Origin of the sequence: Flavilitoribacter nigricans DSM 23189 = NBRC 102662 (assembly GCF_002646595.1) — a bacterium.
Classification (GTDB): Bacteria; Bacteroidota; Bacteroidia; order Chitinophagales; family Saprospiraceae; genus Flavilitoribacter; species Flavilitoribacter nigricans.
In genome coordinates this window covers 57,672-115,342 of sequence record NZ_PDUD01000037.1, presented here as the reverse complement: position 1 = coordinate 115,342, position 57,671 = coordinate 57,672, and the positions used below count along the sequence as shown (strand labels likewise).

The 57,671-nt window shown below is 50.3% G+C and carries 42 protein-coding genes (2 of these 42 cut by a window edge); 15 read left to right on the top strand and 27 right to left on the bottom strand.

What is annotated here, in order from left to right:
- The 4 genes from CRP01_RS30715 to CRP01_RS30700 form a co-directional block, all read right to left on the bottom strand.
- Positions 1–1,032 carry the 5' portion of an arylsulfatase gene (locus CRP01_RS30715; protein ID WP_099153904.1) on the bottom strand. Its footprint begins 804 nt before the window's first position, so 1,032 of the gene's 1,836 nt are visible here — the first part of the coding sequence; it begins with the start codon at positions 1,030–1,032; its stop codon lies beyond the left edge, outside the window.
- On the bottom strand, positions 1,029–2,843 hold the full coding sequence (locus CRP01_RS30710; RefSeq protein ID WP_099153903.1) for a DUF5060 domain-containing protein: 1,815 nt from the start codon (positions 2,841–2,843) through the stop codon (positions 1,029–1,031). The genes CRP01_RS30715 and CRP01_RS30710 overlap by 4 nt, the downstream gene beginning before the upstream one ends.
- A 139-nt stretch (positions 2,844–2,982) precedes the next feature.
- Positions 2,983–4,770 carry a RagB/SusD family nutrient uptake outer membrane protein gene (locus tag CRP01_RS30705; protein WP_170110611.1) on the bottom strand — a complete coding sequence of 596 codons (1,788 nt, stop codon included), beginning with the start codon at positions 4,768–4,770 and terminating at the stop codon, positions 2,983–2,985.
- Between the two features lie 26 nt (positions 4,771–4,796).
- Positions 4,797–7,910 carry a SusC/RagA family TonB-linked outer membrane protein gene (locus CRP01_RS30700; protein ID WP_099153901.1) on the bottom strand — a complete coding sequence of 1,038 codons (3,114 nt, stop codon included), beginning with the start codon at positions 7,908–7,910 and terminating at the stop codon, positions 4,797–4,799.
- Positions 7,911–8,222: 312 nt separating this feature from the next.
- Between CRP01_RS30700 and CRP01_RS30695 the strand changes: the two genes are divergently transcribed.
- The 4 genes from CRP01_RS30695 to CRP01_RS30680 all read left to right on the top strand — a co-directional run bounded on the left by CRP01_RS30695 (position 8,223) and on the right by CRP01_RS30680 (position 13,248).
- A complete protein-coding gene (locus CRP01_RS30695) occupies positions 8,223–9,848 on the top strand; it encodes a hypothetical protein (RefSeq protein ID WP_099153900.1) in 1,626 nt (541 codons plus the stop codon).
- A 226-nt stretch (positions 9,849–10,074) separates the two neighbouring features.
- A complete protein-coding gene (locus CRP01_RS30690; RefSeq protein ID WP_099153899.1) occupies positions 10,075–11,091 on the top strand; it encodes a zinc-dependent alcohol dehydrogenase in 1,017 nt (338 codons plus the stop codon).
- Positions 11,092–11,267: 176 nt separating this feature from the next.
- Entirely contained in the window at positions 11,268–12,032 is a 765-nt protein-coding gene (locus tag CRP01_RS30685; protein WP_185154582.1) for an SDR family NAD(P)-dependent oxidoreductase, read from the top strand.
- Between the two features lie 94 nt (positions 12,033–12,126).
- A complete protein-coding gene (locus CRP01_RS30680) occupies positions 12,127–13,248 on the top strand; it encodes a mandelate racemase/muconate lactonizing enzyme family protein (protein WP_099153897.1) in 1,122 nt (373 codons plus the stop codon).
- Between the two features lie 39 nt (positions 13,249–13,287).
- Here the strand turns inward: CRP01_RS30680 and CRP01_RS30675 are convergent, their stop codons facing one another.
- The gene (locus CRP01_RS30675) at positions 13,288–15,093 is read right to left on the bottom strand and encodes an arylsulfatase (protein ID WP_099153896.1); all 1,806 of its coding nucleotides are present in this window, start codon (positions 15,091–15,093) and stop codon (positions 13,288–13,290) included.
- Between the two features lie 402 nt (positions 15,094–15,495).
- On the opposite strand from CRP01_RS30675, the gene CRP01_RS30670 reads away from it, so the two are divergent.
- From CRP01_RS30670 to CRP01_RS30660, 3 genes are all read left to right on the top strand, one after another.
- A complete protein-coding gene (locus CRP01_RS30670; RefSeq protein ID WP_099153895.1) occupies positions 15,496–18,747 on the top strand; it encodes a DUF1553 domain-containing protein in 3,252 nt (1,083 codons plus the stop codon).
- Between the two features lie 61 nt (positions 18,748–18,808).
- Positions 18,809–20,284 (top strand): DUF1501 domain-containing protein, encoded by a 1,476-nt coding sequence (locus CRP01_RS30665; protein ID WP_099153894.1) that lies wholly within the window; start codon positions 18,809–18,811, stop codon positions 20,282–20,284.
- A gap of 42 nt (positions 20,285–20,326) precedes the next feature.
- A complete protein-coding gene (locus tag CRP01_RS30660; RefSeq protein ID WP_099153893.1) occupies positions 20,327–21,424 on the top strand; it encodes an NHL repeat-containing protein in 1,098 nt (365 codons plus the stop codon).
- A 15-nt stretch (positions 21,425–21,439) separates the two neighbouring features.
- On the opposite strand, the gene CRP01_RS30655 is transcribed toward CRP01_RS30660, so the two are convergent.
- From CRP01_RS30655 to CRP01_RS30645, 3 genes are all read right to left on the bottom strand, one after another.
- A complete protein-coding gene (locus CRP01_RS30655; RefSeq protein ID WP_099153892.1) occupies positions 21,440–22,249 on the bottom strand; it encodes an SDR family NAD(P)-dependent oxidoreductase in 810 nt (269 codons plus the stop codon).
- Positions 22,249–23,223, bottom strand: a complete 975-nt coding sequence (locus tag CRP01_RS30650) for an LLM class oxidoreductase (RefSeq protein WP_222845839.1) — start codon at positions 23,221–23,223, stop codon at positions 22,249–22,251. Before CRP01_RS30650 ends, CRP01_RS30655 begins: the two co-directional genes overlap by 1 nt.
- A gap of 101 nt (positions 23,224–23,324) precedes the next feature.
- Positions 23,325–23,627, bottom strand: a complete 303-nt coding sequence (locus CRP01_RS30645; RefSeq protein ID WP_099153891.1) for a DUF1330 domain-containing protein — start codon at positions 23,625–23,627, stop codon at positions 23,325–23,327.
- 194 nt (positions 23,628–23,821) lie between these two features.
- Here CRP01_RS30645 and CRP01_RS30640 point away from each other — a divergent pair, with 194 nt between their 5' ends.
- The 5 genes from CRP01_RS30640 to CRP01_RS30620 all read left to right on the top strand — a co-directional run bounded on the left by CRP01_RS30640 (position 23,822) and on the right by CRP01_RS30620 (position 27,780).
- Positions 23,822–24,703, top strand: coding sequence for a helix-turn-helix domain-containing protein (locus CRP01_RS30640; RefSeq protein WP_099153890.1), 882 nt, complete (start codon positions 23,822–23,824; stop codon positions 24,701–24,703).
- A gap of 44 nt (positions 24,704–24,747) precedes the next feature.
- Positions 24,748–25,335 (top strand): Crp/Fnr family transcriptional regulator, encoded by a 588-nt coding sequence (locus CRP01_RS30635; RefSeq protein ID WP_099153889.1) that lies wholly within the window; start codon positions 24,748–24,750, stop codon positions 25,333–25,335.
- 310 nt (positions 25,336–25,645) lie between these two features.
- Entirely contained in the window at positions 25,646–26,140 is a 495-nt protein-coding gene (locus CRP01_RS30630; protein WP_099153888.1) for a GlcG/HbpS family heme-binding protein, read from the top strand.
- A gap of 11 nt (positions 26,141–26,151) precedes the next feature.
- Positions 26,152–27,351, top strand: a complete 1,200-nt coding sequence (locus CRP01_RS30625; protein WP_099153887.1) for a lactonase family protein — start codon at positions 26,152–26,154, stop codon at positions 27,349–27,351.
- A 27-nt stretch (positions 27,352–27,378) separates the two neighbouring features.
- A complete protein-coding gene (locus tag CRP01_RS30620) occupies positions 27,379–27,780 on the top strand; it encodes a Dabb family protein (protein WP_099153886.1) in 402 nt (133 codons plus the stop codon).
- Between the two features lie 33 nt (positions 27,781–27,813).
- Here the strand turns inward: CRP01_RS30620 and CRP01_RS30615 are convergent, their stop codons facing one another.
- The 8 genes from CRP01_RS30615 to aldA form a co-directional block, all read right to left on the bottom strand.
- The gene (locus CRP01_RS30615; protein WP_099153885.1) at positions 27,814–29,109 is read right to left on the bottom strand and encodes an MFS transporter; all 1,296 of its coding nucleotides are present in this window, start codon (positions 29,107–29,109) and stop codon (positions 27,814–27,816) included.
- Positions 29,110–29,161: 52 nt separating this feature from the next.
- Positions 29,162–30,328 (bottom strand): galactonate dehydratase, encoded by a 1,167-nt coding sequence (gene dgoD, locus CRP01_RS30610; RefSeq protein ID WP_099153884.1) that lies wholly within the window; start codon positions 30,326–30,328, stop codon positions 29,162–29,164.
- A 312-nt stretch (positions 30,329–30,640) separates the two neighbouring features.
- Positions 30,641–31,762, bottom strand: coding sequence for a glycoside hydrolase family 117 protein (locus tag CRP01_RS30600; protein WP_099153882.1), 1,122 nt, complete (start codon positions 31,760–31,762; stop codon positions 30,641–30,643).
- Between the two features lie 183 nt (positions 31,763–31,945).
- Positions 31,946–33,220 carry a TRAP transporter large permease gene (locus CRP01_RS30595; RefSeq protein ID WP_099153881.1) on the bottom strand — a complete coding sequence of 425 codons (1,275 nt, stop codon included), beginning with the start codon at positions 33,218–33,220 and terminating at the stop codon, positions 31,946–31,948.
- Positions 33,220–33,678: a TRAP transporter small permease gene (locus tag CRP01_RS30590; protein WP_099153880.1), complete on the bottom strand. Its 459-nt coding sequence runs from the start codon at positions 33,676–33,678 to the stop codon at positions 33,220–33,222. The genes CRP01_RS30595 and CRP01_RS30590 overlap by 1 nt, the downstream gene beginning before the upstream one ends.
- 52 nt (positions 33,679–33,730) lie before the next feature.
- Positions 33,731–34,711, bottom strand: coding sequence for a TRAP transporter substrate-binding protein (locus CRP01_RS30585; RefSeq protein WP_099153879.1), 981 nt, complete (start codon positions 34,709–34,711; stop codon positions 33,731–33,733).
- Between the two features lie 2 nt (positions 34,712–34,713).
- Entirely contained in the window at positions 34,714–35,727 is a 1,014-nt protein-coding gene (locus tag CRP01_RS30580; protein ID WP_099153878.1) for an L-rhamnose/proton symporter RhaT, read from the bottom strand.
- A 32-nt stretch (positions 35,728–35,759) separates the two neighbouring features.
- The gene (gene aldA / locus CRP01_RS30575) at positions 35,760–37,205 is read right to left on the bottom strand and encodes an aldehyde dehydrogenase (RefSeq protein ID WP_099153877.1); all 1,446 of its coding nucleotides are present in this window, start codon (positions 37,203–37,205) and stop codon (positions 35,760–35,762) included.
- A 300-nt stretch (positions 37,206–37,505) separates the two neighbouring features.
- Between aldA and CRP01_RS30570 the strand changes: the two genes are divergently transcribed.
- The gene (locus CRP01_RS30570; protein ID WP_170110610.1) at positions 37,506–39,107 is read left to right on the top strand and encodes a tetratricopeptide repeat protein; all 1,602 of its coding nucleotides are present in this window, start codon (positions 37,506–37,508) and stop codon (positions 39,105–39,107) included.
- A 356-nt stretch (positions 39,108–39,463) separates the two neighbouring features.
- On the opposite strand, the gene CRP01_RS30565 is transcribed toward CRP01_RS30570, so the two are convergent.
- Both CRP01_RS30565 and CRP01_RS30560 read right to left on the bottom strand, forming a co-directional pair.
- Positions 39,464–39,709, bottom strand: coding sequence for a hypothetical protein (locus CRP01_RS30565; RefSeq protein WP_099153875.1), 246 nt, complete (start codon positions 39,707–39,709; stop codon positions 39,464–39,466).
- A gap of 467 nt (positions 39,710–40,176) precedes the next feature.
- Complete coding sequence (locus CRP01_RS30560; protein WP_170110609.1) at positions 40,177–44,247, bottom strand: hybrid sensor histidine kinase/response regulator transcription factor; 4,071 nt, start codon at positions 44,245–44,247, stop codon at positions 40,177–40,179.
- A gap of 690 nt (positions 44,248–44,937) precedes the next feature.
- Here CRP01_RS30560 and CRP01_RS30555 point away from each other — a divergent pair.
- Positions 44,938–45,156, top strand: a complete 219-nt coding sequence (locus CRP01_RS30555; protein ID WP_099153873.1) for an HVA1 family protein — start codon at positions 44,938–44,940, stop codon at positions 45,154–45,156.
- Between the two features lie 333 nt (positions 45,157–45,489).
- Here the strand turns inward: CRP01_RS30555 and CRP01_RS30550 are convergent, their stop codons facing one another.
- The 3 genes from CRP01_RS30550 to CRP01_RS30540 are packed head-to-tail and all read right to left on the bottom strand — an operon-like array spanning position 45,490 to position 48,337.
- Entirely contained in the window at positions 45,490–45,849 is a 360-nt protein-coding gene (locus tag CRP01_RS30550) for a TIGR04076 family protein (protein ID WP_099153872.1), read from the bottom strand.
- 44 nt (positions 45,850–45,893) lie between these two features.
- Positions 45,894–47,285 (bottom strand): Na+/H+ antiporter NhaC family protein, encoded by a 1,392-nt coding sequence (locus CRP01_RS30545; protein WP_099153871.1) that lies wholly within the window; start codon positions 47,283–47,285, stop codon positions 45,894–45,896.
- Complete coding sequence (locus CRP01_RS30540) at positions 47,282–48,337, bottom strand: aldo/keto reductase (RefSeq protein WP_099153870.1); 1,056 nt, start codon at positions 48,335–48,337, stop codon at positions 47,282–47,284. Before CRP01_RS30540 ends, CRP01_RS30545 begins: the two co-directional genes overlap by 4 nt.
- Positions 48,338–48,592: 255 nt before the next feature.
- On the opposite strand from CRP01_RS30540, the gene CRP01_RS30535 reads away from it, so the two are divergent.
- Positions 48,593–49,981, top strand: a complete 1,389-nt coding sequence (locus CRP01_RS30535; RefSeq protein ID WP_099153869.1) for a sensor histidine kinase — start codon at positions 48,593–48,595, stop codon at positions 49,979–49,981.
- Positions 49,982–50,066: 85 nt separating this feature from the next.
- Here the strand turns inward: CRP01_RS30535 and CRP01_RS30530 are convergent, their stop codons facing one another.
- The 6 genes from CRP01_RS30530 to CRP01_RS30500 all read right to left on the bottom strand — a co-directional run.
- Entirely contained in the window at positions 50,067–50,555 is a 489-nt protein-coding gene (locus CRP01_RS30530; protein ID WP_099153868.1) for an acyl-CoA thioesterase, read from the bottom strand.
- Between the two features lie 148 nt (positions 50,556–50,703).
- Complete coding sequence (locus CRP01_RS30525) at positions 50,704–52,266, bottom strand: DUF1593 domain-containing protein (RefSeq protein WP_099153867.1); 1,563 nt, start codon at positions 52,264–52,266, stop codon at positions 50,704–50,706.
- Positions 52,267–52,488: 222 nt separating this feature from the next.
- A complete protein-coding gene (locus tag CRP01_RS30515; protein WP_099153865.1) occupies positions 52,489–54,189 on the bottom strand; it encodes a sulfatase family protein in 1,701 nt (566 codons plus the stop codon).
- Between the two features lie 76 nt (positions 54,190–54,265).
- Positions 54,266–54,559 (bottom strand): two-component regulator propeller domain-containing protein, encoded by a 294-nt coding sequence (locus CRP01_RS30510; protein ID WP_099153864.1) that lies wholly within the window; start codon positions 54,557–54,559, stop codon positions 54,266–54,268.
- A gap of 109 nt (positions 54,560–54,668) precedes the next feature.
- Entirely contained in the window at positions 54,669–57,257 is a 2,589-nt protein-coding gene (locus CRP01_RS42880) for an NPCBM/NEW2 domain-containing protein (RefSeq protein ID WP_099153863.1), read from the bottom strand.
- Positions 57,258–57,415: 158 nt separating this feature from the next.
- On the bottom strand, positions 57,416–57,671 hold the 3' end of the coding sequence (locus tag CRP01_RS30500; RefSeq protein WP_099153862.1) for an Ig-like domain-containing protein. The gene runs 3,518 nt beyond the window's last position; 256 of the gene's 3,774 nt are visible here — the last part of the coding sequence; its start codon lies off the right edge, out of view; its stop codon occupies positions 57,416–57,418.

Sequence of the window (57,671 nt, the reverse complement as noted above, 5' to 3'; positions counted from 1 at the left end):
GAGGTCGATATGGGCACTGAGTTCGCCGATGTCGAGTCCTCCCCGAATATTCCCGTCCGGCCAGCGAATGAAGAACGGTACACGATGCCCGCCGTCGGTTGCATCCCCTTTCCGGCCGCGAAAGCCCTGATTATATCCCAGTTCGCCGTCCCGACTCATGCCGCCACTGGAACCATTATCCGTCATAAAGATCAGGATGGTATTGTCCAGCAGTTCCTGATCCCGGAGAAATTGCCCGAGTTTGCCAAAATTTTCATCAATATTGGCGATCATGCCGTAAAAGTCTGCACTGGGAATTTGGTTTCCTTCGAGTGGTGCGTAGGGCGCAGCGTAGTTTTCCGCTACGATGAAAGGATCGTGCGGAGCATTGGTAGGCAAATACACAAAGAAGGGTTCCTCTTTTTTTGCTTCCATAAACTTCATGGCTTCCCGGAACCAGACATCCGTACAGTATCCCACAAAGGACTGCGGCTCATTATCTACATAGTAGACGTCATCGAAATAGCTGTTTCCCCAATAGTCGGACAACTCGCCCACCCCACCGGCTTTGTGGTGGATTGCCCGCCCGAAGCCCTTATCTGTAGGCCGAACCGGGTAATTATCACCGAGATGCCATTTACCGAAAATCCCGGTGGCGTAACCATTGCGCTGAAAGATCTCAGCGATCGTTGTAATGCCCTCGGCGAGCGCATCGCGCCCCTTATAAGTCGCCCAGGTACCATTTCGGATGGGATAGCGGCCGGTCATGAGAGCAGCCCGGGTGGGGGTGCAGAGTGGGCTCACATGGAAATTCGTCAGGCGGATCGCGTCGGCATAAAAAGCATCCAGATTCGGCGTTTTTAACCAGGGATTCCCGTGGCATCCCAGATCGCCGATCCCCTGATCGTCGGTCAGCACTAAAATGACGTTGGGTGGCCTTTCGGATGCCGATTTCAAGGTGCAGCTAAGCAGGGAAAGTATTACCAGCGGGCCAATCCATCCAACTTTCCTGATTTGCTCCACTGCATTGGATATTCGAGACTGGTTTTTCATGGTTGTCTTTTTATCCACAGTACCCAATCCTGCTTCCGCTCTGTCGGCGGCCATCCGGGATCCAGGCTACCGGCGGCGGTGATTTGCTGCGGCGATCCGATGAACCGACCATTTCGGGGATTAAACCAGCGGATCATGTAGGTACCGGATAATTCCGGGATGATCGTCTTCTGCTTTGTTCCCATTTTTTGAAAAACGACCAGTTCCTCGGTGCCGGCAGCCAATACAAAATCATCGTTTGCGGTTAGTAGATCGTTCGGCTCCATCTTCCAGTAAGGGATCCCGTTGTCTCCAAAAAACGACAGCGCATACACGCACTGATCCCACATTTTATCCCGGCTGCGCCAGTCTTCGCAAGTCAGGTCGGAGTGCTCATGTTCGTAACCGAAGTACCATTCGATGCCCCAGGCGCCGGCCATCAAGGCTCCCCAAAGTGCATTTTGCCGGGCATTGTCGTGTTGCGGATTGATCTTGTCGGGCACCAGCGAGTACCGGTGATCACCGGGTTCGTCCACGGCATTGGCCCAAACCTTTTTGGCCGCTTTTGCCAGGTTACGCCACCGCAGCACACTGCCGTGTACATTGGCAAAATCCTCCCGGTTGGTTTGAATCGATAGTCCCGTATATTTTGATTCCGGCCCGAGCAGATCATAAAATGCCTGTCCATTGTGGATCACGACGTGGTGCCGGTACGGATCATTATCGTAGAAAAAGCGGGCACAGGCCAGTCGTTGGGTAGTGGTTTGCCAGGGTGTCACATCTTCCTTCATCCAGCGACCGTTCTCTTCGCCGATATTCCAGTTGAGGGCCAGGTGGTGACCGAAGCGGGCGATCAGTTCGCGATAGTACAGCTTGCGTTGCGGTCCCAGATCGCCGTTATCCAGCAAGCCCTGGTTTTCCGCCTCGGAAGTTTTAAAATGTAGAAAGTGTCCCAATTGATCGGCATGTTCAAAGATAATCTCCCATTGATCCAGTTTAGAGATATCCATCCGCTCGTAGTTGTCGTAATGAACATAGGGAAAAACATTGCGATCATCCCCGGCGATATTCAGGGTGAGAAAAGAGAAAGCATTGAGGCCCTTTTCCGCCAGGTAATTGATCCCGCCGATCAGGCCCTTGCCCTTACCGTTCTGCCAGCTGGGATCTCCCTCCCGCCAGTCGGCTACGTGTGCTTCCCATTTTTTTATAAAGTCATCCCGGTGACCGTCCGTCTTGAAATTTCCGTCGAAATCGGCGTAAGCCAACAGGTTCTCGGGAGCGTCCACTCCGGCCTTGAGGAAATATTCGCCGGTTTCGGCAAATTGCAAATAGGTCTGGTGCACGAATTGCAAACGACCTTTCCCCCGAAGATCCCGGCCCCGTTTATCGGTATCGGCAACGGTAAACTGCCCCCTTAATCCATCCATAAAGCCACCGCTGATACCCGGCAACTGCTCCTTCGATACGGCTACATTGGGGCCTTTTCGGAAGAAAACTTCGTATTCCCATGTCCCTGTTTCATCCGGTGCAAAGTGGACCCGCCATTGATCCCCCCCGGTAGCCGACGTCTCGCCGGCCCGACCGTCTCCGGCAAAGTATCCCGGAACGATATAAGTTTTTGGGCCGTAGCGGAAAACGACATTCAGCCGGTAGTTCAGGAACGGATTGTAGGTATGCATTTCATCCGTTTCGGGTCCGGCAAAGCTAAGTGTGACTTTGTGCCATTTCTTTAATTCGCCACTGATGCTCACCTCGGAACGACTACTTTCGGATTGAGCCGGCAGGGAGATATTCAGGGCATAGATCAGACACCAGCCCAAATAGAATCTCATAGATCACGGTTTAAATTCATGTGAAGTAAGCAGGCGATCGGGCATGGGGGGAGACCGATTGATCTTTCGGCCTCCCCGTACCCGGATTTACAGTTGGTCATTTTGTCTCGCCGTGTAGGTATTTTCTTTAACGGAGAGGCTAGTAACCGGGGTTCTCCACCAGATTAGGATTATCCGCGATGCGGCCCAAACCCAGTGCATAGTAATAATTGCGTTCCGGATGAAGGCGCACCCTTCCCTTGTCACCGTGTTCCATATTCAGATAGTACATGCCCGTATCGTAGTCCTTGATCCAGGTTGTTTTATGACGCGGTTTATTATCCAGTTCCTCCACGGCAATGCGCCATCTTCTCAGATCCCAGAATACGTGCTCTTCAAAAGCCAGCTCCACCTGTCTTTCCTGACGGATCTTATCCTCGGTAATCTCCTCCACGGATAAGCTCGGCATGCCCGCCCGGTCTCTGACCTGATTGAACACATCGGCCATATCGCCGTTGGGGTCTCCCAGATAGAAGGCAGCCTCTGCATAGTTGAGTAAAATTTCGGCTAAGCGGATGATGATCCAGTCCGTACTTGAAGCCGTGGCATCGGGCGTGGCGGGATTGATGTGCTTTCGGCGTAACAGTCCTGTCGGATTATTACCGCCGGCGTAAGCATGTCGGGGATGACAGGCCCCGGGAAAACCGTCCGAACCGGGAATGATGAAGCCCGATTGTTTAGAGGTAGTTTTTCGGGTGCCGTCCGCCGGATCGGTGTATTGGGTACTGGTGTGAAAATATACCGGTTGACCTTTGAAGGTCGACTCCGGGTAAAAGATCCAGGCCCGGAAGCGCGGGTCTCGTTCCCCAAAGAAGCGGGCGGGATCGAATGGCGTTTCGCCGTCGTACATCGCTGGGTCCATTTTGCCGGAGGCGCCGTCGATAAAATCAAATTTCTCCATCGTTTCCAGGTAGACCGGATAGTTGGAATTCCAGGCGAATCCAAACCCGGCCGGTGTACCGGTAATATCGAAAGCATGGCTCTTACCGGCTTCAAATTCGTATTTTTCCACAAAGATCGCTTCCGGATTGCCCGTTTCATCCAAAAAGAGGTCGATCAGGTTTTGCACCTTATCCGGATTTTTCTGATACAGTGAAAAGGGGCCGTTATCCATAATTTCCCGCGAAGCGGCCATCGACTGCTGGTAGTAGCCCACAGCATCGCCTGAGGGGAACCCCAGTAATCCGTTGAGCTGTTCGGTTCCGAACCGGGCCACGCTGGCGGCATAAAGCATCGCCCGACTTTTTAAGGCCAGGGCGGCCCACTTGCTCGCCACACCGGTCTCTTCAGCACTTTCCGACAGGATCGCTGCAATCGCATCCAATTCCGAACCGATGAAATCGTATACTTCTTTTTCGGAGTTTCTGGACACGAACAATTCCGACTCGGAAGCATCGATATCCAGGGCCTCCGTGACGATCGGTACTCCACCGAAACGCTTAACCATTTCGAAGTATTCCCAGGCCCGGATGAAGCGGGCTTCGGCCGACTTTTGGGTCACAAATTCCGGATCGAGGGTAGTAGATCTTCCCAGGTTCCCGATAAGCACGTTGATATCTCTGATATTATCGTAAGGCCAGTAGTCGAGCAGGCGGGCGCCATTTTCGTCGTAGGGTGTATTCGTCACCTCGCCGAAGGCGGCCTGCCAGGGGGCGAAATTCCGGTGTTCTCCCCCCCAGGAATTAATAAAACCCATATTGATGTTGGTCCCACCGGAGGTCATGTGAAACTGAGTTCTGTTGTACAGATCGTGGAGATAGGCATTGACCAGACCTTCATCCTCGAAAACAACGTTTTCGGAAATAATATCAGTTGGTGTGAGTTCGAAAGGATCTTCGCAGGAAAAGATCGTACCCAAACCCAGTATTAAGAAGAATAACTTTTTCATATTGGTAAGCTTGTCTTTTGTATTGATCATAATGAAATCCTTAATCCGAAAGCGACCGATCTGGTAATCGGCAGGCGGTTGGTCGGGGAGCCGGGCTGAAACTCCGGATCGAACGAGCGGTCGTAAATCCCGAGATTAGTTAGCAACAACAGATTCTCACCCGCCACATACACCTCGGCCTGCTTGATGCCCGAATTGCCGAGTACCGTGTTGGGCAAGGAATAGGAAAGGTTGAGGTTTTTGAGTCGAAAGTAAGTCACGTCCTTCACCCAGAAGTCGGAATTGCGATTGTTGTTGAAACTTGGAGACTGGGAAGCGGCCGGCAAGGCTGCATCGGGATTGATGTTAACGGACGGATTATTCGGATCCGGCTGCCATCTCAGGTCGTAGTGGTAAGTCAGCGGAATGGACTGATTACTAAACATGGTCCGGGCAGCACCGCTGATATTGATCGCAAAGCGGGAAGCCCCCTGGAGCAAAGCACTGAGTCGAAAGTTTTTGTAGGACATCCCAATGTTCATCCCAAACACCATTTCCGGGATACCCGTAGCGAAGGCGATCACGTCCTGATCACGGAAAGTAATGATTCCGTCGCCATCCAGGTCTTTGTATCTGATATCGCCCGGTCGCAGGGTGAGGTTCTCATTATCATCCTGAATAACCGGATGATTGTCGATCTCCTGCTGGGACATAAAGATGCCGTCCGCTACATAGCCGACAAAGCGGTTTACGTTTTTTCCATCCAGTTCAAATAGTCTCTTTTGATCAGGGTCTTCAAAGGCTTCCTGGCTCTTCACTTCCAGCCATTTGGAACGGGCCAGTGAAAAATTAGGAGCCAGCTCTATGCGGAAATCACCGATACGCTCCTGATAAACGGCGGATATTTCTATACCCCGATTATCCTGACTATTGATATTGACCACCGGTAGATTTGCGCCAAAGGTAGAAGGAACGTCTTCGATATTCTGCGCGATTATCCCCTCCCGTTTGCGGTAAAACAGTTCGGTTTCCAGTGACAGTTTGCCGTTCCACAGGCGGGTTTCCAGGCCGATGTTGTAAACCGTCATTTCTTCCCAGGTGAGCAGTGGATTGACCAGACCTCTGGTCCGGATAGTCGGTTGTGCCACACCATCCCCCAGAATGAACGGATCCTGCAGTTCAAATCCCGTCAAATAATCAAAACCAGTAAGTCCGTTAGCGGTATCGTCTCCCAGTTGAGAATAAGACGCCCGCAATTTCAGAAAGTCGACGGTGCTACCCGTTCCCAGATTCAGGTCTTCCGAAATCACCCAACCGGCAGAGAGACTGGGGAAATACCCCCATCTGGTTTGCGGGGAGAACAACACGTTACCATCCGCCCGAAAGGTAGCTTCAAAAAGGTATTTATCCTTAAACGAATAATTGAGTCGACCCACATAACTTTTCCGACCGATATCCGATCCCGAGAAGCCGTTATTGGTCTGATTATTCTGGGAGCCGATAAAGAGTTCGGGAATGGCAAAGGACAGTAGATCCAGTCGGCCGGCACTGAAATTACTGAACTTCCTGGTGATCTGTTCGTACAGGGCTAATGCCTTGATATCGTGATCGCCGAAAGTCCGGTCGAAGGTCAGAGACAGCAGCGGATAGAACTGAGTTCTCCGGAACTGGCTTTCCGAGATGGACGACACTCCGCGCTGGGTAGCCTGGTACAGATAGGTTTCCGTTTCCGGTTGGTATTCGTACAGATCAGTAGGCTTTGCAAAGGACTTTATCGCCCGGTTGTATCTGGTGAGGCCCACTTCAGCTTTAGCCGACAGCCCGGTAACGAACGGCAGATCGTAGTTAATTCCCAACCTTCCCTGGATCACGTCCTCATCCCGATCCCAAAAACCGGCATTGGAACGCTTACTGGTCGAGATCGGATTTCTCTGGGAAAATCCGGAAAATGCTTCTCCGATCGACGGATCGGGCAGCGAAGTCGGAAAGGTCGGGCGGGTCGTGGCGAGCTCTACCATTAGGGCGTCGATATTATTACTTGGCCTTTCCGTCTTTTCGAAGCGGTAGGAAAGGTCCAGGTTAAAGCTCAGGTTGTCATTGATCCGGGCGTCAATGTTTGATCTGGCGTTATATCTGCCGTAATCATAATCCCTCGATCTGAAGTAACTTTCCTGATCCATGTATCCGAAGGAAGTAAAATACTTCACATCTTCGTTACCACCGGATACGCTCAAATTATGCTGGTGCATCGGGGCATTGTTCTTAATTAGCCCATTGATCCAGTCTCCACCTTCGTATCCCCGCTCCTTATTGGCAAATTTCTGTAAGTCCTCTTCGGAGAAGGTGGCATCCAGTCCGGCTCCGTCCAGCAGATCGGATTCCCGGACCAACTCAACGTATTGGGTGGTATTTACCTGTTGAAAAAGCCTGGAGGCCGACATTGAGGTATAACTACCATTGTAAGTAATGCGGGCCGGGCCTTCCCGTCCCCGCTTGGTCGTCACCAGGATCACACCGTTCCCCGCGCGGGCCCCGTAGACAGCCGCAGCGGCATCTTTGAGTACCGTAATGGATTCAATGTCATTCGGGTCAATGCGGTCAAAGGAAGCCTGGATACCATCCACCAGTACGAGCGGTGCTCCGGCATAACCCCGGATGCGGATCTGCGTATTTTCCGAGCCCGGCAGTCCGGAATTCTGCCGTGTCATTACTCCCGGCACCCTACCCGCCAGCAGGTTTGCCGAGTTGGCCACGGGAACGCTGGTCAACTGCTTATTGTCGATCGAAGCGACCGCGCCGGTCAGGGTAGATTTTTTTTCCCGTCCGTAGCCGACCACCACTACTTCATCCAGCAGGGCGCCTTCGGACAATTGCAGGTCAATACTACTACGTCCCTGGGTTTCGACCGTCTGGCTCTGGTAGCCGGTATAACTAAAGGTAAGACTGGCGTTCTCCCCGACGGTCAGTTCGTAGGTCCCGTCAAAATCAGTAACGGTACCATTATTGGTACCCGCCTCCATGATATTTACTCCGATGAGCGGATTACGGTCGGTATCCGTTACCAGGCCGCTGATGCGCTGCTGGCCGAACAAGCCAGTCGTTACGCACAAGCCAAAAAACAGCCATAAAATTTGCTGCAGATGAGTTCGATGTCTTGTCATGATCCAAATTTTTGCTGAAAAAGTTTCGATTGTGAGTGATAAGACGGTGCGAAAATTCTGGACAATCCCCCTTTTGGCGATGAGTTTGAAATCACGACTTAGGAGAAGCCTCGTGGTGCATTTCCAAAATTTTCTAATGCACTTGTGTTTAAAATCAGGATAAAATTAGGTGAGCATAGGGCAAATTCCATATTTTCCTACTGGACAAAAACTGGACAACGGAGAAGTAATATGCCCGGACTACGGTTGGAGTCTGTTTTTAGCCGGATATTTGACAACACCTATATTTTCTGGGGTTTTCAATAAGAAATCATGAAAAAAAGTACCGGACAGATGCGATTTTTCCTCTGGACAATTTGCTTACTATTTGTTTTTTCCGCCAGAACCGCCGATGCTTCCGAAGATTCGCTGGGGTACATCCGTTTGGCCGCAGCCTCCAAATTGAGACTGGAGTACCCGGATAGCTCCATCAGCCTGTTAAATGGTCTGTACGAAGAATTTATGGCAAGCCAGGACACTGCAAAAGCGATCCAGGCCCTGCTTAATCTGGCAACCGATTACGGTAATATGGCAAACTATCGGGCTTCTTATAATCATTTGTGGAAAGCGCTCCTACTCGCGGATGAGGGCCGGCTGGATAATTTAAAGGTGCAGATCTACCGCAGGATCGGTCGTTACTACGCATTCTACAAGCGGCGTGAAAAAGCCCTTGGTTTCCTGAATACCGCATTGGAACTCCAAAAATCGCTGATCGCAAAAGGGCAAATGGACAGCGCCGCCCTTACCCGTGGCTATCTCTCGTTCTGCACTACTTTCACTGAACTGGGAGAATATGAGCTAGCGCAAAACTACCTGGACAGTTGTTTCCTGTACTACAAAACGGAGGTCAACCGTAGTATACGATTACCATTTTTACAAATGCAACAGGCCTTTATACAGGTGGAAACCGGTCAGGAGAAGCAGGCTATTCCCGTAATAGAATCGCTGCTTCCCTGGTTCGAGCAGCAATTACCCACTTACCAGGTGCTGATCTACAGCTTTCTCGGAGACGCCTATCGTGCCGGAGGAAATTACGCTAAAAGCGAATGGTGCTATCAGGAATCCTTGAGGTGGTCCCGGTCTACCCACAGTCATCTGGATTTTTCGGTATTGGTTCACGAAAAGCTGGCCAGGCAGTATGCTGATCAAAGAAATTTTCGTCAGGCATACCTTAGTTTAAGGACGGTTGACTCTCTGGACAAGCGCTTTTTCGACAGCCGCAGTGCCTACAATATTCCCTTGCTGGAGATTCAGGATGAGTTTCGAAACGCCATGGAGGCACAGGAGCAGCTATTGAAAGAAAACCGCATCGCCCAGTTGGAGCACGAGAATAGGGTCCGGTTTTTACGCAATATTATCATATCCGTTCTATCCGGCTCTCTGATCCTGTTCGGCATCCTGTTTTTCTACTATATGCGACACAAGCACCGGGTAGAGAAACGTGTGATCCAGCTCGAAAGGAAAGCCGATAAGGAGTTGCTGAATATGAAAAACCGGGAGCTGGCTACTTCAGCTTTGAAACTTTTTGAGAAAGATAAATTTCTACAGGATCTAAAGGCACGGGTGGCCGGAAAAAAGGAGACGATCAGTCTCCAGGAGATCAAACAGCTGGTGCGAAGGGGAACCTCCGGCAACACAAATGCCTGGAAGGCCTTTGAAGCTCAGTTCGTTGCCGTGAATAATGGATTCTACCAGGAACTCCGCACCAATTATCCCGATCTGACACCGGGAGAACGAAAATTGTGCGCCTTAATCAAACTGAAACTGACGAGTAAAGAAATAGCGGGACTCATGCACATTTCCGTAGACAGTGTCCATAAGTCCCGTTACCGACTGCGCAAAAAACTAAGCCTGGATAAGGAAATTGACCTGACGGACTTTATGAGCAATATTAACTGAGGTAGGCCGCTTTGTACCCGAAAGTCGTGTTGATCGCCGAGAGTTGCCAAATTTGCCCGAATGGGATTTACCGGTACCTGTTAAAACCGGTCTTGTCTAGTTATTGTCCAGAAAGATTTTGAGGTTTTCCCCGGGGGTACGCCCAATTTTGGGCTTGAAAATAATGAGCAGGTGCAACGGCTGTACAAATAAATTTTAGAAGCCGGCTAACACTAATCGACAATTGATGAAAGCAACATTTTACCAGGGAGATCACAAATTTTCAATCAGCGAAAAATCAATCAGTGATCCCGCTGAAGGGGAAGTCCGAATCAAGGTAGCTTATTGCGGCATCTGTGGTACAGATGTGCACATTTACCACGGTATGATGGATAAACGGGTGAAGGTGCCGGTCACGATCGGTCACGAAATGTCCGGAGTAATCGACGCGGTAGGCGCCGGTGTGAGTGATTTTTCAGTGGGCGATAAAGTAGTGGTCCGTCCCCTGGATGATCGCGGGGCGCAAGCTTCGGACAAGGGGTATGATCACATCTGCCAGGACCTGAAATTTATCGGTATTGACAGTCCGGGGGCGATGCAGCAATACTGGAATGTACCGGCTTTCACCCTGCACCGGCTAAGGCCGGAAACGGACCTAAAGCTGGCCGCGCTGGTGGAGCCCTTGGCAGTGGCCTGCCACGATGTGCGATTATCCGGGTTAAAGGCAGGAGAAGTAGCCGTTGTACTGGGTGGTGGCCCCATTGGCTTGCTGGTCGCTCTGGTGGCCCGTGAAACCGGAGCTAAAGTCTTTATTTCGGAAGTTAACCCCAGACGTATCCTACTGGCCCGTGAGCTAGGTTTTTCAGTGATCAACCCCGCGGAAACGGATCCGGTCGCCCATCTAAGGGAAAAGACATCCGGTTTCATGGCCGATGTCGTCTTCGAAGTAGCCGGAGTACAACCTACTCTGGATATTATGACCGAATTAGCGGGCATCCGCGGTCGGATCGTCATGGTGGCCATTCACGGGCAGCCGAAGCCGATCAATCTTTTCCAGTTTTTCTGGAAAGAACTGCAACTGATCGGCGCACGGGTCTACGAACGGGAAGATTACGATCAGGCGATTGAGCTGATCATGAAAAACGAACTCCCCTTTGCCTGCCTGATCACCCGGGTAGCGCCGCTCACATCGATCCAGCGGGTATTTGAGGAGATAGACCGGCAACCGGACGGCATGAAGGTGTTGCTCGATTGCCAGACGTAATCAACCTAGGTTACAACGATAAACGTCAGGGCTGACAGACCGGACAATAGCAGGAATGCGGTCGGACGGAGGACCGGTGGACCTGCTTACAATCAATGAGATCTACAAACATCAAAGAATTTTGCAGCCCCTAATTTTCGACATAACGCCTACAAACTTTAAAAAATATCATGAGCATACTGGATCAATTTAAGTTAGACGGTAAACTGGCTCTGGTGACCGGTTGTAAGCGAGGCATTGGCAAAGCGATGGCCGAAGGTCTGGCCGAAGCCGGAGCAGATATCATCGGAGTTTCGGCTTCACTCGAACCCAACGGCAGTGCGGTAGCGCAGGCCGTGATGGATTTGGGACGCAAATTCACCGCTTATACCTGTGATTTCTCGGACCGGGCAGCGCTGTACGACTTTATCGCCCAGGTAAAAGCGCAGCATCCACCCATTGACATTCTGGTAAATAATGCCGGTTCGATACTACGGGCACCGGCCGCCGAACATCCGGATGAATACTGGGACCAGATCATGGAGATCAACCTGAATGCACAGTTCGTACTGTCGCGGGAGTTTGGGAAGGACATGACGGAGAGCGGATCCGGCAAGATCATCTTTACCGCTTCCCTGCTCACTTTCCAGGGAGGTATTACTGTGCCGGGTTATGCAGCCAGCAAAGGAGCCATTGGGCAGCTGACGATGGCTCTCTCCAACGAGTGGGCGGGCAAAGGGGTAAACGTGAATGCAATCGCACCGGGCTACATCGCCACGGATAATACGGCCGCGCTCCGCGCCAATGACGAACGTAACACCTCGATCCTGGCCCGCATTCCGGCTGGTCGCTGGGGTAGCCCGGATGACTTTAAGGGAGCTACCGTTTTTCTGGCTTCCCGGGCTTCGGACTATATGAATGGAGCTGTAGTTCTGGTAGACGGCGGATGGATGGGGAGATGATGATCCGATACTACGATTATGGGATGCTATGATTTACCAGATAGTTGATCCTGAGACCTATCGGAATACATCCCTCTTAAAAAAAATGGCTAAAATGAATACCAAGATTAATAAGATAGACGTACACCTATTTCAGATACCGTTGCCCGAAGTACTTTCGGATGCCAAACACGGCGATCATCACTTCTTTGAACTGATCACCGCAACCGTGCATTTAGAGGATGGCTCGGAAGGTACTGGTTATACCTATACCGGTGGGAAAGGCGGATATTCCATTAAAGCCATGATCGAACACGATCTGGCTCCGGCTTTGCTGGGTAAAGATGGGAAAGAAGTTGAATCCATTTACGATTTTATGGAATGGCACATTCACTACGTAGGGCGGGGCGGTATTGCGTCCTTTGCCATTTCGGCTATTGATATTGCGTTATGGGATCTACGTTGCAAACGGGCCGGCCAGCCACTGTGGAAAATGGCCGGAGGAGCAGCGGATCGTTGCAAAGCATACTGCGGAGGCATCGACCTGCAATTCCCCCTGAAAAAGCTGCTTGGGAACATCCGGAGCTATCTCCAGCGGGGATTCAATGCCGTAAAGATCAAGATCGGCCGGGAACATCTGGATGAGGATTTGGAACGGATCCGGGCCGTAAGGGAGTTGATCGGCGACGATGTCACCTTTATGGTAGACGCCAATTATTCTATGACCGTGGATGAGGCCATACAGGCAGCGGAAGCATTCCAACGCTATAATATTTACTGGTTCGAAGAACCCACCATCCCGGATGACTACCAGGGGTACGCTAAAATTGCGGAAGCTACCGGAATGCCGCTCGCCATGGGAGAAAATTTACATACCATCCACGAGTTCGGATATGCCTTTGAACAGGCTGGATTGTCATTTATTCAGCCGGATGCCTCGAACTGCGGTGGGATCAGCGGCTGGCTGCAAGTGGCGGAGCAGGCCCGTCGCTACGATATACCGGTTTGTTCGCACGGTATGCAGGAACTACACGTCAGCCTCGTGTCCGCCCAGTCGAATGCCGGCTGGCTGGAGGTACACAGTTTTCCGATCGATGCGTATACCGTACGGCCGCTGGTAGTAGAGGACCATCTGGCCGTAGCGCCCAGTGTACCCGGTATTGGCGTAACTTTCGACTGGGAAAAGCTGGAGCAATATGACACTGCCGGTAACGTGAAATTTCAGGGTATCATCTGAGGTGGCGGAACATTATTGGCAGCATCCCTCCGCTATAACTCAATCCATTTTTTCGACATATACGTAGAAGGCATTACTCTGCGTGCCGTCTTCCAGACCAAAGTAAGCCAGCAGTTCCGTTTTACCCAGCGGGACCTCGGCTTCGATCACGGCGGCCCCGGCGTTTTGCTCCAGATCGGTCGTGTATTCCTTTTCACCGATCTTCAGGAAAGCCCTGGTAATTTGCATAGCCTCACCTTCTATTCTCCCGTCGGTAAAAGGAGTGGAAGGGATCGCATCGTTTACGCCGGCGTTCAGAGCAAGGCCGCTTTCGGCCGGCCATCTCCGTAAGCTGAATTTGTATTTACCGGCCGCTACAAAGCGAACGTTGAATTCGGCCGGCACCATAGGATTTCCCTGCCGGATCATCCGCTGGTTCCAGGGAGGGACCTGATCCGTAGTGCGGGCATCATGGCAGGTGAGCACTTCCAGCGGCGTTTCGCCCAGAGCTATCTCCGAAAGTTTGGTCTCCCGGATCACATCACTCCACCAGGTTTCGTAAAAATCATTCATACGCTTTACCCGATCCGGGAAGCGGGCCGCCAGATCGGTCTCCTGACCGGGATCATCGCCGATATGGTATAGTTCTGTGCCCCTGATCAATCGCCACTGTCCTTCCATCACACAACTATTCTTTCCCTTTACCGGCCAGGGTACCCGTTGGGTATCGGTTACCAGCATGCGTTCCGGCGCTGCGGCTGTGCCCAGCAGGTAACTGCTGATATCTCTGCCGTCCATAGTTTTGGCAGGCGAAAACGTCTGACCACTAAGGGCGACCAGGGTCGGTAACATATCCACATGAGCGGTCAGGTCGCCTAATTTTTCGCCTCCGCTGAGGCCCCCATCTGGCCAACGAATGATCATAGGCACACGATGGCCACCCTCGTACTCGCTACCTTTAGTGCCGCGCATACCGGCGTTGAAGCCGTTAACCCGTCCGTTTTCCCGATCGACCTGATAGCCCCTGGCTGTGCCATTATCCGTGGTGAAGATCACGATGGTATTGTCGGCGATGTCCCATTCCTCCAGTTTCGCCAACAGTTTTGCGAAATTATCATCGATATTGGTGATCATCCCGTAGAAGCGCTTCTGCACTTCGGGTATCGCTTCCTCCCGATAAAGGTGGTAATAGTCTTCCGGAACATTGAAGGGGCCGTGGGGAGCATTCAGGCTTAGATAGCAGAAAAAAGGCACGTCCTTCTTTTTTTCGATAAATGAAATAGCCTCGTCAAACCAGACATCGGTACAATACCCCGTTTGCTTTTCCGGAATCCCGTTCCGAAAATAGGTATCGTCAAAGTAGTCGTTGTTCCAATAATCAGGCGTTTGCCCTACACCGCCACCACCGTGATAAAAAGCACGCTCAAAACCGCGTTCATGCGGTAAAAAGGGATGATTATCCCCCAGATGCCATTTCCCGAACATACCCGTTGCGTATCCATTTGTCCTGAATACATCCGCCATAGTTCGTTCCTCGCGGTTGAGTATGGAGGCGCCCATGATGGTGTGCCAGACGCCGTTGCGATTACAATTGCGCCCCGTCAGAAGCCCCGCCCGGGTTGGGGCACAGGTAGTTCCCACGTGGTAATTGGTCAGGTTAACGGATTCAGCGGAGAATTGGTCCAAAGCGGGGGTCTTTATGACCGGATTCCCGGTATGCCCCAAGTCGCCGTAACCCTGATCGTCCGTAATCACCACAATGATGTTGGGACCGGTTTTCGTCGCTGCCGCTTCCGTTATCTTTTCGGAGCAGGCCATCAGGATAAGTAAACTGACGCCTAATAAATAAGTATAGGATCTTGCCATGTCTTTGTTCAGATTAATTAGTCTAAGTTGCGATGCAACTTAAGTGGGTAGAGGGGTTCCCTATCGTTAAAATGGAACAAAATCGCTCATTTTAACGGTTGCAGTCTCTCTACACTCTACCATCTACTCTCTTCAATTCAAATATCGCAATTTGAATTAATTAGCTACCTATTCATGATGACGGGAATATATTGGTTTACCCCTGGTTGATGGAGTCAGGAGAGATGGAGACTTTAGGATTGGAAGATGTTTTCTTTTGGATCGGTTCTGGGCAAGCAGGCGTAAGGGCGTAAACAGGCAGATGAACCGCTAAAATGTAGTTTGTCTAGTTTTTATCTAGGTCATATTTCCCGTTTAGGGTCTCCACCAGTCTTATCTTGAGAGGAGCAAAGACCGGAGATCATGAACCGCCAATTACGTACATTACTTTTTATTTTTATAGTCTTTCTTGTTGTTCCCGCATGCCGCACCGAACTGCCCGAAGATGTCGGACGAGCTTACCGGGAGCTACCGGCCGAACTCGACTTTAACATACACGTCAAACCTCTGCTTTCCGATCGCTGTTTTGCCTGTCACGGAAACGATAAGAACAAGCTGAAGGCCGGCCTGCGGCTGGATGAAGCCGAAGCCGCTTACGCGGAACTGCCCGAATCACCGGGCAAGTTCGCCATCCGCCCGGGGAAGCCCGGACAATCGGAAGTATTTCACCGGATTATCACCGACAATCCGGAATTACAAATGCCGCCACCGGAGGCTAACCTCCAACTCAGCGCGCGCGAAAAAGCCATCCTCGTCAAATGGATCGAAGATGGGGCCGAATACCAGCCACACTGGTCCTTCATTCCTCCGTCCGGAGCTATTACTCCACCAGCCGTAACCGAAGCCGGCGGGGCGGAGCACCCTATTGATCGCTTTGTTTATCAACAATTGCGGGAACGGGGCGTAGAGCCTGCTCCGAAAGCCGAGAAAGCAAGTCTGCTGCGGCGCTTATCTTTCGATCTGACAGGGCTGCCTCCAGCCCAGGAAGAAATGGAACAATTTCTAGCTGATGCTAGCCCGGATGCTTACGAAAAGCAGGTGGATCGCCTGTTGGCCTCCCCCCATTACGGCGAGCGAATGGCCGTAGACTGGCTGGATCTGGCCCGTTTTGCCGATACACACGGCTATCTGGCCGACCGGTACCGCGATATGTCGCCCTGGCGGGACTGGGTCATTCAGTCGTTCAATGAGAATGTGCCCTACGATCAGTTTGTCACCTGGCAGCTCGCCGGTGATCTGATGGAAGAACCTACCCGTGAGCAGATCCTGGCTACCGGCTTCAATCGGCTGCATCCGCAAAATGCCGAAGACGGCATTATTGACGAAGAATTCCGGGTATCCTATGTCTCCGACCGGACGGATGTATTAGGCGTGGGCCTGCTCGGGCTTTCCCTCGGTTGTGCCAAGTGTCACGACCATAAATACGATCCGATCTCCCAGAAAGAATACTACCAATTGTACAGCTTTTTCAATAATATCAATGAGTCGGGTTTGATCCCCTGGGAAGAAAGCAGCACCCCGGTACCGACACTTCTGCTACCCACGGAACAACAGGAGCAGACATTAGGTGAGTTGAAGGAACAGATCTCCAGGCAGGAGAAAAAAATAGAAGAGCTGAGCGCCCAAGAGGTAGCGTCCATCCGCTCATTCGTCGATCGGGAAGGACATCGCACGTTGAGCGAAACCTTTCCCAGCATTGGGATGATCGCTCATTTTGATCTCGAAAACGCTCCATTAAAGAACAAGCTAAATCCCAGTCAAGAAGCCAAAATGGATCGACGCTTCTCCAATAACGAGGTGCCGACCTTAGTAGCCGGAAAAAAAGGCAAAGGCCTATTGCTCGACGGCGATGCCTGGCTGGACCTGGGTAAGATCGGCGTCTTTAAACGTAGTCAGCCCTTCAGCGTAGCTTTACAGGTGAACATTCCCCAAAGCCTGGAAAACGGGGTGATCTTTCACAAAGGTTTCGGTACCGGTATCCACAGTTTCCGGGGCTTTCATCTCCAACTGAAAGACAATCAGCTGGAACTGATGATGGCCCATACCTATCCGGACAATGCCATAAATGAGATCTACGAAGGGTACATACCGCGAGATGAGTGGATCCACCTGGCGGTGACCTATGACGGTTCGAGCCGGGCGGACGGCTACCGGGTTTACCTGAATGGCCGGGAACTGCCCACCACCGTAGAGATCGACAACCTTTACAAAGACATCATTTTTCACAATATGGTGGACCGCATCTACCCGCATCCCATCGAGCCGGGCATCCAGTTCGGAGGCCGGTGGAGGGGTACCGGACTAAAAGGTGGCGTCATTGACGAATTGATGGTATTTGGGCGGGAGCTAAGGGCACTGGAGGTATTGCAATTGGGAAATACGCCGGAAGCAAATGCCTTATTGGCTAAAAAAGCAGCTACCCTGTCGGCCGAAGAACACCAATGGCTAACCGATTTTTTCCTTAATCGTCAGTTGCCTGCCCTCCGGCAAGAAAAAATTATCCTGCAAAAATTGCGCACTACTTATGTGGACAGCGCCGAAGCTGTGCAGGAAGTTATGGTGCTAAAAGAAATGCCCCAACGCCGCCCAGCCTATATCCTGGAAAGAGGACAATACGATGTGTACGGTGAAGAAGTCTTTCCGACCACCCCGGAGCAGATCCTGCCGATGCCCGAAAATCTCCCCCCGGATCGACTGGGGCTGGCCAAATGGCTCTTCCATCCGGATCACCCGTTGACCGCCCGGGTGGCCGTCAATCGCTACTGGAAGAACCTCTTCGGTCGGGGACTGGTCAAGTCGGTAGAAGATTTCGGCAATCAGGGAGACCTGCCGGACCACCCGCAGCTACTGGATTGGCTGGCCGTTCATTTTATCGAGTCGGGTTGGGATGTAAAGGCCCTGCACAAACTGATCGTAACCTCCGCTACCTACCGCCAATCCTCCATTACCTCGGATAAACTCTGGGAAAAGGATCCGGAAAATGTATGGCTGGCCCGGGGACCCGCCCGGCGCCTGACGGGAGAAATGATCCGCGATAATGCTCTGGCGGCCAGCAAGCTGCTCCAAGCGGAAATCGGCGGCCCTAGCGTGAAACCCTATCAGCCCGAAGGTCTGTGGAAGATCAACAACCAGGAATACCGGCCGGATATCGGATCTAAACTCTATCGACGAAGCCTGTACACTTTTTGGAAACGATCGGTGCCCAATCCGACCCTGGCTACTTTCGATGTCCCCAACCGCAGTGAATGTACCGTACGCCGGCAGGCGACCAGTACGCCCCTACAGGCGCTGGTGCTCATGAATGATCCCTCTTTTCTGGAGGCAGCCAGAGTAATTGGAGAACAGATCACTACGAGTGATGATCTGCAACAGGGGTTAAAAGTAGCTTTCCAGCGGCTGGCCGGACGGGCACCGGACGCCGAAGAACTAAAATCACTACTGGAAATCCGAAATTTCGAATACCGAAAGTATACGCAACGAAACAATAAGCCGGTAGGATTACTGAGCAGTGGAGCTTCGGTTGCACCTACTGATCTGCCGGAGGATGAGCTTTATGCCAATACCGTACTGGCTAGTGTGATGATGTGCTCGGATGCGGCGATTGTGTTACGATGATTGAATGGTTGGATGGTTGGATGGTTGGATGGTTGGATGGTTGGATGGTAAACTACTAAAAATGAAAATGATGAATCGGGAAATCAATAATATTCAGAAGAAAATAGATCGGCGGGAATTTCTGACCAGGACCTCCCTGGGGATTGGAGCGCTCGCCTTGGGCTCTTTATTGGGAAATAACTCGCTGGCGGCCGCCAATCTGCCTCCTATGCTCAATAGTGGGGGAGGGGGGCTACCCGGACTGCCACATTTTGCCCCTAAAGCGAAAAGGATCGTTTATCTCTTTATGAGTGGTGGGCCTTCTCAGATGGATCTGTTTGACTACAAGCCGGTCATGAAACAGCTGCACGGTCAGGATCTGCCGGAATCGGTACGGGGTGAGCAGCGCCTGACGGGTATGAGCGCCCAGCAGTCGAGTTTACCGGTGACAGCCTCGCTGTTCAAATTCAAGCAGTACGGCGAATCGCGGGCCTGGGTCAGTGAACTGATGCCGCATACGGCAAAAATGGTTGATGATCTATGTTTTATTAAGTCACTCTACACCGAACAGATCAACCACGATCCCGCGATAACCTTCTTCCAGACCGGCCACCAACTGGCCGGACGCCCCTCTATCGGTTCCTGGTTGAATTATGGTCTGGGATCGGATAATGAGAACCTGCCCAGTTTCATTGTCCTGGTTTCCAAGAATGCCAGTGGACAGCCCTTATACGCCCGGCTGTGGGGTAACGGCTTCCTGCCTTCGCACCATCAGGGGGTACAGTTCCGTTCGGGAAAAGATCCGGTTTTGTTTCTCAATAACCCGGAGGGTTACGACGGGCAGGACCGCCGGGATATGCTGGACCATCTGAAAAAGTTGAATAAATTCCAGGCCGATACCTATAATGACCCGGAAGTGGATCATCGGCTCAAGCAATTTGAGATGGCCTACCGCATGCAGACCTCCGTACCGGAGGTGACGGATCTTTCTGATGAGCCGGATGCGATTTTTGACCTTTACGGTCCGGACAGCCGCAATCCCGGCACCTATGCCGCCAATTGCCTGCTGGCCCGAAAATTGCTGGAAAAGGACGTCAAGTTTGTCCAGTTGTATCACCAGGGTTGGGATCATCACCTGTTCCTACCGGGCGGCATCCGGCGGAAATGTAAGGAAACCGATCAGCCTACCGCAGCCCTGCTACAGGATCTGAAACAACGGGGCCTGCTGGACGACACCCTGGTGATCTGGGGCGGTGAATTCGGCCGAACAGCCTATTCTCAGGGCAAACTAACCAAAGATAATTACGGGCGTGATCACCACCCCCGCTGCTTTACCATGTGGATGGCCGGAGCCGGTGTCAAACCTGGATTCAGTTACGGGGAAACGGATGATTTTAGTTATAACATTGCCCGGGATCCGGTGCACATTCACGATTTCCACGCCACCTTAATGCACATTATGGGCATTGATCACGAGCAACTGACTTTCAAACACCAGGGCCGGCGTTATCGGCTGACGGATGTACACGGGCATGTGGTGCGGGATATTCTGGCGTAGGTTGGGGTATGGGATGACTATAAAGATTAAATAGCAATACTTATGAAAAGAAGGACATTCATAAGACAATCTTCGGTAACCATTGCCGCCTCCGGTGGATTTGGTTTTAACCTGTTGGGAAGGGCCAAGAAGGAGGAGATAGTAGGACACGGAGATTATCAATACCGCATCATCCGGGATTGGGCACAGATCAGTAGCGTGCAAAACCCCATCCTGAACTGCCACGAAATGGTAATGGACCGGCAAGGAAGATTGATCATGATGGGCGATCATCCGGCCAATAACATCCTCATATTTGATAAATCGGGTAAGTTACTGGATTACTGGGGCACAGCCTATCCCGGAGGGCACGGACTGACCTTGTCCGCAGAAGGAGAGGAAGATTTTCTTTTTTTGACCGATTCGGGCTGGTTTCTGGATAAGCACGGGAAATGGGTACGCCACAACGGACGGGTAAGCAAAACGACGCTGGACGGACGGGTGATCTTCGACATTGGCCATCCCCAAACAGTTGGTGTCTATAAGCCCGGGGATCATTTTTGTCCTACGGAAACGGCCATCGGCCCCAATGGTGACATTTACGTGGCCGACGGCTACGGGATGGACTACATCATCCAGTACAATGCCCGGGGCGAATACATCCGCCACTGGGGCGGGCACAACAACCATGACAAAAATTACAATTTGCACAATGCCCACGGCGTAGCCATCGACTACCGGGATGCGGAAAATCCTTTGGTGGTATGCACTTCCCGGAATGAGCAATCTTTCAAATTCTTCACCCTGGATGGACAGTACGTCCGCACCTTGCACTTGCCCAATATGCAGGTATGCCGACCGGTTTTTGACGATAGCAACCTTTATGCCGGGGTTTGCTGGTCACAGCCCAAAGAGGGAAAGACCACCTGGAAAGATCACACCGGTTTTATCACTATACTCGAAGGAGATACTGTTGTCTCCAACCCAGGAGGAACTGCCCCTGCATACAAAGACGGCGCGCTGCAAAAGTCTTACCAATTGGCCGAAAAGCCCATCCTGCACGGCCATGATGTCTGTGTGGATGAGGATAAGAACCTGTATATCTGTCAGTGGAATGCGAACGGCACACCGCCGTTGAAACTGGAGCGGGTAAACGGGTGAGTGAAAACACTTTTTTTACAAAGATAATCCGCTCAGCAGTTCTTCGGTGCTACGCAGAAGTTGTTCGATCTTAGCCTGATCATAGGCATCGGTATGGGCCGAAGCAAAACTTCCCCGGTCGTTATCAAAATATCTCCCACTAATTCCGGCATAGGTATCGGAGACCGCCAGTTCGTACAGGATGTCCGCTCCCTTATCCGCCGGCGACCAGGAATGGCCGAAGCCTTCACGTACCATTTTCGTATCGAGCAGAGAACCGGGATTAACGGCAATTACATCCAGTTCCGGACGAGTGGCAGCGAGCTGAAAACTCCACATGGTCAGGGCCAGTTTGCTCTGAGCGTAAGCTTCCTGGTGGTTCGGCTGCGTTTCTCCCTTTAGCAGTGCCGCCGAGATTGTAGCCTGGGCGGCCGAACTCAGATTGATCAGGCGGGCAGCCTCCGATCGTTGAAGTAGGGGGAGCAAATCCTGGGTAAGCACATAGGGCGCAAGGTAATTGACCACCAGACGCATATCTAGTCCATCCTCATTTTGCGGATTTGAACTTTTGAAAACACCGGCATTATTGATGAGCACATCCAGCTGCGCCAGTTCACCTTTAATCTGTTTCGCCATTTCGCGAACGGCATTCAGATCGGAAAGATCAGCTACAAAACCACCGATCCTGTCCGGATGCGAAACGTTTTTGATCTCAGCCACAACTCCAGCTAATTTCTCCGGGTTTCTTCCATGCAGGTAGATCGTATGTCCGGCTTTAGCTAATTTCAAAGCGGCCAGTTTACCGATGCCGTCTGTACTTCCAGTGATCAGGATGGTCTTTTTCATTAGGCTACTATTTGGTTCTTAGGATGAAAATGCGGCAATACTTTGTCGGCAAGATACGCCATAGTATTTTCGATATTCCCCGAATTAAAACGCAGGTTCAAGGCCACGTGATTAACGCCGGCTTCCTGGATGCGATGGAAATAATCAATCAGATGATTAATCCCGGTTTGAAAACCCAATTGGATCGGTCGCGGTTTATAATCGTCATTTGCTTCCAGTATGACGTATAAAGGTTGCACAAATGGTTTGTCTATCTCCTGTACTGCAGGGATCAACTTTCGCCACTGGGCAATCGTAAACTGCTGTTGTCCCAGCTGACGCGGGTAGTACATCCATCCATCTGCGTGTTCGGCGTTCCATTGGAGGGTCTGACGGCTGTAACCGGTCATGAGTAGGGGAATGCGACGACCGGCCGGCTTAGGCAGAATATCCATGGTGCCGTTCAGCTCACCAAAGTGACCGGGAGCTAGCCGGGGGAAATTTTCCTGAGCTTTACGGATATACGCAAAAGCGTCGCGGAAACGCGCTCCCCGATCCTCAAAATCGATACCCATGGCGGGGTATTCCGAAGGGCGATCGCCGGAGGCTACTCCCAGGATCAATCTTCCGTCGGAAAGCTGATCAATAGTGGCAGCTGATTTAGCTACATGTACCGGATGGTGCAAAGGCAGAGCAACGCTGGCAACACCCAGAGCGATATCCGTGGTTTGTCCGGCGAGGTACCCCAGATAGGTGAATGGATCAAAAGTCTGTCCGGCATCACCGAAAGCAGGCACATTGAAAGGCACATCCCGCACCCATACGGCAGAAAAGCCTAATTGTTCCCCCAGTTTTACCCGCTGCAAATGCTCTTGCATCTTAGGGACCGGGCCGTCTGCGTAGCGCTCTATCGGTACGACGAGGCCGATACTTAGACGTCCAGGTTGAAAGACGCGGTTGTAAGCACGGTTGATCCTTGGAAAACTTTTCATCATTCTTGTGCTGCTTGATCTTTTCGGAATTTTAAGCATACATCGGCACTCACGGATTGATAGATCTACAAAATTCCGAGAATTTTGCAGATCCATACGCTCCATCAGGCCAGGTCATCCTTTCCTTCGATGAGATAATGATGGCTCACCGAACCGGCGGTACGTGCCTGCAGATGCGGCGCATATTCCGGATCATTCATGAAAGCCAGAGCGGCTTCTTTAGATGGCCATTCCAGTACAATGCGGAGTCCGGCTTCCTGTTGCGCTCCTTCCAGCTGCTCATGACTGCTGGTCCGGGCCAGGTATTTTCCACCATGCTTCTCGACCAGGCGATTAGCCGTTGGAAGATAATCCGGGATCCACTCTTCGGTGGTAGGCGTAACATCCAGAATTGAATAGTAAGACATGATCTTTTTGATTTTAATTTGATAATGTTCTTGTTGTCCATGGATCATTGCTGATCCCACTACAAATATGAATGCTATTAGCCCACTACTACGGGTATAAAAAAAGGGTGCTCTGGTATTTTTAGAGGTTTATGGGCCGGGCGTATCCACAAATACCCCGTTTTAGATTATTTTTATCCATAAAACAGCTCTATATGCAGGTTTTGCAGGCTTATAAACCTTTCGAAATACAAGAAATTGAGTTAGATGCGTGGCAGCAGCGCCCGGTGAAGAACAACTTTTTCGAGTTTGTACTGATCAAGGAAGGAGCGGGAATGCAGTGCATCAACTATAATGAATATTCTTATGAGAAAGGAAGTATGTTTCTCCTACCACCGCTGAAATGCCATTCCTTTCGGATCGACCACCCATCTCGTTTTGTGTTTTTAAAATTTACCTCCGATTTCTTTCGAGCCGGTTCCCGCGAAGCGGTTAATCAACAGGAGTGGTTTAGAGAGGCGGCTTATATTCTTTCCAATTACAACCAGTTGCCCGGAGATATCATCCAGGGCGATCTGGACCGACAGCACGTCTTCACGTTGATCGACCTGATCCTGAAAGAGAATCGCAATCACGGCATCGGTTCGGTTAATCTGATCAAAAGCCTGATGACCAGTATTCTGGAGATCCTGCTCCGAAATATCAAGCAGGGAGACCAATACGAAGTTGCTATTGCCCAAGAGCAGGACGACCGGATCACCAAACTGCTCACCTACATCAACGAACACCTCAGCGAGCCCCAACTCCTCAAAGTAGACCAGCTAGCCAAAGAATTTTTGCTTTCCCCCACCTATGTCAGCGAGTTTTTTCGGAAGAAGGTAAACATGTCACTTCGGGAATATATTATCAGGGCTAAACTGAAACAGGTGGAGATCCGGCTGCTTAATTCCGATTACCGGCTCGTCGAGATAGCGGATGAACTGAAATTCACCGATGTCAGTCATCTTTCTAAAACTTTCAAGCGATACAGCGGTATGTCCATACGGGAATTTAAACAAGGGGGAGAATACCGGTTACTGAAGCGCAGTACCTGCTAGGATTACCCGAATATTATCAGATAGCGATCAGTTAGTTTATAGCTATGAACTACGAACTTTTAAAAGCCTATTTTCGGCAGCACCTGGATCTATCCTCCAAAGAATTGGAGGTAATCACTTCTTATTATCATGAGAAAAAGGTAGATAAGGGAAACTTTGTACTCAGGCAGGGAGAGATTTGCCGGTTCGAAGGTTTTGTAGTTGAAGGTTGTTTTAAGGTTTGTGTTACCGATGCCGACGGGAACGAAAAAGTGCTCTACTTTGCGGCGCGCGACTGGTGGGTGATGGATATCGACAGCTTCAGCCGGCAGACTCCTTCCGATCTCGACATTCAGGCTTTAACCGACAGCACCTTGCTGATGATATCCCGATACGATAAAGAACGCCTCTATGAACAAGTACCAAAACTGGAACGGCTGTTTCGCCTCATGTCCCAAAAGGCAGTTGCGGCCTGGCAAAGACGACTGGTGCGCAACCATACGATGAAGGCCGAGGAGCGTTATCACCATTTTGTCTCTACCTATCCGGAAATTGCCCAATTGGTCACCAATAAGCTGGTCGCAAGTTATTTAGGGATCACGCAGGAGTTTGTCAGTGTGATCCGAAAAAGGTTGTCTGAAAAGAAAATCTAGCGGCCATTATTTAACGTGAGGTTCGAGGCAGTATTTGTACTAACTGACTGATAGCCCATACGGGTCCTTACCGGGATGATACGCTGTTCCGTGTCCGGGAAGCTAAGATGGCTCAATGGCCGGATGGCTGTGGTCCGGGAAACGACAGCCATCCGGCCATCAAACCCTCCAACATCGAAAAGTCCTTTGATTGGTGAGGTTTTGTTCATTGTGCTGACCTTTTTTGGTCAAACCTTACGTTATTTAAACTAGTTTAAGACCCTTGCCCCCGTCATGACTTAATTTTGTAGCTCACCATCGACAAAAAGTCATGTACCAAACGAATACTTTACTGATCATTTTGCTGGCTCTTGCCGGTGCTTTTCCCTGCCTGGCTCAGGATAAAAATCCATTCCAGCTACCGGGAGATATTACGGTAGATCAAACCACCGCCATTTTACAGGCGGCCGAAAAGCTGGCCCGATCCCGGAACATACCGGTTAACATCGCCATCGTCGACGCCGGCGCCAATCTAAAAGCCTTTTTACGTATGGATGGCTCCTATCTCGGCAGCATTGATGTGGCCATTAAAAAAGCTAAAACCGCCCGGTATTTCAACATTCCGACCGGTGAATTGGGGAAAATCACACAACCCGGTGGGGCTATTTACCAGATTGAGCTGTCCAACGACGGGCTCATTACCTTTCCCGGAGGAGTTCCCATTAAAGATCAGCAGGGTGTTATCATTGGAGCCATCGGCATCAGCGGCGGCAGCATAGAAGAGGACCATCAGATAGCGATGGAGGCAGCCGGATCAATTCTCTAAAAAGCCTGAACATGATGAGACGCTTCATTTATTTACTACTAAACGTGGTATTCTTCCAAAGTATCGGGCTTTACGGGCAGCCTCAATTCGAACTTATTGCTGTAGATCAGGTCGAAACCTCCTTCAATACAGTGACCTGTACCGTACACCAATTCGGCAGTCATCATTACCTATACACGGCCGGAGATGACAATAAGATCGGGGCTTTCAAAGTACAGCGTGCTGGAAAGTTGCAGTTGCTGAGCGAGTATACGGTTACGGGAGCCCGCAATACGGTCAGAGGACTAATTACGGATCGGATATCCGGCAACGATTTCCTCTTTGCGGGCCTCAAGGGCGGCAACGCCGTAGAAGTATTCAGCATCCATCCGGACGGCACGCTGGAAAGTGTTTTCGTCCTGCCGGATACCGATACCACCCATCTGGGTATTGTGATCACCCTGCAGGTGATCCATATGGAGTCCGATGCTTATCTTTTTGTGGGCGGTCTGGAGAAGACACCCGGCCTGAGCGCATTCCGGATCAGTGCTACAGGCGAGTTGGAGCACGTTCAGTCAATGGCCGATACGGAGGATATTTTCACCGACGGGATTATCGGAATGTCTGTACACCGGATCGAAGGAAAAACTTTCCTCTTCACCGGAGGATTTCAGGACAATGGGCTCAGTAGTTTTCGGGTGTACGAAGACGGTCATTTTGAAAACGTCAGCAATATCGGTGACGACCCTAATCGGTTCCTCAACGGCGCCTACCCGGTGATCTCTGCTACCAAATCGGGCTGGAATTACGTAATAGTGGGGCATCGGCACCATATTTACTATAAACCAACCCCCTGGATCAAAGACAGGGATACCTATTACTACCACGGAGATGCGGTCAGTGTTTTCAGGGTGGACGAAGCGGGACAACTCCTGCCCCGTTCTATTTTTCTGGGGAACAGCGAGACCCTGATCAGAGGGCAAACCCGTATACAAAAACTGCCCATGGACGAAGATTACGATCTGATCGCGGTAGCTACCCGGGATGACCAAAGCATTCAGCTATGTGTACTGACCAATACCGGTAGATTGATAGAAGCCGGGAAGATAAAAACCGGATTTCCAATTTACTATGGCCTCTGCGGACAAAAGATTGGCGAGCAGTTGTTCCTGTTTGCCGGCTCGGTTAGTGGTAAGGAACTGGTGGCCTATCGTCTTGACCCACGGGAATGAATCACTAACATTTGAAAAAAATCAACCATGATAAAAGGAAATATCACCGAGCTAAAGGTCCTGTTCTATCTGGCGATCTTATGGAGCATTACTTCCTGTGCAAGTACTAAAGCCGACCAGCAACCGATGCTGAGACATATCGTTTCCCTTCAATTTAAGGAAGAGGTATCGGAAGAGCAGCAAGCTCGGGCTATTCAGATATTTTGGGATTTAAAAGATAAGATCCCGGAAATCAAAAAATTTGAAGGCGGAGCAAACCTGCGGAACGATGGCCGGAAAGACACCTTCAGCCACTGTTTTATCCTGACCTTTGAGAGCGAAGCCGCCAGGGACATCTATCTTCCTCATCCGGAGCACGTAAAGGTTGTCGAAGCCAATCAACCTTTGCTGAGCGATCTCCTGGTGGTGGATATTTGGGGAGGGAAGTAAAGTATACATTTAATCTAAGCACAGCATCTGGAGTTACTTCCTGTCCGCAATTCGCTCCACTTTCCCAATTAAAAAAAGGTAAGAACAGAAACCCAGGAAGGCGATAGCACCAATGTAGAATAATGCGGGTTCAAAACTGCTGTCCGTCACCAGATAGCCGATCACAATGGGGGTGAGTGCAGCGGCAAGTCCACCGATGAAATTAAAGACCCCGCCGATCAGCCCGATCAGCCGCCGGGGAGCCAATAACGAGATAAACACCCAGGCAATAGAAGCCAGACCGTTTCCGAAGAAAGCCACTGAAAGGAAAAAGATCACCCAAAAAGTACTATCCGTGTAATTGGCCCCAATGATGGAAACGGACAGTAACATACCGATGAGGATGGGCGCTTTGCGGGCAATTTCCGGTGTGTACCCTTTTCGTACCAGCGCATCCGAAGTAAAGCCGGATAAGAGTACCCCCACAAATGCAGCCAGGAAGGGCACGGAAGCCAGAAATCCCGATTTTATAAAATCCAGCCCCCGGTATTTGACCAGGTAGGTTGGGAACCACGTTAGAAAAAAGATAAAAAGCGATCCGAGGCAAAATTGCCCCAGATATACCCCCCAAAGCTTGCGATGAATGAATGCTTCTCCCAGATCTTTCCAGGAAAAAGTATTTCTTTCTTCATCGGTAACACTGGTTTCGATCAGTCCACCATCGGCGGCGATCAGCTCCAGTTCGGCCCGGTTAACGCCCCGGTGCTCCTGCGGGGAACGATACAAAAAATACCAGGCCACCGCCCAGAAGATCCCAATAGCCCCCGAAATAAAAAACAACCCACGCCAACCGAGATAGGTTTGGATCAGGATCAGCGCCGGCGTCAGGAAAGCCAGTCCGATAAACTGGCCCGAAGTGTAGATCGCAATGGCACTTGCCCGTTCTTTTTCCGGAAACCAGCTGGTGACGATCTTATTGTTAGCAGGGTAGGAGGGAGCTTCAAATACCCCGATAGCAGCGCGACAGCCCACCAGAGCCGCAATCGAATTGGCAAAGCCCTGGACCAGCGTGGCCACCGACCACAGGATCATGATGGCCGGGTACAGGATCCGCGGACGGATCTGATCCACCAGAATACCGCCGGGGATCTGAAGGGCCGAATACGTCCAGGCGAAAGCCGAAAAGATGAGCCCCATTTGCACGGTAGTCAGGCCCAGCTCGTCACTGATCGCAAAAGCCGCAACAGAAATATTGCTACGGTCCATGTAGTTGATCACTACGGTCACGAAGATCAGCGCCAGAATTTGGTAGCGTTTGCGGGTTGGCCGGACGGGTGGTTTGGTGTTCATTGGTAGTTATTTTACGACGTATAGCCTGAAGCCTGGAGTTCTCCATGATCATTCACCACTCGGTAACGGAGCCATCAGGATTGCGCCAGATCGGATTCTTCCAGTCGTGGCCGGTCCTGGCAGCTTCCCGAACTTTATCTTCATCGATCTCAATGCCGAGACCGGGGGCCGTTAGTAAGGGTACGTAACCGTCTTTCAGCCCGAAAACTTCGGGATCCACCAGGTAGTCCGTCAGGTCAATATCCTCGTTATAATGTACCCCCAGGCTGGTTTCCTGAATGAGGGCATTGATGCAGGAAAAGTCAATTTGCAGGGCAGCGGCCAGAGAGATCGGCCCCAACGGGCAATGCGGAGCGATCGCTACGTCATAGGCTTCAGCCATGGTAGCGATGCGTTTTACTTCGGAGATCCCGCCGGCGTGACTCAGATCGGGCTGAAGAATATCCACCGTACCGTCCTGTAATATTTTTTTAAAATCCCAGCGGGAGTACATTCGTTCTCCGGTGGCGATCGGAATAGCCGTAAAATTGTGAAGCGCCGAGAGGCTGTCGTTGTTTTCGGATAATACCAGTTCCTCCAGGAAATAGGGATGGAAGGGCTCCAGCGCCTGGGCTATCATTTTGGCCATTCCTTTATGCACCCGGCCGTGCAGATCCACTCCGATAGGATATTGATCGCCGATGGCGTTGCGCACGGCGGCCAGTCGCTCGGCGGCAGCATTCACCTGATAGGGGGCATCAATCCATTCCAACTGATCGGTGACGGTCATTTTCACGGCCGTAAAACCGGCAGCAACCCGCTTTTTGGCTGCTTCCGCCAATGCCTCCGGCGTATCGCCGTGTATCCAGCCGTAGATCTTCATCTTATCCCGTACCGCGCCGCCCAGTAATTCGTACACCGGTACGCCGAGCGCTTTACCCTTAATGTCCCACAGCGCCTGATCGATCCCGGAAAGGGCACTCATCAATACCGGACCGCCCCGGTAAAATCCTCCGCGGTAGATCATCTGCCAGAAATCCTCGATCTTATTGGCGGGGTGACCGATCAGATGGGGCCTAATTTCCCGGATGGCGGCAGCTACGGTCTCGGCCCGTCCTTCCACTACGGGTTCACCCCAGCCGCTTATTCCGCTTTTGGTTTTTAGCTTTAGGAACAACCAGCGGGGTGGTACTTTGAACAATTCCAATTCGGTAATTTCCAGGCCGGATAGTGGGTGCATGAGGTGATGGTTTGATGGTTTGAGCTACATTATATGCATTCAGTTACAAAAAGATGATAATAGGCGATAAGGCATTTCTGATTGGTCAGATGGTTAAATGGCTAGTATGGTTCCGCCCGGCTTTCCCTTTTCCAGTACAAATTAGGTGGAGACAGCCTGATTTATACCCTGCAGATAGGGCAAAGATAGACTCCGTTTATCCTTCAATCAATGCAACTTTGCCTCCACCTGCTTTTACGAAGGTAGGTAAAAGATTCTTGGAGATTTGATGATATAGGGACTTTCCCCACCATCTTTTCTCCAGTTTCAGGTCTATTTGCGTGCTCCACTTTCTCCCCGGGCCACGTGTGTCGATCGTCGGTAACCTTCGAAGCGTCGGATATATTGGTAATCGCCCGTTTTATATTCGTGGGTAAGGCCCCATTCCAAAGCGGATAATGGCGATTTTTCGGTATCCAGGCTGCGGTTGAGACCGATGGCATGCGGCGCCCCTTTGATCACGGACTGGATCTCGAAGTTGATCCCGTCGGGTGCCCACTGGATGGTGTTTTTTTCCGGTCCGTCGGTAGTGATCAGGGAGGCGATACCACCATCGTAGTGCCACACGCAGATCTCGTGGCCACTGTTGGAGATGGGGTTGTAGGGAGATTTTACGTAGGGTCCCAACGGATCATCCGCAATTGCTACACCGTGCCGGATCTGTCGGCCGCCGAAGGTGATCTCTTCACCCATCTGTTCTCCCTTGTAGTACAGGTAAAATTTATCGTTAAAAAACAGCAGGCAGGGATCGTGTACTTTATGGCTGTCGAAATCCCCTTTTTTGACCACTTTAAAGCGGTTATCTTCTTCACCGTCCCAGATCCCGTTATCGGCCGGGCTCAGGATCGGTTCTTCACTTTTGGTCCAGGGGCCGTACGGGGAATCCGCCCAGGCCAGGCCGACCTGATTTTTCACCCGCACTACATAGGGGGATTTCACGGTTTGGTATACCAGATAGTACTTGCCTGCATGCCGGAGGATCTCAGTAGTAAATACACTGCGATCATCGTAGCTCCCTTTGGGCCCTCTGGGCACGGCCATACCCTCCTCCTTCCAGGTCCAGCCGTCATCTGAGGTAGCGTACCAGATATCACATCGATCCCAGGGAAAGACCTTCTCTTTTTCGATATCACCAGCAAAACCCTGGGTGGAGCCGGTACTTTTGGAGTACCAGACGAAGTATTTCCCGTCTACCTGAATGACGGCGCTGGGATCCCTCCGCACCACTCCTTCTTCGTAGGCAAGATCTCCCTTGAGATCATGTACTTTGAACTCGGCAAACCACTCATTGCCGAGGTCAGGCCAGGCCAGAGCCCGCTTAGAGGCTGCGCTGAGATATTCCCGGTTGGTAATGCCGAGTCGATCCAGATCTTCGTCCGTAATTTCTTTTTCCATCGTTGTTGTTTCCGATTTTTGCGGAGAAGTTGTTTCGCATCCCGGCGTAAAGGCAAGCGCCAGTAAACCACCTAAAAGGAGGATATTACGGAAGCAGCACTCCGGGTGAAATAACTGCCACGGAGCCCTAAATTGATCATTATTCCCTTTCATCAGTTGTATAATTTTAATCCAGTTAGTTTTTCAGTCCATAAAGAGCTGTGGTAAAAACAGCGATAATTCCGGAAAAAGGCTGACCAAAATCAGCACGAACAAGCTTACCAGCAGGAAGGGCAGACTGGCCTTACTCACTGTTCCGATCGAAACTTTTCCAATACTGGAAGCCACAAACAGGCATACACCCACCGGTGGGGTCGTTAGTCCGATGATCAGATTCAATACGGCAATGACCGCGAAATGAATGGGATCGATGCCTACCGTCACGGCGACCTTAAGCAGGATCGGGAAGAGGATCAGCAGAGCGGCAATGGTCTCCATAAAGGTGCCGACGAAAATGAGCAAAAGATTGATCAGCAGCAGCACCAGGTATTTATTTTGGGTAAAATCCAGAATTCCGGAGGAGATCATCTGTGGCAGTCGCTCGGTGATCAGGATCCACCCGAACAGATTGGCAAAACCGATCAGGATCATCAGGGAAGCCGAGGTTTTCATGGAATCCAGAATGATCACCTGCACATTCCGAAAATTCAGGCGTTTATACACCAGTTTTCCGACCATAAGTGCATACACAACCGCGATGACCGAAGCCTCCGTTGGTGTAAACACCCCACCGATGATGCCGAACAAAATGATCAGGGTCATCAGTAAGGCCCAAAAAGTATCGATAAAACCCCGGGCAATCTCCCGCCAACTACTTTTCGGGTATTTCGGATACTGCCGGCGCAAAGCGATCAGGTAGGTAAGTACCATCATTCCACCTCCCAACAACAAACCCGGAATAGCTCCAGCAAGAAACAGCTTACCAACGGATAAGCCGCTCAAGGTAGCCGCAATGATCATCGGAACACTGGGTGGTATAATCGGACCTACCGTAGAGGAAGCCGCCGTCACGGCACAGGAAAATCCGGCATCATAGCCTTCTTTTTTCATCGCCGGGATCATCACCGAACCGATACTGGCCGTATCCGAGACCGCCGTACCGGAAATGCCGGCAAAAAGCATGGAAGCGCCAATATTGGCGAGCGCCAGGCCTCCCCGGATATGCCCGGTAAGCCGGTTACAAAAAGCTATGATCTTTTCCGTCAGGCCACCGTGATTCATCAAATTACCCGCCAGAATAAAACCCGGTACGCTAAGTAGTACAAAAACATCGATGCCCGAATACATTTTCATGGGAAGGACCACCAGCGGGATCCCGGCTACCAGGATATAAGCCAGGCAGGAGAGCCCCAACGCAAAGGCAATGGGAAAGCGCAGCAGCAGGCAGAGGATGAATACAATTATCAGTACCCCAATCATCATCGGTGGTTTTTAATGGCTTTTCTCAGGTCCAGCGCAGCGTAATAACTCATCGATGCTCCTAACACCAACATACTGAAAAAGACAAATGCCATCCGGATCTGCATACTAGGGGAAAACTCCTGATATCCCCGGAGTATAAAGGGTATGGCAAAAATGCCTAAGACGGCAAACAACAGTAGCGTAGCGGCCGGAATGATCAGCAGCAGCCGGCGCTGAAAAGTGGCCGGCAATCTATTGAAGAGCACATCCAGGTGAACGTAATATTGCTGCTTTAGGGCCAGACCGGCCGCGAAGGCGATGGCATAAATAAAGCACAAACGGGCTACCTCTTCCGTCCAGGGCGGCGTATTGGCCAGAAAAAACCGGGCAAAGATCTGCAGTAGCACACTACCGATGAATCCGTAGGCGCTTAGCAGGGTGCCGTATTTTAAGTAGGTGGATATTTTTTGTTTCATGTTTGAGGGTTGATGGTCGACGGTCGACGGTTGAGGGTCGACGGTTGGGGGTTTATTGGTTTTTGGAAGTAATGAAGTCCTGGTAGAGGGCCTGCATTTCGGGAGATAAACTGTTGTATATCGCCTCCCGGCAACTTTCGGCGAAGGCCTCCTTGTCCACCGCCACGAATTGCATGCCTCTGGCTTTCAGCGCTTCTTTTACCTTCTCCTGACTCTCCAGGAAGAGTCGGCGTTCATAGGCCTGCATATCCAGGGCAGCCCGGAGAAAGATCTCCTGTAAGTCAGGCGGTAGCCGCTGGAATTGTTTTTCTCCAACCACCGGATAACTCCAACTCATGACGTGTTCGGTCAGGTTTACATATTCCTGCACCTCGGGGAAACCCGCATTGAGGATCAGCTCAAAGGGATTTTCCTGGGCTTCGATGGCGCCCTGCTGCAGGGAAGTGAATACTTCGGAAAAAGCCATCGGGGTCGGCTTGGCGCCCATTGCATTCCAGGCCGTCACAAAGGAAGGTACGCTGGGTACCCGGATGATCAGTCCCTGCAGATCATCCGGGTGCCGGATCGGTCGGTTGGAGGTTAACTGCCGCGGTCCCCGTTCGAAAAGCGCGATGGGGCGCAGACCGGTCTTCTCCAGTACTTCGTTTTTGATGCGGGCACCCAACGGACCGTTAATCAGTGCGTCCTTATCCGTAGAATCCCGCAGTAAGTAGGGCAACTCGCAAAATGCGGCGATCTCGATCCAGTTGCTCAGCAGGGAGGCCGTCACGGTCATATCGATCACCCCGGCCTGGATGAGCCGGATCGATTCCAGTTCTTTGGCCAGTTGTTCCGATGGATAGACTTCCACCTTAATTTTACCTTCCGAGCGTTCGTGCAGGATCTCAGCGAAATACTGAAAAGCCTGAAACCAGGTATGCTCCTGATTGGCCCAAAGGCTGACCCGAAAGCGATAAACATCCGGTTCCGACGGTTTGCAGTGAACAAACAGCTGGAAAACAGCCAGTAATAATATGTACTTCCAGGACCTCATGATCAGGCAGTCAATCCGTTGCCGATCGCCACGATAATGATCCCGACGACCATGCAAAGCAAACCAAAGTAAAGGGAATTCCTGGCCTTAGGTGATGCCTTCACCCATTCTCCGGTGACCAGTCCACTGATAATAGCCGTAGCGACCGATGCCGTATTAAATATGGCATAACCTACCGTATTTCCCGCACTACCCAGCCGAAATGCCGCGTAGGCAAAAAGCGCCGAGGCCGCGTAATGGAACACCGCCATGATCAGAATGAGCCAGAAGTTTTTTCCAAAATGTGGCGTTCTAAAATCCGCCCAGGCCTGTTTACGATTGAGTTCCCAGCCAAAGTACAGCAGCATTACGATACCACCACTGATAAATATCGGGAACATCACAGCCACAGCCGTTACCCAGTCCGGATTACCGGCCGACTGACTGGCCTCATGCAAGACGGGGCGGCCGACCGCATTGGCATAGCTGAAGCCGGTAGCCAGCAGGCCACCAATCACAGCAATAAGGATGCCGGTGAGCACCGATCCCTTCTGTTCCGTGGTGTCGGTCTTTTTTTCATCCTGTTCCCGGATCAGGCCCGCACGTCCGTTGGCGATCACGCCCAGAAGTACCACCAGGATCCCGGCCATAATGACCGTGAAAGCCCGGGTGCCGGGTAGTCCATCTACGAAAAAGGGGAGGAGGGACCCGATTAGAATGACCGTACCAATGAAGAGGGAAAAGCCGAGAGAAAGGCCAATATGGTTAATGGCTTTGCCCCACATCATTACGCCAATGCCCCACAAAAAACCAGCGGCGCCCATTTTCAATAAAATTTCCGTCGGTACAGACCGAAACACCGCTCCAAAGCCGTCGATTAATAAAACAGAGGCAATGATGGGTACGACGAACATGGTTAGCATAAAAAACAGGCTCCAGGTATTTTCGAACTTGAAATCCCTGGTAAACTTCTCAGGAAGTGCGTACAGTCCCAACATTAAACCGGCCAGTACGGCCCAGGCTACTCCTGCGATCATAAGTTGTATTTTTCGTTTTGTTCAATTCCTGATCAGGTCTTGAACCTGATGTAAGAAGTCTTTTTTTCCAGATATTGCTCCAGGCCGTAGCGTCCGTCTTCACCGCCCGTACCACTCAGTTTTAAGCCGTTGTGGAAACCCTGGTGTTGTTCGCCGTGCCCCCGGTTGATGTATATTTCACCAAACTCCAATTCGTTTTGCAGGCGCATGATCTTATTGATGTCATTGGTAAAGACCATGGCGGCCAGTCCATACCTGGAATCATTAGCATAAGTGATGACCTCTTCGAACGTCTCGAATTTCAGAACGGGAAGCACCGGCCCAAAAAGCTCTTCGTGCACGATGCGCATGTCTTGTTTTACCTCGCCAAGGATGGTAGGGGAGAACCAGTACCCTCGCTCAAATCCGGGCCCATGGGGTCGTTGACCTCCCGTGAGTACGGAAGCGCCCGCAGCCACACTTTCAGCAACGAGTTGCTCTAAATGTTCCACTCCGGCGAGGTTCATTTTCGGACCGATATCCGTACTGGCATCCATGGGGTCTCCTACCTTAAGCTCCCGGACGCGGGCCAGGAAGCGGCTCATAAATTCATCGTAGATATCCTCCTGTACGTACATGCGTTCGTTGCAGGTACAAACCTGACCGCAATTATCAAATCGGGAATGGAGGGCACCTTCGACGGCCAGGTCCAGGTCCGCATCCGCAAACACGATGCAGGGCGCTTTCCCTCCGAGTTCCAGTTGCACGTGGGTAAGGTTTTCGGCCGCCGAACGGAATATCGCCTGTCCGGTAGGCGTGCTACCCGTCATCGTTACCATTTTGGTCAGAGGGCTTTCCACCAGTGCTTTACCCACTTCCACTCCGCCGGTAACCATATTGAGGATACCGTCCGGCAGTCCGGCTTTTTTAGCCAGATTGCACAATTCCAGAGTAGCCAGTGGGGCTTCCGGTGTTGGTTTCAGCACTACGGTATTACCGGTAATCAGGGCCGGACCTATTTTCCGGCCAGCCAGGGCCAGTGGGAAATTCCAGGCCGTGATAGCGACGACCACCCCTTTCGGCACTTTATGGATCCAGATCTGTTCATCCGGATGGTCGGAAGGCAAAATATCCCCTTCAATGTGTCGGGCCCACTCACAGGCGTACTCGATAAAAGAGCAGGTGACCGCTACTTCGAAACGGGCAACTTTCAGCAGTTTCCCCTGTTCCCGGGTGAGCAGATTAGCCAGTTCCTCCTGATACTTTCGGATCTCAGCGGTGAATGCCCGCAGGTGTTCCGCTCGGCTGCGGGGCGGTAAACGACGCCACGATCGCTGCGCGGCAGTTGCCGCCTGCAGTGCCCGAACTGCATCGGCGGCGTTACCGTTCTCTACTGTCCCCACGATCGTCTCATTCATGGGATTAACGATCTCGTCGATCATCCCGGTCCCGGCCGTTACCCATTGCCCGTTTATGAAAAGCTGGTAATTATTATTCATTTTTTAAAAATTGATGGTCCGCTATCCGTAGTTGCAGGAAGCGCTATCAGGTAGTACATTAAAGTTTTTCAGCATAGACATCCATACCGGCCGCCCAAACCGTTGGGTAAAAATGAGTGGATCTTCTCAAAAATCAGGCAAGAACAAACTAGACAAATACTGGACAAAGGCAATTTTTCTATTTGGTAGGCTGATTACGCCCCAAACATTATTTCGATATTTGTCAACAGAATTACGAACGTGTAAACAACAGCCCGAATACCAATGTCCAATACAACTAGACAAGTCTGGATTTTCATCTTGACATTACCTTTACTGGGACTCAACAATTGGGCATTTGCTCAGGTGGACAATGCTCAGACATTAATGAACGATATTCTGATCCAGGAGACGATTGACCTGCGGGAAGCGTACCCGGACAGTGCCATCTATTTGTTTGAGCTTTATCACGAGCGCTTTCTTGCAGAAGGGGACACCTTACGAGCCATTGAGGTGCTGATTCGCCTGGCCGGTGCAAACGGCCATCGGGCCAACTATAAGACCTCCTACGATAAGCTCTGGAAGGCACTATTTCTGGCGGATCAGATTGGTGATGATGAAGCAAAAGTAAGGGTCTACATCAATCTGGGGCGTTACTACAGTTTTTACAAAAGGCGGGAAGAAGCCCTGCGTTATCTATACCTGTCCCTGGACGTAAACAAAGAACTCATACAACGCGGGACGGTTTCGCGGGAAAACCTGATCAAAAGTTATTACGCCCTGTGCGCTACCTATCGCGAGCTCAGTGAACCCGAACTTGGGAAACTTTATCTGGACAGTTGCCTAACCGTCATGCCGGCGGGAAAGCGGTATATCAACGAACATTTTCTCGAATTCGAGCGGGCATTTCTGGTCAAGGGGGAAGGCGATTATCGCCGGGCATTACAGATCTACCAAAGTATTCAGCCGTGGTTTGCGGCCCATAGCCCGGCCTACCAGGTACTCCTGTTTACCTATACCGGAGATACCTATGTTGGGCTAAACAACTATCCGGAGGCGGAAAAATATTACCAGCGGGCGCTGGAAATTTCCGAAGAATACCACAGTCATATTGATTTTACGCCCTTGATCTACGAACGTCTTTCCAACCTCTACGTAAATAGGAACGATTTCCGGCAGGCTTATGAAAGTCTACGGCAGATGAAAGACCTGGACGAACGCTTTTTCGACAGTCGCAGTGAGAATAACCGGCCACTGCTGGAGATCCAGGATGCTTTCCGCGAGCAGCAGGAACAGACTCAGCAGTTATTGCGCGAGCAACGGCTGACGGAACTGGAACACCGCAACCGGGTATGGTTTCTACAACGGGCAATTCTGTTGGTTTGCCTGTTGTTTCTGCTCATCATTGGTTTTTTGTATTTCAACTATGTACGGTCAAAACACCGGGCAGAAAAACGCCTCATCCGTAAAGAACGCGAAATGGAAGTGCAAAAGGCCAATGAGCTGCTGGAGTTGAAAAACAAGGAGTTGGCCGCTTCCACGCTTAAACTGATTGAAAAAGACGAATTTCTCGCCTCAATCAAGGATAAACTTGCCGAGAAGAAAGAAGGCCTAAGTGCCGATGACGTCCGCCGAACCGTTCGTTCTATTAAGTTGAGCAGTACCAAAAACTGGGAAGAGTTCGAAGCACGATTTGTTGCTGTCAATCAAGGTTTTTATGAGTGCCTAAACGAGCGCTTTCCTAAATTAACCCAGGGAGACCAAAGATTATGTGCACTGATCAAATTAAATTTCTCCAGTAAGGACATGGCGAAACTGATGGGGATATCGGTGGAAAGTGTGCATACGACCCGTTACCGTCTGCGGAAAAAACTGAAATTGGCAAGAGCGGTTAATCTGGAGGAATTTATTGCGGGATTGTAGTTTGGATGTACCGGTGGTTATCCAATTATTAAAGAGTCCCCGGTTGGTCATTTACTGGTTTTGTGCACCTGGTAAAGGGAGCGCAATCGTATCCCAGCAATTGATGATTGCCTCCAGAATACGGCGGTGGCTTTTTATCCAATAGGGGAGAAGTATCTACCTCTTCAAACCCAATGAAGAAACGACGGGGACAGCAGAATGCTATCCCCGAAAACGTTCTCCAAGTAGATCGTTTGGGTTAGAGACGATCCTGATGTGGAAAATTGGAGCCAAACGGCTTTTGCACGTTTGTGATCAAAATGTTTCATGTGAGAAGGTCCGTTCCACCCGTATTTCGAGTTTAGAGATCCTTAAAATTAGTCCACAATAATATCTACGATGTCCGACGCGGTACAGTGGGCAGCGCCTATATTTTCAATAAGATGAATGGGTTTTCCAAAATGTTGAGCAAGCAGTTTTTCCAAATAAACCAGATGACCAAGGATCCGAAAATCGCTATTTAACATCTCCAGGGGATCATTCCAGGAGAATTTTTTACTGGAGACCTTAAAGTGATCCATTATTATTTGCTGGACCGCCGCAGCGATTTCTGGTCGATTCATAGTGCTATGGTTAAAATAACGATCGCCTAACGGCAAATGGTAATGACTTACTCATACTACTGGACATTTTGTTTTGATCAGGCGAAGACCGGGAGACCCGGAGATAGGAAGAAGGGATGTGAGCGTTGCTTTTCGCCCCCTCTACTGATTTCCCAGTCGCCCTGTCTATACTTCTCTTTTCTCATATGTGACTTACTGAGCCAGATATAAGAGACTGTTGACTGCCAGAAAGTAGCACAAACTTATTTACAAATGGGAAAGGGAAGTTGCACAAGTGTTACAATTTCTTGACGCTCTGTTACATCAAAACTAAGAGTGGCATGAAACTTTGCCCGGTCCCAGACGTCAAGCATCAGGACATTTTGGCTGCTCATACGTAAAATAAGTTTCGTCACTGATCCGAACCGGCACGCGCTTTGTTGCGGGACTATTATTCCGTAAGCATCGATGCAGCACCAAACCTCTCGTTAGTTCAAAAATTCCGAAGGGGACTTTCCAAAAGCGTTTTTGAAAGAGCGGGAAAAATGGCTGACGGAAGAGAATCCTGTCTGGTAAGCAATCTCCGAAACATTGCCTTTTCCCTCACGGATCAACCGGAGTGCTTCCTGCAAGCGCACTTTCTTTACAAATTCCGTGATTGACTGCCCGGTCAAAGCTTTCAGTTTACGGTAGAGATGAACCCGGCTGATACCAAAATGACGGCCAATTCGATCACCATTGAGATCCACGTGATCGATACGTTCGATTATATACTGACGTAAGCCATCGATGAATTCATCTTCGGATTGAAAAGCATCCTGGTGAACTACGGGAAAGTCTTCCTGATAACGGCGCTGTAATAAATGCCTGATTTCGAGTAATTGATCTATTCGCAGCACCAACTCTGCCGGACTAAAAGGTTTGGTAAGGTAGGCATCTGCGCCCCTTCTAATTCCTTCCAGGCGACTTTCCAGAGCGGACCGGGCCGACAGTAAAACCAGTGGTATGTGTGAAGTGCGAATATCTTCGCGTATTGCTTTCACGACAGCAAATCCATCTGCTTTCGGCATCATAATATCAGACACAATTAGATCCGGGATCACATGAAACGCCTTATCGATGCCTTCGACGCCATCCACCGCCTCAATGATATGGTAGCGATCGTCACCGATGCAGTGACGAATATATGCACGCATTTCCGGGTTGTCCTCAATGAGCAACAGCATAAATTTATTTTTCTGAGGCTTCGCATTCCGTTTCGGTAAAAGGTCGGGCTTCGGATTGATCGGCAGGTGGAGATCCGAAAATTTCGTCATACTCTCCCTGTGGGATATGATCCCAGCATCCTCCAGAACTGGGATGTAGAGTTCGAAGGAAGTTCCGTAACCGATCTCACTGGTCACCCAGACCTCACCACCCATTACATCTACCAGTTCTTTGACCAGGGCCAGGCCGATGCCGGTACCACCTTCTTGGTCCGAAGCAGTTGGGTCCGCCTGGAAAAAGCGGTTAAAGATCTGGGATAGCTGTTCCTTTTTTATTCCTACGCCAGAATCTCGGACATCCAGGCGGATCCAATGCTTGTCGGATTTTTGCACCCGCATCAGACTCACCTGTACTGCCTCCTGCTCTCCGGTAAATTTGAGCGCATTAGACAGCAGATTGTAGAGGATTTTGTTCCATTTTTCCCGGTCAAAATTCGTCTCCCAGCGCTCAAGAGGCGAAACGAAAGACAGTCGCTGCCTGTTGCTCAGGGCCAAAGGCTCAAATTCTTTAATAAGTTGCCTGGTATGGTCGACGATATCACCTCTGGACAGCTCTACTTTTATACTTCCATTCTCAATCTTGGCCAACTCGAGCATCTGATTGATCAGAACCAGTAACCGCCGGGCATTCCCCAGTACTCCGTTCAATCGCGGTTGAAATACCGGCGGCAGATCCGGATCACTAATAATTTGTTCCAGCGGACCGTTGATCAGGGTAAGCGGAGTTCGAAATTCGTGGGTAATGTTAGAAAAAAACCGGGTTTTTGCCTCGTCCAGTGCCTCCAGCGCCTTAGCCTGGCCGGCAATTATGGTTCGGTCCTGCTCAATTCTAAAATTCTGCTCGGATAACTGGCTGTTTATATTTTCCAATTCCCTGGTGCGTTTGCCTACCTCTTTCTCCAGTAATTCCTTGCTTTTCTTCAGTTTACTTATCCACCACCTTATAAACAGGAAGAGTATTACAGACAGGCCGGACAGAAACCACCATTGGAGATAGAATGGGCTTTTTACATGGATAGCCAATGTTAGCCTCTCTGCGGACCAGCCAAGACTACGGTTTTGCCCCTGAATGATCAGCTTATAGTTTCCATAGGGGAGATTAGTAAAACGGATGAATCCCTCATCGATAAAGCTCCAGCTATCGCTGTAACCATCGATCTTGTATGCATACCGATGTTGGTCAGCAGGCTCAAAGTCCAATAATGTAAAATAGAGTTCGAAGAATTTATCCTGCGGGCTGATGGTGATGGCATCAGCCTGCCTCAGGAGCCCGGTCCGATCGGTCATTTTGGTGTTCCCTTCTTCCAGGATATGGTAGCCGGTGAATGCCATTGAGCTGCGGTTCTCTCCCTCCTTGGTAAAGGTATCAGGCTGGAAAGCTATTAATCCCCCTAATCCTCCAAAATAGAGCGTACCATCCGCAGTCTGATGGTGAGCGGAATAATTGAATTCCGGATGCGGCAATCCTTCATCCGTTGAAAAAGTCCTGACTCGCATCGAAGACTTATCCATCTGCATGATTCCCTGGTCGGTAGGGATCCATAATTTATTATTGTCGTCTTCATAAACTGCATAAGTGAAATTGTTAGTCAGGCCATCATCAACGGTAAGTTGAGTATAATTGATCTCCGGATTTAACCTCAGCGATCCATTCCCAGATTGCAGTGGTTCCCATTTGATTATTCCACCGCCTTTAGTAGACAGCCAAAACACACCATTGCCATCTTCATAGATATGCCGGATATAATCCATCGGCAGATCCCCGCGGGCGCGGGAATAATGGCGAGCAAGGCCCTGTCGTTTATGGAGTAGAAAGATACCATTGCTGGTGGCGAGCCAATATCCTATGGAATTTTCGTGGATAAAATTGACCTCACTCTGTTCCAGTATTCGTTCCTCAATGCTTGGGGGTTGAGCATAGAGCTCATACGGTAGAATTGCCTTAAGGTGAATATCCAAAAAGGCGACACCCCTGTTGAGACCAACGAGATAACGTCCATCCGTATCAGTTTTCTTGATACAATGTACCAGGGTCTTATCCAGAGAATACGGTAAATATTCCGTTCTTTGGCCCGTTTTCAGATCTATATCGAATCCGATCGGGCTTTTACCGTAGGTTCCCGCCCATACTATACTATCGGCAAAAAGTAAAGCGTAGGCTGCTCCGGAGCTATTCGGGATTTCCGAAGTTAGCTTCTTGGCAGGGTCCCACTTAAAAATTTTACTGTTGAGAAAATATATTTCCCCATCCCGGCCCTCGACAATACTCCGGGAATCGGACAATTTTTTCTCCTTTTTATGGACCTGCAGAAAAGGGTTTTCCCTGGCGATTGCCTTGAAAATCCCCGTAGAAGAAGGAAGCCACAAACGATCCGGGTCCTCCACAAAGTCGAAAAAGTTGGTATCCACCCGCTTATCAGCTATAGTATTGTAGTTAGCGATCCAATGACCGCTTGTGTCAAACAGGTGAAGTTCATCCTGCCATTTTACAAACCACCAACCCTCGTTATGCCGATGCAAAAACGGCCTTTTAATCTGAGGGGAGATCACCTGACCATTTCGTTCCAGGCGCAGCGGAATCAGTCTTCCCTCCTCGTCTTTTCGCACGATACGAAGCTGGTCCTTGCCGGGATCGTGCATGGCGAGCCACAAGGTCGAATCAGAACCACTCCATATCCCCCGGATCTGTCCGCTCAATTTCAGTTTTTCCAATACTTTACCGGACAGGTCTATCGCTATCAAAGTATCCTTCCATCCCAACCAGATACGCTCCTGGTCATCAATAGTTATATACTCGAAAAAAGTATCTTTCAAATGAAAAACACTTTCGAACTGACCATCCCGGTGGAGGAAGAGTTCTCCTTTACGGGTATGCACCCATAAGCGCTTTTGAGGGTCAATTAATGTGGGTAAGCACACGTCCTGTACTTCAAAAGGAGCGGCATCTCCAAAGTGGGTCGCGAAAGGAACAGCTAATTCTGCTTTAGGGTCAAAAATATCTATAGCGCCCACCGGTGAAGGATCCGGAATCAGGTGGAAGCCTTCCCGATAGAAGAGCCAGATCAGGCCCTGCTCATCTTCCTGGATACGAACGATACCTTTATCAGCATGCAGGTGACTCGTTTTACGGTCGAATAGTCCAAAGTGCTGTCCGTCGTACCGGCTCAGGCCATAAGCGGTACCTACCCAAATAAAGCCCTGGCTACCTTTGTAGATAGAGGTAGTCATCAGATTAGCCAGACCCGCTTCAGTCGTGATCAACTCAGCCCGGGTAAGATAGTGCTGCCCCGACATTTCATTTGAGCCTAACAATAAAAGGAGTAAGTATACAATTGTCTTCCAAACGTTCATCAGCGACTGCTTTTACCAAAGGTCTCTAATTTAGTGAGCAGATACAAAATAACTTTATCTATTATATTGATATAATTTATCGATGTAACCTGCAGGCAAATCTTTGTAACACTGCCACAAATTTATGTTTAGAATTGCTTTTATCTTGACGCAGTCATAGTATAGTCCGCCAGGGCAGGATTTGTGAAAAGTTGACACCGCAATTTTTTGACTCGCAAGGCAAAAAACTAGCCGTACGTACGGACGGCTAGGCTTTTTAACGTTGCAAGGCAGGAAGAGAGTAGGTCGAAATTCATAATTCCCGCCTGGGAGGACAACAGGACGATTACCGTTTCGAGGGGGAAACTAAGTAGAAATCGTCCGGGGGATGATTTACAGTTAGGAACCAACACTAACCCAAGCAATTTTTCTATGGGGTACTTTGAGTACCCCATTTTTTTTTTGCAAAGAGAGTAGTAAAATTCTCAAACATACCGATAAGGAAGGTGCTCCGTATTTCAAAGGTCATTATAAACTAGTACCTTATAAATAACTATATGTTAAGTAGAAATTCCGATTTCCGACATTCAAATCCAAACCCGAGTACTTAAATTATTGTTTTATAATTACTTACTAATAAAAACCAATACAAATATGAAAAATAAAGGAGTCCGGGTTGAATGGAAAGAAGAAGAGAAAACCATCACCGGAAAAATCGTAGAACGATCTACCGAAATAACCGGTGAAATTATTGACGGTCAAATGGTTACCCGACGCGGAAGACCGGAAAATGAAGCGCTGCATATCGAGACAGCAGATGGGCAACCGGCGCTGAAATTGGAATCTGAAGTGACACTTAAGCCAAGAGACTAACTTTCAGAAAGATGCGTGTGTAGTCAACGTCAGTCTTTCCGCCGCGGGAAATAATCGTTTCGTATAGCTGTGAGCGCGCTTTTAACGGCTATTTCCCGCAATTATATATCCAGTTATACAAGTCGTGGACCTGTTTCGTACCTTTAGGATTGGAAAATATTAGCTGATTGCCAAAACAGAGGGAATCCCGGAGGTTTTGCAATCAGTTACTTTGTAGATTATAAAATGAGCTAAAATAAGGTCATTTTTAATGAACGCAAATGATAATTTACGTTGATTAAAATAAAAAATAGGACTTTTATATGGTATTAGCTGGTAAAGACGGCAGCGCTATTATTTATCCCCCTCCCAAGCAATCGGACTCACATCATCATGATCCAGCACCCGCCGGCCGGTCCGGTCGATGCGCATGATCAATTGGCAGGCGGGATCGGGGCAAATCACCCGGGCGTCCGTTTCCATCCAGTCGGAAGGGTGATTGATCCGCTGCTTGGCGGGGAGCAGGGGGATCGCCGATTGCAATGCGTATAAGCAAAAGTTTTTTCCCTCCGGCAGGGATATTTTACCACCTTTCATAAAGAAGCAATCGCCGACCGCCATCTCACAAGTGCAATGGCCGTTGATCGCTTCTACAAAAACGGTCAGATCGTACAATTCAAACTGATCGGGACGCAGGTTTTTATTGGGTTCCATAGCTGGTATTAATTTGAATTAAGAGTGATGCAAAGGCTGTAATTCTACCGATCACCTTTACGGCCATATCCAAAAAGTATTGCGGCCAGGGCAATCAGTAATATTCCCCACGAGATAAAGTTGAACAGACCGACCTGCAGCGGAGCAACTGAAGGTAGATTAAATTCAGTTCCGGATTGGGTGGTGTTGGCCATTAGGATCACCGGAATGCAATAGGGCAACAAAAATGGAAATACCGTAACCACCATACTCAATATATTGGCCCTTCTTTTGGAAGAGACCCCTTGTTGGTTTCCGGTTCTATTCGCAAATTCTGCAACCATCAGAATAGCGACGATGCTATGCGTCGTTAGGAGCACCGCTGCCCCCACCGTCCCGGCAATCCAGGATTCCGCCTGCCGCACATTATTGCTTCGCGTAGCCGCCAGGCGCACCAACTGATCGACCAAACCCGCGGCCTTCAAGGTAGCAACCAGCCCCATGAGGAGTATGGTAAAAAAGCTGATACCAACGGCCCGATTGATTCCATCGATGACCAGGCTTTTAGCGGTGAAGTTCTCCAGATCCAGCGAAAAGATCTCATTCAACGGTAAAAGTCCCAATACCCACCCCAGCAGGATGCCGAGCAGCAAGCCCAGCAACAGACCGTGCAGCAAGTGCTTCCCTCTGAGAAATAAATAGATGATGAAAAGCGGGATCAGCAACATCGGAAGGCCTTTCGGGTCACCGAGTAGTTGTTGAGTATCTGGTGTAGCTGCACCCTGGCCCAGGTAACCGGCAAGCCCGTAGCCGATCAGAGCTATTATAGCCGCGGGAAGGATATATTTGATCCTACTTTTAACCGTAGGTCCAATATCTGCCCCCTGGCTCAGGGCACTGGCGATAGTTGTATCCGAAATTGGTGCAATAAAATCGCCGAAGGTTGCTCCGGCAAGAATTGCTCCGGCGAGTATTTCCAGGGGCGCTCCCAGCAATCCTCCGGTCGGATAGAGGATGGGGCCACAAATAAGGATCGTCGCAAAGCTGGAACCCGTAGATAAAGACACCAGACTGCAGATGATGAAGCCGGTAAGCACAAACCCACCTCCGGACAAATTCAACTGACTGGAAAGCCAGATCAGGGCCTCTACCAATCCGGTACTGGCCATCAATACGCCGATGATGGAAGCCAGCATCCAGGCCAGGATCATGATCATCACGATCGACTGTGACATCCCTTCGACCACTACCTGGCTAAAGGCCGTTTTGTCCTTTACCAGCAGTAAACCGATACCCAGCGCCAGCAGTAAAACCGGCCAAAACCCACGTTCGTCCGGCGCACCGGACAAGGCGATAGCAATCACTCCAACCACAAAAAGGAGAAAAGGCAGCAATGCACCGATCATTCCCCCGTGAAAGGCTAATACCGCCGTGTTTTTTTCACCGACTGGATTCATTTTCGATTAAGATTGTATTTCATGATACGCCCGTGGCGCCCGTTTTTGTCGCGTTCCAGGCCATAAACGGGTCCGGATGGCCCTTCGGCGCGATCAATTTGGCGTTGGATAATTTCCAGGTCGCTCTGCTGGAGAGAAAAACGAGTGAGACTTTTTAACTTATCCAGATGATGCCGGTTTCGGGCACCAATGATCACGCCGGCAACCAGGGGGCGTTGCAACACCCACTGCGCCGCAACTTCCGCAATACCCACCTCGTATTTATCGGCTATGGATCTTAATACTTTCAGGGTAGCCTGAAAGAAGGCCCAGTCACCAAACTCTTCGATAATCAGGCGATATTTTGTCAAAGATCGGTTTTCGAGCGGACCGGTCGGATCAGGCATATCCAGATATCGATCCGTCAGGAAACCACCGGCGATGCTACCGTAAGCTAAAAAAGCAATACCATGCTGTTGCTGGATGGTCTGAAGATAACGTTCTGCCCGCTGATCCAGGATGGAGTACTGGATCTGATTGGAGACCACCGGAATACCCGCCTCAATCATTTCAGTCAAATGGGCGCCGTCAAAATTAGTCAGGCCAAGATGTTTTATTTTTCCGGCTTTCTGTAGTGCCGCCAGATGGAGTCCGGCTTCTACGTAACCCGGAATATTAAAGTCCCACCAATGGAACTGGACCAGATCCAGTTGTTCTCTTCCCAGACGCCGTAAGGATCTATCGATAACGGATTCGGTATCTCTCTTACTCAGGCTACCGAGCAAATTGTAGTCGGGCACATATTTGGTATGAATTTGCACCGGAGCCAGATCACCGCTGCTGAATTCATGCCGATAGGTTCTTAAGAACTGCCCGATCAGTTCTTCCACTCCACTGTAGATATCGGCACAATCAAAGGTCGTAATGCCGACATCCACAAAAGCCTTCATATCTTCAATAGCCCGCTGAGGTTGAATGGGGCCGTGTCCGCCCGCCAGATGCCATCCGCCCTTCAGGACCCGGGAGATAGTATATCCGGGCACGATTTCGGTCCGTGCGATTGCTGTATTCATGGCTTAAAGATGGGGAAAGTTGAGAGGATAGATGTAAAGCACTACAAAATTATTGTTATGGTTTCCAGTCAATTTATCCCGGCCGCCGCCTTGGGAGTCCGCACCGCACCGACCAGTAATCAACTGCAGGTTGATCAGTCGTCGATCAATTTTAAATGCTACCCGATAGGGATTGATTTATAAATTCTCCTATTTTTAAACGTCTTTGAGTAAACATTCTATGATCCAGTTCGGTTACCAGCGTTATAGAGTCGCATGAGGAAGCAATTACATTTATTGAGTGATGGGTTTAAAAAACCCCGGAGTATTACTCTGGCGTTGTCCTACATCTTTTTAATCTTACTTGTCGTTCTAGCCATCTTCTTTTACATTCAGACGAAAGCGAAACAACTGGACCGTGATTATCAGGCCAGTACGAGAGTGGAGGTAAATTTAAGCAACCTCTTATCCAATCTGCAAGATGCCGAGACGGGGCAGAGAGGTTATTTATTAACGCAAGACAGAAGATATCTGGGGCCTTTTTATTTAGCACGGGCTTCTAACCTGACCATTTTCAAAGAAATTTTTCAGGATATAGATGTAAACTCCGTGCCGGAAGGCAGGAAGATCAAAGATCTTACTGCCCGAAAATACGACGAGTTGGAGGCTACTATTGAATTGACACAGCAGGAGCGTTTGTCGGAAGCTCTGCAAATAGTAGAAACCGACGCGGGGCAAATGATGATGGATAGCCTTAGGATCCTTATTCACTCGCTTCGGGAGAAAGAAAAAAGTAAACTTGCGTTCAGTGTTCAAAAAATAAACCGTTTATACCTGGCCGGCAATATTGTATTCGTCATTTGCGGGATTACCATCCTGGGCGCATTAGTTTACGTTTTTCGCTTCATTCATCCTCGTTTAGATCAACTGTATCAGACCAATAAAGCGCTTAAGGAGCACCAAATAGTGATCGAGTCCAAGAACGAACAACTGGAGCACTTTGCCTACATCACCTCACACGATATAAGGGAGCCCCTCAAGAGTATAAAGGGATTCGTAGAACTCTTTGAAGTAGAATATTTTGACAAATTGGATCACTTGGGCAAACAATCTTTCCAATTCATCAAAGATGCTGCGGATAGAATGGATAGAATGATTACTACCATTCTCAATTTTTCCAATTTAGGTAAATCGGAAAAATTCGAGGAGGTAGATCTTAATACGACCATTCAGAAAGTGGAAAAGGACCTGAACGTTTTGATCCAGGAAAATAATGCTGAAATTAGGTGTGAAAATTTACCCCTAGTGGTAGGGAAAAAGGAACTGTTGAAGCTCCTGTATCATAATTTGATTGCAAATGCCATAAAATTTAAGCAGGAAGCGTTAAGTCCGAAGATTGATATTTCATGGAAAGAAGATGACCGCTATTGGACCTTTTTCGTGAAAGATAACGGTATTGGAATACCGGAAAAACACCATGCTACCATATTTAGATTTTTCTCCAGGCTACACCAGCAATCTACCTTCAGCGGGTATGGCATCGGATTAGCTTTTTGCAAAAGAATTGTAGAACTGCACGATGGTCACATGACCGTGTCGTCCCACGTTGACCAAGGTACCACCTTTAGTTTTCAAATTTCTAAACATTTAGACCATGAATCTTAAGCCGTTGGATCGGCTTATTGTTGTTTGAGGCCCCGGGATAATAAAGTCCCACTAATTAAACCTGACCAGATCCACCTCCCAGGAACTAAATCTCCCCAAAAATTTTGGCATGCTCCTTATGGATATCTTTCCGAAGCTCCATCAATACCTGGGCGTAGTCCGCTAATTTTTTTTCTTCCTCCGTGGTAGCTTCCCAATTGTGGACGGGTGTGGATTTTCCATCTTCATCGACGGAAACAAAAATGATGATGCAATTGGTCGTCTGTTCTTTTTCGATATTTTTGGGATCACCGGAATACACATCTACCATCACGTGGATGCTGGTTTTACCCGTATAGATGATCTTGGCGTTGACTTCCACCAGATGCCCAATGGGTATGGGCCGCAGAAAACGAATGCCGCCCACGTAGACCGTCACGCAGTAGGAACCACTCCAGGCGGTGGCACAGGAGTAACCCGCCTGGTCGATCCATTTCATTACCGTGCCGCCGTGCACTTTCCCTCCAAAGTTTACCGCTGTGGGTTCGGCTAAAAATCTAAGGGAGATCTGAGATGGCCGTTCATTCGATGTCATAGCAGATGGTGTTTGTTGTAAATTTATCGATAGGTGTACGCCTGACCTTCAGCATACACTGACCGAAGCCGTTTGGTGCATCCTGACGATACAAAACACGTCAGGATCAAACTACTTTACGCCGGATCAATATAGGAAAAGTATTGTCTTAATTCTCTATGACCGTAATGATCACCCGCCGATACCGCGTCAGGGATGGCTCTCCCTTGTCCGCGGCTTCGAAGATGAGGTGAATGGTTTGTCCTGCTACTGCGTCTTCGGGGATGGATACCTCCGCCCTGGTTTCATCCGGGTTGGAGATCGTCACTTCGCCGAGGTAGCTACCCGTATGGAATTGCCACCACCGCAGGGAAAGCTCATCTCCATCGGGGTCCGATGCCGCGCCGAAAAGCGGGATCTTTTGACCGGGAGCTGCCAGTAGTTGCAAGGGGCCTTGGACGGTTACTACGGGTTCATGATTGGCCGCCGCGTAGTCATCGGTTACGGACCAGTGCAGTCGATTGGCAAAATCCCGCTGGGCCTGGGGAAAAAAGTTGGGATCCGGTCTTTCCGCCTGATCCTGCCGACCGTTGCCGGCACCCATACTGGCAGCCATTTCCTCAGCGCTCGATCCGTTAGACATCGAAAAAGCATTGGCGTTTTGCCGATTGGGCACTACCCGGCCTCCCCAGCCGCCGTAGGTGCCCCGTTCGTAGGCCCGCAGTCCGTTTCCGAGCATGTTCATGAAGGTGTGGTTGTCACCCTCCCCCAGCCAGGAACCTTTTGCCTGGACCGGCAGCCATACGAAATAGCCCATATCCTTTAATTCCTGACTGGTATAGCCGGACAGGCCAAAATAATCCACTTTATCGCCGGGCACCATCTGCTTACCATCCCCCCAGACCCGGTACAGATCCCCCAGTGGTCCCTGATCCGATACGTGCGCTTTCATCCATTCCGGCGTGAGGAATCCGGCATTTTCCGGAGCGGCATTGATCTGCGCGCCGTACCCGTAGTGCGGACCGCCTCTGAACTGCCGGTATTCAATATTCGGCCAATTGGGCTTAATGTAAGTTGCGTAGGTATTGTCCTGATCACCGGACGGCAGCAGCACCACCTTGCGCGATACTTTATCCTGGATGGCCGCCCAGGCCGTCGTGTATTCGTATTCCTCCTGGATGGACTTCAGCGCCCGGGCGATGGTGCTCTGTCCACCCCAGGCCGTGATAAAGAGCTGCCCCGGCTGATCATCCAGGATCAGGGACCGGATCAGATCGGAGCCCGGAGAATCCTTCGAGATATCCCCGTCGAATTCAATATTGCCGAAGCGTATCTTTGATCGCAGGTCATCGGGAGACGGATAACTGGGTTCGTGAATTTTCAGATTAGGATAAACGGCTTCGTAGGCGTCCACTGCATCGTGGATGAAGCGCTCGTCCTCAGCCCACCGCCAGGATTCACAGGGACAGATGTCCATGCCGAAACGGGCGTACTCCCGCCCCGGTACAAACCACTTGGTGCCTTTCCCATCTCCCTTCCAGTGAAACTGGCTACTGGCGTAAATGAGGCCTTCAATATTCAGGTCGCTGCTGTAGAGCAAAAAACGAATGAGGGAATTATTGTCATCGAGTTCCGGGTCGGCAGTGACCACGATCCGTGGCCGGACCGGCTCCGGGGATGCCTGCGCCCCTACCCTACCGGAATAGAAGCAAAACATAATGCATGCAATCATGGGTAAGGATAGGGTTCTGTTTAGACTTGCGTTTTGTAGGCACATGGCAGCTTGGTTTTTCGTAGTAGATCAAAATTATATAACAGCAGGAAATACTATCACAAGAAAAAGAAAATCCCTATTGTATCAAAACGTAACAATAGGGATCTCAACCGTGGCGGTCGTTTTTTTTATACTAAAGATCTTCAGCCTGATAGCTCGAAGCCCCTGACCGAAACCCTGCTATTGGCTCCGCCGAACCATTTCACTGGCACTGTACCCAATCCGATGGGCCACTACCACCACTTCTTTCCCTTCCGGCAATGCAAAAGCTTCCGTATACACCCGCCAGTTGTGGAGGCCGGGTTCCTGCCCCGGATCCAGAAATTTATACCCGATGGAGGCCCCGGGAGTCGAACAGGACAGCTCGAACAGTCCGTTGGTTGCGGAGACGATCGGCTCAGCCGTCTGCGGCTGCTTCATATCGGGCCAGAATTGTTGGATCAGTTCCGGCTCCAGCATCAGATTTTTATCTTGGATGTCTTCTACCCATTGATCACAGGCCGCCCGTAGTTCCTGCAGCTTTTCGGCATAGGCCGGGTCACCGGCCAGATCATGGATCTCATGGGGATCGGCCTGTGTGTCAAAAAGTTCTTCTTCCGGTTTGGTTTCCCGAAACCACAGCGCCTGAGCCGCCGTTAGCTCCCCTGCATCCCGCAGGTGGTAAAGTTCCTGCATAATCGGCATCTGATCCCGGTAGGCCGTATGCAAGAATCTCGGCTTCTCGGGATGATAGTAACGGATGTACTTGAAGCGCTTGTCCCGTACCGCCCGGTTATTATCATAGGATGGCCCGAACCGATCGGCCGCCGCAAAAATATAGGCCCTGTCGGTTTCCGCTGCGTAGTGGCCCAGAAAGGCCTGACCATCCATATAGTCCGGTGGCGCTATACCTGCGAGGGATAAGGTCGTTGGGGCAAAGTCCACGAAACTAATGAGCCGATCATCCCGCTCTCCGGCAAATTGCCGGCCGGGAAAACGAATGATCATTGGTACCTTCAGTCCGGAGTCAAACAATAGCCGCTTCTGGCGAGGCAGCGGGCCACCGTGATCACTGTACCAGACAATAATGGTCTTTTCCAACAAGCCGTCGTCCCGGAGCTGTTGCAGGATCTCCCCTACCTGGGCATCCATTTCTTTGATGTTGGAATACATCCGCCGAATATCCTGGCGACCGATTTCCGTATCCGGGAGATAAGGTGGAACGGGCACGGGTTGATCCGCTGCCACCCAGAGCGAATCTTTGGCCTTGGACCAGATCCGGGATTCATGGGTAACTTCGAAATTGAAGACCGAAAAAAATGGCTGGCCCTTGGGACCGTTGCGCCAGTGAGCGCGATTACTGCTTTCGTCCCAGGCGGTGACCGGCTTGCGAAACTGGTAATCTTCCTTGGCATTATTCGTACAGTAGTAACCTACCCGGCGCAGGTATTCACTCAGCATTTTCACTTCGGGCGGGGGAACCGCTTCGTAAGGGACCATTCCTTCCGGCGAATTTCTGGTGGCGATGGCAATGGCCTCCGGTGATACATTGCTGGAATACCAGGGGCCGGTACGCATGTGATTGGCGCCCAGACGATTGGCGTACAAACCGGTAGCGATAGCGGCCCGGGCCGGGGCACAAACCGGAGTGGAGGCAAATACATTGTCGTAACACACCCCTTCCGAAGCCAGCCAGCTGAGATTAGGCGTGGCGATGGTGGAATCTCCGAACATCGGCAGATAAGGACTAATATCCTCGGCAACCAGCCAAAGAATATTGACCGGCTCCCCTAATTGTGGATGAGCTAAACCGGTTGCCTGGAGTACCGGCTCCTCTTTAATCGCTGATCGGCCACAGGCCAACAACAAAGTCATTAACACCAAAAAGAAGATCCTACTCATACGATAGCTTTTGTTAAAAAATTGACACGCAGTCTCCCGGAATAAATGATAAGCCACTAATTATCCGATGGGGAGATTAGGAGATAATGCCGGGGATCTTCGACAGGCACAAAATATTATCATTCGACAAACTGTGAGGATCCTGCGGATTGGCGTAGTAGGCTTTGAAGTTTTGACTGTCGTATTTATTCAGTCCCACTCCGGTACCTACCCACATGAACCCTCTTTGGTCCTGAATGATGCAATTGATAGCGGGAAAAGAGAGACCATCCTGTACTGATATATTGCGAAAATGCACCTGGTTACTGTATTGTGCCCGGGCAATGAATACCAGCAAAAGGAGTAAAACGATGTGGATGGCATTTTTCATTTCAGAACATGTCCTGACACGGTCCAAAACAAAAGTAGGGAATTATACTTTGAATACCAGACTAAACATACGCCGCCGTTGGGCACTGCTTCAATATCCTAATTTCAATTTAAGGCCTACTTATTTTCAGCGTTTCCGAGGTTTTAGGCTGGTAATGAGCATTACCGCTGTATTTAGCGACGAAAGAACACGGTCCGGAAGCAGGTAGGGCAGTTGTATACTGTGCATTTCCCGCCTCATCCAGTTCCAGGGTTGCCACATGCAAATCGTCCTGATAAAGCATGATCCAGCCGCCTGGAGCTACGGTATCAGCCACGACCTGGATGTCCAGTACAAAGCCATCGTCGGTCATTCCTTCCGTCGGACCGCTGAGCGTGACCAGTGCCTGATCACGCCGATCCAGCGGAGAAATGCGGTACAGACCGGCACCGTGAGCAGCGATATTCGGAGCGAAGTCCTGTCCGGTATAGTTCCCCAGATCCGTCTGCGCCCAAAGATCCCGGATCTTGCAGTCCCCCGTAAATCCTAATTCGGCGAGGTCAACTGGTATAGCAACGGAGGTATTCGGATGGGGGCTTTCGGTAAATACCATAAACTCCATCGTTACGCCGTTGGGGGCATTCAGCACATCATCGTCAAATCCGCAATACGCTTCGAAGCGGGTATAGCCTGCGGGCAAGTCAAATTCGATAATGGAATAGGAATTGACGCCCCAACCCCGGTCATAGACCACCCCATTGACGGTTAGCGGGTTGTTGTCCAGACTTTTGTTCTTTTTGACGGTATCCCAGCCACTGCCGGCGCTGACCCAATCGATATCCGTCAGTAAGAGGGAATCGCCGTTCGGTTTATAAATTGTCGGATTGATCCAATCCCCATGATCGTAGTTGAAATTATCGCCGGCGTCCGTTACCACCAGGTACAATTTTTCGGCACCGGTGATATCCGCGGCGAGCTCTTTTCCCTGCCTTTGCATAGTCCGGCTGATCCGCCCGGTACCGGCTATTGCTTTCCGGACATCTATTTCCCTCGGGGTAGGATCCTGGGTAGCGATCATAAATTCTACCGTCGGCGTACCGGCCTGACGGGTTCCCCCCTTATCCAGTCCGGCAAAGGCCGTAAAACGAACGGTATTTTCCGGGATCTCGTAGAGTATGATCGATTTGGCATGGGTGCCGATCCCATGGTCGTATACGGTTCCTTTGATATTCAGGGGGCCTCCGGTAACGTTGTGGCCCGATTGGACGAAGTTCCATTCGGTGGAGGCGTATTCCCAGTGTAGGTCGGTTAGTTTAATTGCAGTGCCGTCCTCCAGATAAATGGTCGGATCGATCCAGTTTACATGATCATGGCTAATACCGTCACCGGCATCATCAGCGATCAAAAACAGGCTATTGCTCCCGACGGGAATGGGAATATCAATGGCGGTACCGTAGCCATCCGTTAAAGTAGAGATCGGCCCGCTCCGGTACAGCAGATCTTTGGTGTCCACAAACTGATTGCCGCTCAGGTTAAACAAAGCGACGTATTTATCGCCGTTGGTCGGATCATCAGCCGTCCAGGCAATGCTCTCATCGCGATTAAACCATTGCCGGTTGTTTACGGACGTGCCGTGCATGTCCAGGACTTCCTTATTCGTCAGCAGAGAATTCGTGAAAGCATCGTTATCCGGTAAATGGCCGCCGAACATCAAAGGAGACTTGAAAATGGTCCAGAGCGACATCAGGGTATACTGTTCGTTTTGGGTGAAATTGGTCTGACGGTCCACACCCCTTTCTCCGCGGATGGCGATGTGCCCCAGGGGCAACATATCCGCGTCCGGCCAGGCTCCCGGGGCAATGTAGGGCGCCCATTCCGCGCATACCCCAAACTGGTAGCTGAGCTGGCTCCAGTTGTCCCAGAAATCATCGACCGTCCGCCACATATTGGCGTGATCTTTAGCGTGTTCGTGCTTACCCGGCGGGGTTGCGCCGGGAGACATGCTGAGGACCATGGGCCGACCGGTCCGGTCGATCGCCTTGCGGATCATTTCAATTTCCGCCTGGTGGTAAGGACGGGAGAGATCGTCGACCTTGATGAAATCCACGCCCCAGGAAGCGTATAGCTCCATAATGGAGTTGTAATATTCCTGTGCGCCCGCTTTGGTGGCGTCGACCGTATACATGTCCTTTAGCCAGGTACATTCCAGTTCCGTAGAGTAGATATCCGCGGCCGTTTTGCCGTTTCCATCCTTGATCGGCAATTTATGGTTGATCGCCACTTTGGGCACCCCCCGCATGATGTGGATGCCAAATTTAAGTCCCAGATCGTGGATATAGTCCGCCAGGGGTTGGAAACCCCGACCGTTTGCCGCCGAAGGAAAGCGGGTGGGTGAAGGCGTCAGTCGGCCGTATTCATCGTAAATGAAGGTGGAATTTTCCAGGGGATTGTAATGCCCTGAAGTTTGGTTGTCGACATACCAGCGAATGTCGACCACTATGTATTCCCAACCGTGTTCTTTCAGGTTCGCGGCCATGTAGTCGGCATTGGCCTTTACTTCCGATTCGGTTACGGACGGACCAAAACAATCCCAGCTGTTCCAGCCCATGGGTGGCGTTTTGGCCCAGGTCTGAAAGGGCAGTTCGCTTCCGGTTTGCGCCTGCAGTTGCAGCAGCAAAACGATGGACAGAGGAATAAGGAGAAAGGCTTGCCTGGTCATAACAGTTTTTTTTCTAAACGGTGAATTCCCCGATCCATTGGTCATTAGGACATTCATGCAAGGTACAGGACGGCTCGTGTCGCAGAGCGCTCAGCGATCCAAAGACTCAAAAGTCAGGTCCGTGAAATGGCCGGACGGGCATTTCACGGAGCCCTCAATTATTTAATGATGATCTTTTCGGTAAAGAAGGAGTTTTTGTAAATGAACTTCACCAGGTAGATACCGCGGCTAAACCCACTCACATCGACGCTCATATTGGACTGCCCCCTGAACCTTTGCAGGGGCTGTCCCAGTACCGTATAGAGCTCAATCCAGTCAAAACCTTCCGCTGAGATCCACAACCGATCCCGGACCGGGTTCGGCCAGATCTTCACCTCTTGTCTCAGGGTTTCATCAACACCTACTACCCCATCG

Bases quoted from the DNA above. Each gene is read 5' to 3' on its own strand.
- CRP01_RS30710 (WP_099153903.1), bottom strand. From the start codon at position 2,843: ATGAGATTCTATTTGGGCTGGTGTCTGATCTATGCCCTGAATATCTCC.
- CRP01_RS30705 (WP_170110611.1), bottom strand. From the start codon at position 4,770: ATGAAAAAGTTATTCTTCTTAATACTGGGTTTGGGTACGATCTTTTCC.
- CRP01_RS30700 (WP_099153901.1), bottom strand. From the start codon at position 7,910: ATGACAAGACATCGAACTCATCTGCAGCAAATTTTATGGCTGTTTTTT.
- CRP01_RS30695 (WP_099153900.1), top strand. From the start codon at position 8,223: ATGAAAAAAAGTACCGGACAGATGCGATTTTTCCTCTGGACAATTTGC.
- CRP01_RS30690 (WP_099153899.1), top strand. From the start codon at position 10,075: ATGAAAGCAACATTTTACCAGGGAGATCACAAATTTTCAATCAGCGAA.
- CRP01_RS30680 (WP_099153897.1), top strand. From the start codon at position 12,127: ATGAATACCAAGATTAATAAGATAGACGTACACCTATTTCAGATACCG.
- CRP01_RS30675 (WP_099153896.1), bottom strand. From the start codon at position 15,093: ATGGCAAGATCCTATACTTATTTATTAGGCGTCAGTTTACTTATCCTG.
- CRP01_RS30670 (WP_099153895.1), top strand. From the start codon at position 15,496: ATGAACCGCCAATTACGTACATTACTTTTTATTTTTATAGTCTTTCTT.
- CRP01_RS30665 (WP_099153894.1), top strand. From the start codon at position 18,809: ATGAAAATGATGAATCGGGAAATCAATAATATTCAGAAGAAAATAGAT.
- CRP01_RS30660 (WP_099153893.1), top strand. From the start codon at position 20,327: ATGAAAAGAAGGACATTCATAAGACAATCTTCGGTAACCATTGCCGCC.
- CRP01_RS30655 (WP_099153892.1), bottom strand. From the start codon at position 22,249: ATGAAAAAGACCATCCTGATCACTGGAAGTACAGACGGCATCGGTAAA.
- CRP01_RS30650 (WP_222845839.1), bottom strand. From the start codon at position 23,223: ATGATGAAAAGTTTTCCAAGGATCAACCGTGCTTACAACCGCGTCTTT.
- CRP01_RS30645 (WP_099153891.1), bottom strand. From the start codon at position 23,627: ATGTCTTACTATTCAATTCTGGATGTTACGCCTACCACCGAAGAGTGG.
- CRP01_RS30640 (WP_099153890.1), top strand. From the start codon at position 23,822: ATGCAGGTTTTGCAGGCTTATAAACCTTTCGAAATACAAGAAATTGAG.
- CRP01_RS30635 (WP_099153889.1), top strand. From the start codon at position 24,748: ATGAACTACGAACTTTTAAAAGCCTATTTTCGGCAGCACCTGGATCTA.
- CRP01_RS30630 (WP_099153888.1), top strand. From the start codon at position 25,646: ATGTACCAAACGAATACTTTACTGATCATTTTGCTGGCTCTTGCCGGT.
- CRP01_RS30625 (WP_099153887.1), top strand. From the start codon at position 26,152: ATGATGAGACGCTTCATTTATTTACTACTAAACGTGGTATTCTTCCAA.
- CRP01_RS30620 (WP_099153886.1), top strand. From the start codon at position 27,379: ATGATAAAAGGAAATATCACCGAGCTAAAGGTCCTGTTCTATCTGGCG.
- CRP01_RS30615 (WP_099153885.1), bottom strand. From the start codon at position 29,109: ATGAACACCAAACCACCCGTCCGGCCAACCCGCAAACGCTACCAAATT.
- dgoD (WP_099153884.1), bottom strand. From the start codon at position 30,328: ATGCACCCACTATCCGGCCTGGAAATTACCGAATTGGAATTGTTCAAA.
- CRP01_RS30600 (WP_099153882.1), bottom strand. From the start codon at position 31,762: ATGGAAAAAGAAATTACGGACGAAGATCTGGATCGACTCGGCATTACC.
- CRP01_RS30595 (WP_099153881.1), bottom strand. From the start codon at position 33,220: ATGATTGGGGTACTGATAATTGTATTCATCCTCTGCCTGCTGCTGCGC.
- CRP01_RS30590 (WP_099153880.1), bottom strand. From the start codon at position 33,678: ATGAAACAAAAAATATCCACCTACTTAAAATACGGCACCCTGCTAAGC.
- CRP01_RS30585 (WP_099153879.1), bottom strand. From the start codon at position 34,711: ATGAGGTCCTGGAAGTACATATTATTACTGGCTGTTTTCCAGCTGTTT.
- CRP01_RS30580 (WP_099153878.1), bottom strand. From the start codon at position 35,727: ATGATCGCAGGAGTAGCCTGGGCCGTACTGGCCGGTTTAATGTTGGGA.
- aldA (WP_099153877.1), bottom strand. From the start codon at position 37,205: ATGAATAATAATTACCAGCTTTTCATAAACGGGCAATGGGTAACGGCC.
- CRP01_RS30565 (WP_099153875.1), bottom strand. From the start codon at position 39,709: ATGAATCGACCAGAAATCGCTGCGGCGGTCCAGCAAATAATAATGGAT.
- CRP01_RS30560 (WP_170110609.1), bottom strand. From the start codon at position 44,247: ATGTCGGGGCAGCACTATCTTACCCGGGCTGAGTTGATCACGACTGAA.
- CRP01_RS30555 (WP_099153873.1), top strand. From the start codon at position 44,938: ATGAAAAATAAAGGAGTCCGGGTTGAATGGAAAGAAGAAGAGAAAACC.
- CRP01_RS30550 (WP_099153872.1), bottom strand. From the start codon at position 45,849: ATGGAACCCAATAAAAACCTGCGTCCCGATCAGTTTGAATTGTACGAT.
- CRP01_RS30545 (WP_099153871.1), bottom strand. From the start codon at position 47,285: ATGAATCCAGTCGGTGAAAAAAACACGGCGGTATTAGCCTTTCACGGG.
- CRP01_RS30540 (WP_099153870.1), bottom strand. From the start codon at position 48,337: ATGAATACAGCAATCGCACGGACCGAAATCGTGCCCGGATATACTATC.
- CRP01_RS30535 (WP_099153869.1), top strand. From the start codon at position 48,593: ATGAGGAAGCAATTACATTTATTGAGTGATGGGTTTAAAAAACCCCGG.
- CRP01_RS30530 (WP_099153868.1), bottom strand. From the start codon at position 50,555: ATGACATCGAATGAACGGCCATCTCAGATCTCCCTTAGATTTTTAGCC.
- CRP01_RS30525 (WP_099153867.1), bottom strand. From the start codon at position 52,266: ATGATTGCATGCATTATGTTTTGCTTCTATTCCGGTAGGGTAGGGGCG.
- CRP01_RS30515 (WP_099153865.1), bottom strand. From the start codon at position 54,189: ATGAGTAGGATCTTCTTTTTGGTGTTAATGACTTTGTTGTTGGCCTGT.
- CRP01_RS30510 (WP_099153864.1), bottom strand. From the start codon at position 54,559: ATGAAAAATGCCATCCACATCGTTTTACTCCTTTTGCTGGTATTCATT.
- CRP01_RS42880 (WP_099153863.1), bottom strand. From the start codon at position 57,257: ATGACCAGGCAAGCCTTTCTCCTTATTCCTCTGTCCATCGTTTTGCTG.